67 protein-coding genes (2 of these 67 cut by a window edge) are annotated in these 53305 nt (G+C 71.0%); 61 read left to right on the top strand and 6 right to left on the bottom strand.

Annotated features, from left to right (window positions below):
- From ACIQ8B_RS22315 to truA, 34 genes are all read left to right on the top strand, one after another.
- Nucleotides 1-1605 carry the end of an RHS repeat-associated core domain-containing protein gene (locus tag ACIQ8B_RS22315; RefSeq protein WP_403548982.1) on the top strand. Its footprint begins 2985 nt before the window's first position, so only the last 1605 of its 4590 coding nucleotides appear in the window; its start codon lies off the left edge, out of view; the stop codon is at nucleotides 1603-1605.
- 27 nt (nucleotides 1606-1632) lie between these two features.
- Nucleotides 1633-2064 carry an SMI1/KNR4 family protein gene (locus ACIQ8B_RS22310; RefSeq protein WP_403548980.1) on the top strand — a complete coding sequence of 144 codons (432 nt, stop codon included), beginning with the start codon at nucleotides 1633-1635 and terminating at the stop codon, nucleotides 2062-2064.
- Nucleotides 2065-2111: 47 nt separating this feature from the next.
- Entirely contained in the window at nucleotides 2112-3020 is a 909-nt protein-coding gene (locus ACIQ8B_RS22305; protein WP_403548978.1) for an SUKH-3 domain-containing protein, read from the top strand.
- A gap of 425 nt (nucleotides 3021-3445) precedes the next feature.
- Nucleotides 3446-3754 (top strand): 30S ribosomal protein S10, encoded by a 309-nt coding sequence (gene rpsJ, locus ACIQ8B_RS22300; protein WP_003948644.1) that lies wholly within the window; start codon nucleotides 3446-3448, stop codon nucleotides 3752-3754.
- A gap of 18 nt (nucleotides 3755-3772) precedes the next feature.
- Nucleotides 3773-4417 (top strand): 50S ribosomal protein L3, encoded by a 645-nt coding sequence (gene rplC / locus ACIQ8B_RS22295; RefSeq protein ID WP_019526946.1) that lies wholly within the window; start codon nucleotides 3773-3775, stop codon nucleotides 4415-4417.
- A gap of 8 nt (nucleotides 4418-4425) precedes the next feature.
- Nucleotides 4426-5085, top strand: a complete 660-nt coding sequence (rplD, locus tag ACIQ8B_RS22290) for a 50S ribosomal protein L4 (RefSeq protein ID WP_365417863.1) — start codon at nucleotides 4426-4428, stop codon at nucleotides 5083-5085.
- Entirely contained in the window at nucleotides 5085-5504 is a 420-nt protein-coding gene (rplW, locus tag ACIQ8B_RS22285; protein WP_006130779.1) for a 50S ribosomal protein L23, read from the top strand. The genes rplD and rplW overlap by 1 nt, the downstream gene beginning before the upstream one ends.
- A 50-nt stretch (nucleotides 5505-5554) precedes the next feature.
- Nucleotides 5555-6391, top strand: a complete 837-nt coding sequence (gene rplB, locus ACIQ8B_RS22280) for a 50S ribosomal protein L2 (protein ID WP_142193687.1) — start codon at nucleotides 5555-5557, stop codon at nucleotides 6389-6391.
- Nucleotides 6392-6403: 12 nt separating this feature from the next.
- Nucleotides 6404-6685: a 30S ribosomal protein S19 gene (rpsS, locus tag ACIQ8B_RS22275; protein ID WP_006130777.1), complete on the top strand. Its 282-nt coding sequence runs from the start codon at nucleotides 6404-6406 to the stop codon at nucleotides 6683-6685.
- Nucleotides 6686-6728: 43 nt separating this feature from the next.
- On the top strand, nucleotides 6729-7076 hold the full coding sequence (gene rplV, locus ACIQ8B_RS22270) for a 50S ribosomal protein L22 (protein WP_006130776.1): 348 nt from the start codon (nucleotides 6729-6731) through the stop codon (nucleotides 7074-7076).
- Nucleotides 7076-7903 (top strand): 30S ribosomal protein S3, encoded by an 828-nt coding sequence (gene rpsC / locus ACIQ8B_RS22265; protein ID WP_004927271.1) that lies wholly within the window; start codon nucleotides 7076-7078, stop codon nucleotides 7901-7903. The genes rplV and rpsC overlap by 1 nt, the downstream gene beginning before the upstream one ends.
- 5 nt (nucleotides 7904-7908) lie before the next feature.
- Complete coding sequence (gene rplP, locus ACIQ8B_RS22260) at nucleotides 7909-8328, top strand: 50S ribosomal protein L16 (protein ID WP_004984526.1); 420 nt, start codon at nucleotides 7909-7911, stop codon at nucleotides 8326-8328.
- Entirely contained in the window at nucleotides 8328-8552 is a 225-nt protein-coding gene (rpmC, locus tag ACIQ8B_RS22255) for a 50S ribosomal protein L29 (RefSeq protein ID WP_003974259.1), read from the top strand. The genes rplP and rpmC overlap by 1 nt, the downstream gene beginning before the upstream one ends.
- On the top strand, nucleotides 8549-8836 hold the full coding sequence (gene rpsQ, locus ACIQ8B_RS22250; RefSeq protein ID WP_019526950.1) for a 30S ribosomal protein S17: 288 nt from the start codon (nucleotides 8549-8551) through the stop codon (nucleotides 8834-8836). The genes rpmC and rpsQ overlap by 4 nt, the downstream gene beginning before the upstream one ends.
- Before the next feature lie 95 nt (nucleotides 8837-8931).
- Nucleotides 8932-9300 carry a 50S ribosomal protein L14 gene (gene rplN, locus ACIQ8B_RS22245; RefSeq protein ID WP_003998823.1) on the top strand — a complete coding sequence of 123 codons (369 nt, stop codon included), beginning with the start codon at nucleotides 8932-8934 and terminating at the stop codon, nucleotides 9298-9300.
- 2 nt (nucleotides 9301-9302) lie between these two features.
- Entirely contained in the window at nucleotides 9303-9626 is a 324-nt protein-coding gene (rplX, locus tag ACIQ8B_RS22240) for a 50S ribosomal protein L24 (protein WP_086699955.1), read from the top strand.
- Entirely contained in the window at nucleotides 9626-10183 is a 558-nt protein-coding gene (gene rplE / locus ACIQ8B_RS22235; protein WP_004984522.1) for a 50S ribosomal protein L5, read from the top strand. The genes rplX and rplE overlap by 1 nt, the downstream gene beginning before the upstream one ends.
- A gap of 5 nt (nucleotides 10184-10188) precedes the next feature.
- The gene (locus ACIQ8B_RS22230) at nucleotides 10189-10374 is read left to right on the top strand and encodes a type Z 30S ribosomal protein S14 (protein WP_003948630.1); all 186 of its coding nucleotides are present in this window, start codon (nucleotides 10189-10191) and stop codon (nucleotides 10372-10374) included.
- A 211-nt stretch (nucleotides 10375-10585) separates the two neighbouring features.
- Complete coding sequence (gene rpsH / locus ACIQ8B_RS22225; RefSeq protein WP_014674378.1) at nucleotides 10586-10984, top strand: 30S ribosomal protein S8; 399 nt, start codon at nucleotides 10586-10588, stop codon at nucleotides 10982-10984.
- A gap of 24 nt (nucleotides 10985-11008) precedes the next feature.
- On the top strand, nucleotides 11009-11548 hold the full coding sequence (rplF, locus tag ACIQ8B_RS22220; RefSeq protein WP_106412895.1) for a 50S ribosomal protein L6: 540 nt from the start codon (nucleotides 11009-11011) through the stop codon (nucleotides 11546-11548).
- A gap of 3 nt (nucleotides 11549-11551) precedes the next feature.
- Nucleotides 11552-11935, top strand: coding sequence for a 50S ribosomal protein L18 (gene rplR / locus ACIQ8B_RS22215; RefSeq protein ID WP_106412894.1), 384 nt, complete (start codon nucleotides 11552-11554; stop codon nucleotides 11933-11935).
- Between the two features lie 36 nt (nucleotides 11936-11971).
- Nucleotides 11972-12577 (top strand): 30S ribosomal protein S5, encoded by a 606-nt coding sequence (rpsE, locus tag ACIQ8B_RS22210; RefSeq protein WP_004984517.1) that lies wholly within the window; start codon nucleotides 11972-11974, stop codon nucleotides 12575-12577.
- 2 nt (nucleotides 12578-12579) lie between these two features.
- Entirely contained in the window at nucleotides 12580-12762 is a 183-nt protein-coding gene (gene rpmD, locus ACIQ8B_RS22205) for a 50S ribosomal protein L30 (protein ID WP_004984515.1), read from the top strand.
- Nucleotides 12763-12764: 2 nt separating this feature from the next.
- The gene (rplO, locus tag ACIQ8B_RS22200) at nucleotides 12765-13220 is read left to right on the top strand and encodes a 50S ribosomal protein L15 (RefSeq protein ID WP_006130771.1); all 456 of its coding nucleotides are present in this window, start codon (nucleotides 12765-12767) and stop codon (nucleotides 13218-13220) included.
- 243 nt (nucleotides 13221-13463) lie between these two features.
- Nucleotides 13464-14777 carry a preprotein translocase subunit SecY gene (secY, locus tag ACIQ8B_RS22195; protein WP_106412893.1) on the top strand — a complete coding sequence of 438 codons (1314 nt, stop codon included), beginning with the start codon at nucleotides 13464-13466 and terminating at the stop codon, nucleotides 14775-14777.
- A complete protein-coding gene (locus ACIQ8B_RS22190) occupies nucleotides 14777-15430 on the top strand; it encodes an adenylate kinase (protein WP_403548970.1) in 654 nt (217 codons plus the stop codon). The genes secY and ACIQ8B_RS22190 overlap by 1 nt, the downstream gene beginning before the upstream one ends.
- Before the next feature lie 159 nt (nucleotides 15431-15589).
- Nucleotides 15590-16426: a type I methionyl aminopeptidase gene (gene map / locus ACIQ8B_RS22185; protein ID WP_290010908.1), complete on the top strand. Its 837-nt coding sequence runs from the start codon at nucleotides 15590-15592 to the stop codon at nucleotides 16424-16426.
- 149 nt (nucleotides 16427-16575) lie between these two features.
- Entirely contained in the window at nucleotides 16576-16797 is a 222-nt protein-coding gene (gene infA, locus ACIQ8B_RS22180) for a translation initiation factor IF-1 (protein WP_003948620.1), read from the top strand.
- A 60-nt stretch (nucleotides 16798-16857) separates the two neighbouring features.
- On the top strand, nucleotides 16858-16971 hold the full coding sequence (gene rpmJ, locus ACIQ8B_RS22175) for a 50S ribosomal protein L36 (protein ID WP_003974245.1): 114 nt from the start codon (nucleotides 16858-16860) through the stop codon (nucleotides 16969-16971).
- Between the two features lie 192 nt (nucleotides 16972-17163).
- Nucleotides 17164-17544 (top strand): 30S ribosomal protein S13, encoded by a 381-nt coding sequence (rpsM, locus tag ACIQ8B_RS22170; protein WP_019526959.1) that lies wholly within the window; start codon nucleotides 17164-17166, stop codon nucleotides 17542-17544.
- A gap of 66 nt (nucleotides 17545-17610) precedes the next feature.
- A complete protein-coding gene (rpsK, locus tag ACIQ8B_RS22165; protein WP_003956432.1) occupies nucleotides 17611-18015 on the top strand; it encodes a 30S ribosomal protein S11 in 405 nt (134 codons plus the stop codon).
- Nucleotides 18016-18160: 145 nt separating this feature from the next.
- Entirely contained in the window at nucleotides 18161-19183 is a 1023-nt protein-coding gene (locus tag ACIQ8B_RS22160; protein WP_003966937.1) for a DNA-directed RNA polymerase subunit alpha, read from the top strand.
- A gap of 181 nt (nucleotides 19184-19364) precedes the next feature.
- Nucleotides 19365-19871 carry a 50S ribosomal protein L17 gene (gene rplQ / locus ACIQ8B_RS22155; protein ID WP_106412890.1) on the top strand — a complete coding sequence of 169 codons (507 nt, stop codon included), beginning with the start codon at nucleotides 19365-19367 and terminating at the stop codon, nucleotides 19869-19871.
- 152 nt (nucleotides 19872-20023) lie between these two features.
- Nucleotides 20024-20863, top strand: coding sequence for a tRNA pseudouridine(38-40) synthase TruA (gene truA, locus ACIQ8B_RS22150; protein ID WP_403548966.1), 840 nt, complete (start codon nucleotides 20024-20026; stop codon nucleotides 20861-20863).
- A gap of 19 nt (nucleotides 20864-20882) precedes the next feature.
- Here the strand turns inward: truA and ACIQ8B_RS22145 are convergent, their stop codons facing one another.
- Complete coding sequence (locus tag ACIQ8B_RS22145) at nucleotides 20883-21764, bottom strand: hypothetical protein (RefSeq protein ID WP_403548964.1); 882 nt, start codon at nucleotides 21762-21764, stop codon at nucleotides 20883-20885.
- Nucleotides 21765-21838: 74 nt separating this feature from the next.
- Here ACIQ8B_RS22145 and ACIQ8B_RS22140 point away from each other — a divergent pair, with 74 nt between their 5' ends.
- The 4 genes from ACIQ8B_RS22140 (at nucleotide 21839) to glmM (ending at nucleotide 26020) form a co-directional block, all read left to right on the top strand.
- On the top strand, nucleotides 21839-23044 hold the full coding sequence (locus ACIQ8B_RS22140) for a glycosyltransferase 87 family protein (RefSeq protein WP_403548962.1): 1206 nt from the start codon (nucleotides 21839-21841) through the stop codon (nucleotides 23042-23044).
- Nucleotides 23045-23287: 243 nt separating this feature from the next.
- Nucleotides 23288-23731 (top strand): 50S ribosomal protein L13, encoded by a 444-nt coding sequence (gene rplM / locus ACIQ8B_RS22135; protein WP_106412886.1) that lies wholly within the window; start codon nucleotides 23288-23290, stop codon nucleotides 23729-23731.
- Between the two features lie 42 nt (nucleotides 23732-23773).
- Nucleotides 23774-24286, top strand: a complete 513-nt coding sequence (gene rpsI, locus ACIQ8B_RS22130) for a 30S ribosomal protein S9 (RefSeq protein WP_019526966.1) — start codon at nucleotides 23774-23776, stop codon at nucleotides 24284-24286.
- 375 nt (nucleotides 24287-24661) lie between these two features.
- Nucleotides 24662-26020, top strand: coding sequence for a phosphoglucosamine mutase (gene glmM, locus ACIQ8B_RS22125; RefSeq protein ID WP_403548958.1), 1359 nt, complete (start codon nucleotides 24662-24664; stop codon nucleotides 26018-26020).
- 176 nt (nucleotides 26021-26196) lie between these two features.
- Here glmM and coaA read toward each other — a convergent pair whose 3' ends face one another.
- Nucleotides 26197-27165 (bottom strand): type I pantothenate kinase, encoded by a 969-nt coding sequence (coaA, locus tag ACIQ8B_RS22120; RefSeq protein ID WP_198602490.1) that lies wholly within the window; start codon nucleotides 27163-27165, stop codon nucleotides 26197-26199.
- 172 nt (nucleotides 27166-27337) lie between these two features.
- Here coaA and ACIQ8B_RS22115 point away from each other — a divergent pair, with 172 nt between their 5' ends.
- From ACIQ8B_RS22115 to ACIQ8B_RS22100, 4 genes are all read left to right on the top strand, one after another.
- Complete coding sequence (locus ACIQ8B_RS22115) at nucleotides 27338-28117, top strand: hypothetical protein (protein ID WP_403548956.1); 780 nt, start codon at nucleotides 27338-27340, stop codon at nucleotides 28115-28117.
- 102 nt (nucleotides 28118-28219) lie between these two features.
- Nucleotides 28220-30067 carry a glutamine--fructose-6-phosphate transaminase (isomerizing) gene (gene glmS, locus ACIQ8B_RS22110; RefSeq protein ID WP_403548955.1) on the top strand — a complete coding sequence of 616 codons (1848 nt, stop codon included), beginning with the start codon at nucleotides 28220-28222 and terminating at the stop codon, nucleotides 30065-30067.
- A 34-nt stretch (nucleotides 30068-30101) separates the two neighbouring features.
- The gene (locus ACIQ8B_RS22105; RefSeq protein ID WP_403548953.1) at nucleotides 30102-30473 is read left to right on the top strand and encodes a holo-ACP synthase; all 372 of its coding nucleotides are present in this window, start codon (nucleotides 30102-30104) and stop codon (nucleotides 30471-30473) included.
- A 223-nt stretch (nucleotides 30474-30696) separates the two neighbouring features.
- Nucleotides 30697-31533, top strand: coding sequence for an RNA polymerase sigma factor SigF (locus tag ACIQ8B_RS22100; protein WP_198602489.1), 837 nt, complete (start codon nucleotides 30697-30699; stop codon nucleotides 31531-31533).
- 90 nt (nucleotides 31534-31623) lie between these two features.
- On the opposite strand, the gene ACIQ8B_RS22095 is transcribed toward ACIQ8B_RS22100, so the two are convergent.
- On the bottom strand, nucleotides 31624-32799 hold the full coding sequence (locus ACIQ8B_RS22095; protein ID WP_290010027.1) for a hypothetical protein: 1176 nt from the start codon (nucleotides 32797-32799) through the stop codon (nucleotides 31624-31626).
- A 176-nt stretch (nucleotides 32800-32975) separates the two neighbouring features.
- Between ACIQ8B_RS22095 and ACIQ8B_RS22090 the strand changes: the two genes are divergently transcribed.
- The 5 genes from ACIQ8B_RS22090 to ACIQ8B_RS22070 all read left to right on the top strand — a co-directional run bounded on the left by ACIQ8B_RS22090 (nucleotide 32976) and on the right by ACIQ8B_RS22070 (nucleotide 38202).
- Nucleotides 32976-34466 (top strand): NAD(P)H-hydrate dehydratase, encoded by a 1491-nt coding sequence (locus ACIQ8B_RS22090; RefSeq protein WP_403548951.1) that lies wholly within the window; start codon nucleotides 32976-32978, stop codon nucleotides 34464-34466.
- A gap of 552 nt (nucleotides 34467-35018) precedes the next feature.
- Nucleotides 35019-36197 carry an alanine racemase gene (alr, locus tag ACIQ8B_RS22085; protein WP_290010016.1) on the top strand — a complete coding sequence of 393 codons (1179 nt, stop codon included), beginning with the start codon at nucleotides 35019-35021 and terminating at the stop codon, nucleotides 36195-36197.
- Nucleotides 36198-36234: 37 nt separating this feature from the next.
- Nucleotides 36235-37449: an alpha/beta fold hydrolase gene (locus ACIQ8B_RS22080; protein ID WP_403548949.1), complete on the top strand. Its 1215-nt coding sequence runs from the start codon at nucleotides 36235-36237 to the stop codon at nucleotides 37447-37449.
- The gene (gene tsaE, locus ACIQ8B_RS22075; protein WP_403548947.1) at nucleotides 37418-37921 is read left to right on the top strand and encodes a tRNA (adenosine(37)-N6)-threonylcarbamoyltransferase complex ATPase subunit type 1 TsaE; all 504 of its coding nucleotides are present in this window, start codon (nucleotides 37418-37420) and stop codon (nucleotides 37919-37921) included. Before ACIQ8B_RS22080 ends, tsaE begins: the two co-directional genes overlap by 32 nt.
- A 119-nt stretch (nucleotides 37922-38040) precedes the next feature.
- A complete protein-coding gene (locus ACIQ8B_RS22070) occupies nucleotides 38041-38202 on the top strand; it encodes a hypothetical protein (RefSeq protein ID WP_198602488.1) in 162 nt (53 codons plus the stop codon).
- Between the two features lie 5 nt (nucleotides 38203-38207).
- Here the strand turns inward: ACIQ8B_RS22070 and ACIQ8B_RS22065 are convergent, their stop codons facing one another.
- Entirely contained in the window at nucleotides 38208-38753 is a 546-nt protein-coding gene (locus ACIQ8B_RS22065) for a L,D-transpeptidase (RefSeq protein WP_290010008.1), read from the bottom strand.
- A 128-nt stretch (nucleotides 38754-38881) separates the two neighbouring features.
- Here ACIQ8B_RS22065 and tsaB point away from each other — a divergent pair, with 128 nt between their 5' ends.
- The 8 genes from tsaB to ACIQ8B_RS22025 all read left to right on the top strand — a co-directional run bounded on the left by tsaB (nucleotide 38882) and on the right by ACIQ8B_RS22025 (nucleotide 45613).
- Nucleotides 38882-39535 carry a tRNA (adenosine(37)-N6)-threonylcarbamoyltransferase complex dimerization subunit type 1 TsaB gene (tsaB, locus tag ACIQ8B_RS22060; protein WP_403548944.1) on the top strand — a complete coding sequence of 218 codons (654 nt, stop codon included), beginning with the start codon at nucleotides 38882-38884 and terminating at the stop codon, nucleotides 39533-39535.
- On the top strand, nucleotides 39532-40089 hold the full coding sequence (rimI, locus tag ACIQ8B_RS22055) for a ribosomal protein S18-alanine N-acetyltransferase (protein ID WP_403548942.1): 558 nt from the start codon (nucleotides 39532-39534) through the stop codon (nucleotides 40087-40089). Before tsaB ends, rimI begins: the two co-directional genes overlap by 4 nt.
- Nucleotides 40082-41179: a tRNA (adenosine(37)-N6)-threonylcarbamoyltransferase complex transferase subunit TsaD gene (tsaD, locus tag ACIQ8B_RS22050; RefSeq protein WP_403548940.1), complete on the top strand. Its 1098-nt coding sequence runs from the start codon at nucleotides 40082-40084 to the stop codon at nucleotides 41177-41179. The genes rimI and tsaD overlap by 8 nt, the downstream gene beginning before the upstream one ends.
- On the top strand, nucleotides 41176-41439 hold the full coding sequence (locus ACIQ8B_RS22045) for a hypothetical protein (protein WP_403548938.1): 264 nt from the start codon (nucleotides 41176-41178) through the stop codon (nucleotides 41437-41439). Before tsaD ends, ACIQ8B_RS22045 begins: the two co-directional genes overlap by 4 nt.
- A gap of 138 nt (nucleotides 41440-41577) precedes the next feature.
- Entirely contained in the window at nucleotides 41578-42654 is a 1077-nt protein-coding gene (locus tag ACIQ8B_RS22040) for a LacI family DNA-binding transcriptional regulator (protein ID WP_290009999.1), read from the top strand.
- 52 nt (nucleotides 42655-42706) lie between these two features.
- A complete protein-coding gene (locus ACIQ8B_RS22035) occupies nucleotides 42707-43816 on the top strand; it encodes an LCP family protein (protein ID WP_403548936.1) in 1110 nt (369 codons plus the stop codon).
- A 101-nt stretch (nucleotides 43817-43917) separates the two neighbouring features.
- Complete coding sequence (locus ACIQ8B_RS22030; RefSeq protein WP_403548934.1) at nucleotides 43918-44274, top strand: YciI family protein; 357 nt, start codon at nucleotides 43918-43920, stop codon at nucleotides 44272-44274.
- Between the two features lie 64 nt (nucleotides 44275-44338).
- Nucleotides 44339-45613, top strand: coding sequence for an RNA polymerase sigma factor (locus ACIQ8B_RS22025; RefSeq protein ID WP_403548932.1), 1275 nt, complete (start codon nucleotides 44339-44341; stop codon nucleotides 45611-45613).
- 387 nt (nucleotides 45614-46000) lie between these two features.
- Here the strand turns inward: ACIQ8B_RS22025 and ACIQ8B_RS22020 are convergent, their stop codons facing one another.
- On the bottom strand, nucleotides 46001-47176 hold the full coding sequence (locus tag ACIQ8B_RS22020) for a class I SAM-dependent methyltransferase (protein ID WP_290009993.1): 1176 nt from the start codon (nucleotides 47174-47176) through the stop codon (nucleotides 46001-46003).
- A 123-nt stretch (nucleotides 47177-47299) separates the two neighbouring features.
- Here ACIQ8B_RS22020 and ACIQ8B_RS22015 point away from each other — a divergent pair, with 123 nt between their 5' ends.
- From ACIQ8B_RS22015 to ACIQ8B_RS21990, 6 genes are all read left to right on the top strand, one after another.
- Entirely contained in the window at nucleotides 47300-48187 is an 888-nt protein-coding gene (locus tag ACIQ8B_RS22015; RefSeq protein WP_403548930.1) for a polysaccharide deacetylase family protein, read from the top strand.
- A gap of 2 nt (nucleotides 48188-48189) precedes the next feature.
- Nucleotides 48190-48942 (top strand): polysaccharide deacetylase family protein, encoded by a 753-nt coding sequence (locus ACIQ8B_RS22010; RefSeq protein ID WP_403549027.1) that lies wholly within the window; start codon nucleotides 48190-48192, stop codon nucleotides 48940-48942.
- Nucleotides 48943-49254: 312 nt separating this feature from the next.
- On the top strand, nucleotides 49255-49563 hold the full coding sequence (gene groES / locus ACIQ8B_RS22005) for a co-chaperone GroES (RefSeq protein WP_006130737.1): 309 nt from the start codon (nucleotides 49255-49257) through the stop codon (nucleotides 49561-49563).
- A gap of 150 nt (nucleotides 49564-49713) precedes the next feature.
- Entirely contained in the window at nucleotides 49714-51342 is a 1629-nt protein-coding gene (gene groL, locus ACIQ8B_RS22000; RefSeq protein WP_290009988.1) for a chaperonin GroEL, read from the top strand.
- A gap of 190 nt (nucleotides 51343-51532) precedes the next feature.
- The gene (locus tag ACIQ8B_RS21995) at nucleotides 51533-52588 is read left to right on the top strand and encodes a hypothetical protein (protein ID WP_403548928.1); all 1056 of its coding nucleotides are present in this window, start codon (nucleotides 51533-51535) and stop codon (nucleotides 52586-52588) included.
- An 83-nt stretch (nucleotides 52589-52671) separates the two neighbouring features.
- Nucleotides 52672-52977 (top strand): hypothetical protein, encoded by a 306-nt coding sequence (locus tag ACIQ8B_RS21990; RefSeq protein WP_403548926.1) that lies wholly within the window; start codon nucleotides 52672-52674, stop codon nucleotides 52975-52977.
- Between the two features lie 7 nt (nucleotides 52978-52984).
- On the opposite strand, the gene ACIQ8B_RS21985 is transcribed toward ACIQ8B_RS21990, so the two are convergent.
- On the bottom strand, nucleotides 52985-53305 hold the end of the coding sequence (locus ACIQ8B_RS21985) for a hypothetical protein (RefSeq protein WP_403548924.1). Its footprint extends 447 nt past the window's final position; the window shows 321 of its 768 coding nt (coding positions 448-768); its start codon lies beyond the right edge, outside the window — the gene reads right to left on this strand; the stop codon is at nucleotides 52985-52987.

Below are 53305 nucleotides of genomic sequence, written 5' to 3'. Positions count from 1 at the left end.
CATGCGGGGAACCGCCGTACCCGCACGACTCCGAGCGGCGCGGTGAGCAGTTGGAGCTATGACGCGGCGGGTGGCGCCGTGGAGCTCGTCAGCTCGGGGCAGACGGTCCGCTTCGAGCGGGATCGTGCGGGGCGGGAGACGGTGCGCCACATCGGCGACCACATGACGCTCGCCCATACGTATGACCCGTTGGGCCGCAGGCGCTCCCAGACACTCGCCCACAGCGGACGCACCGTGAATGCGCGGGGGTATCACTATCGTCCTGAGGGGCACCTCGACGCTGTCGAGAGCGCCGGCAACATCGTCAGCCGTTACGAGACAGACGCAACCGGCCATGTCACATCGGTGCACGGACCTCAGGGGACGGAGCGTTACGTCTACGATCCACAGGGCAACCTGACGTACGCTTCCTGGCCGGCCGAGCTTCCCGCTCCCGAAACCGCGGGTGAGCGCCGCTATCACGGTACGCGCCTCGTCCGAGCCGGCCGTGTGCGCTACGAGTACGACGCCCAGGGACGTGTGACCCTTCGACAGAAGACGCGTCTGTCGCGCAAGCCGGACACGTGGCGATACGAGTGGGACGCCGAAGACCGCCTGACGGCCGTCACGACGCCGGACGGAAGCCGCTGGACGTATCTCTACGACCCACTCGGACGTCGTATAGCGAAGCAACGGCATGCGCAGGACGGTGAGTCGGTCGTCGAACGAACCGACTTCGTGTGGGATGGCACCACGCTCTGCGAACAGACGACCTGGCACGCCGGCCGGCCGCAGGCCGTGGTGGTGGTGACCTGGGACCACCAAGGGCGTCAGCCGATCGCCCAGACGGAACGCATCCTCGACGCCGACGCCTCCCAGGAAGAAATCGACCGACGCTTCTTCGGTATCGTCACCGATCTCGTCGGCGCCCCCACGGAGCTCGTAAGCAGCGAGGGTGAGATCGCCTGGCAGGCACGAGCGACGCTCTGGGGCAACACGATGTGGAACCGTTCCGCGAATGCCTACACGCCGCTGCGGTTCCCCGGACAGTACTTCGACCCGGAAACCGGCCTGCATTACAACGTCTTCCGGCACTACGACCCCGAAACGGCCCGCTACGTCAGCGGAGATCCGCTGGGCCTGGCGGCGGGACTCAACCCGTTCGCCTACGTCTCCAATCCGCTGACCTGGTCCGATCCGCTGGGCCTCACGCCTTGCGAGGATGCCGCCAGGCTGGCTGCGGCCAGGAACGAGACGGTACTCGGACCGAACGTACCCACACGGGTCGAAGCCTCGCTCGGGAGTACCACGAGTCACAACTACAAGAAGACGTTCTTCGATGCCCACCCGCACCTCAAGGGCAAGGTCGTCGTGCACCATGCGATCGAGCAGCAGGTGCTCAAGCGGTACCCGGGCCTGTTCTCGGCGGATGAAATGCATTCTTTGGAGAATCTTCGTGGAATACCCAAGGGGGACATCAACAGCAGGATTCACCTGAGTCAGATACGTGTCGAATGGAATAAATTCTATGATGCAAACCCCAATCCGACCAGGCAGCAGGTATTGGACCAGGTGACGAAAGTCGATGATATGCTCGGAAACTGGTTCAGTCCCAGAATTCGGTAGTCGAGTTCGAGAAGATTGGCTTGGAACATGTGGCGTGACGTCATTGGGTCCTTCCCGACGGCCGAGGCCGGCGGCCCCGCCGATCCGGTGCTGCTGGACCGGCTCGAGCGCGCGCTCGGACAGCCGCTTCCGGAGGATCTGCGCTCCTTCCTCATGGAGAGCGACGGGTTGTCCGACGACTACGGCACCGATGTCGTCTGGTCGGCCCAGCGCATCCTGGACGACAATCTCTCCTTCCGTGGGAATGAGCAATTTCGCACCCTTTACATGCCGTTCGACTCGCTGATGTTCTTCGGCGACAACGGCGGGGGCGACCAGTTCGCCTTCGTGCGGGCGCCGAAGAGCGACGAGGTGTTCGTCTGGGACCATGAGACAGACAGTCGGCGTTGCGTTTCACCCAACCTGGAGAGTTATCTGCGCAGTGCGCTGGGGAGCGACGGGGAGGACTGGTACAGGTAGGTCGTGGACGGCGCGACATCGCGTGGCACACGCGGCCGGCGGTGTGAGTGAGTGACAGCCCGGCCCGTGCGTGGTCCCCGCAGACCGACGCCGTACTGCGGCGCGCGGGGTGGAGGCCCGGGCGCTTTGTGCGTACCGGGACGTGGGAGGCCGTGGTGCCGGAGCGTGGGGGCTGCGCCGTTCATGACGCCGCCCGCCGCTTCCTCGCCGAGTTCGGCGGTCTCGTGACCTACGGCTGGCCCGCCGGCCCGGTCACCACCTGGTCCGCCGTACGGTTCGACCCCCTCGTGGCCGCCTGGCACCGCGAGCGCCTGGGCTCGGGCCTGTGCCCCGTGGGCACCGCCGACCAGGGCGCCGGCCTTCTCGGCATCGACGAGGACGGCGTACTCCACCTCGTCCGGGACCGTGTCGAACCGCTCGGTGCGACCCTCGGCCAGGCGCTCGACCGCCTCATCGCGACGCAACGGACACGCGCGCGGCTCTGGAAGTCCCGCGGGCCGGCCGACGCGCACCCCTTCTGGAAGCGGGTCCGCGCCCTGCCCCTGCTGGAGGCCGCCGGCTGGTGTCCGGGGCGCTCGGTCCCGACCGACACGTGGGAGGACGTTCTGCGGACGACCGGCGAGTTCGAACCGCACGACGCCGCCCGCCGCTTCCTCGCCGAGTTCGGCGCCCTGGCCGTGCCCCACCGCGACCCCGCGGATTCGATGCCGTGGGTGGAGTTCTCGCTCGACCCGCTGGCGGCGATGTGGGACGCCGAGATCATCGACGACCTCGCCGAACAGGCGGGCGCCGAGCTGTACCCCATCGGCACGCGGGACCGCGGCAACCAGTACCTCGCCATGGCGGAGGACGGAGCCGTGTACGCGGGGATGGACCACGTCCACCTGCTGGCCTCCACCCCCGACGAAGCCCTGCGCAGGCTCACCGCACGGGTGCGGCCGGAAGCCGCTCCCTGACCGTCCGGGGCCGGGGCGCGCCCCGGATGGTTTGCTCCGGTCACCCCTCGGGGTACTCTCTTCCGCCCGATTGGCCAGCGCGCCGCCCTCTGTGTCAGACTGTCCAAGTTGCTCGGTCGAGTGTTGATGCTGCGCGCCTCCCGCCGGGAGGACCGGAAGCGAGTCCCACAGTACTCGTCGTCCCTGATCAGGGGCGGACGTACGGGAATCTTCCGGGAAGTGTGGTGCGGCGCCGGCCAGGCGCCCGGTGGGCCTTTCGCCCCCGGTCCGCGGTTCTGGTAGGGCCGTGTCAATCCCGCAGGGATGTTCGAACAAGGGACATCTATGTCAGCGGGAGTGCGACACGCCCGACCGCGTGGGTCGGAGGTGGGGGGATGCCGCTCCGGGTTCCAGAGCGTAATGAGAGACAGGACTACGAAGTAGCCATGGCGGGACAGAAGATCCGCATCCGGCTCAAGGCCTACGACCACGAGGTCATCGACTCTTCGGCGAAGAAGATCGTCGAGACGGTGACCCGTACTGGTGCGTCGGTCGCGGGCCCGGTGCCGCTGCCCACTGAGAAGAACGTGTACTGCGTCATCAAGTCGCCGCACAAGTACAAGGACTCGCGCGAGCACTTCGAGATGCGCACGCACAAGCGCCTGATCGACATCCTCGACCCGACCCCCAAGACCGTTGACTCTCTGATGCGACTCGACCTCCCGGCCGGTGTCGACATCGAGATCAAGCTCTGAGGCCGGTGATCTGAAGAGATGGCTAAGCAGATCAAGGGCATCCTGGGCGAGAAGCTCGGCATGACGCAGGTGTGGGACGCGAACAACCGCGTCGTCCCGGTCACCGTCGTCAAGGCCGGCCCCAACGTCGTCACCCAGGTCCGCACGAACGACGTCGACGGCTACGAGTCCGTCCAGATCGCCTTCGGCGAGATCGACCCGCGCAAGGTGAACAAGCCCCTCAAGGGTCACTTCGCCAAGGCCGACGTCACCCCCCGTCGTCACCTCGTCGAGATCCGCACGTCGGACGCCTCCGAGTACACGCTGGGCCAGGAGATCACCGCCGAGGTGTTCGAGGCCGGCGTGAAGGTCGACGTGACCGGCAAGAGCAAGGGCAAGGGCTTCGCCGGTGTCATGAAGCGCCACAACTTCCGTGGCCTCGGCGCCGGGCACGGCACCCAGCGCAAGCACCGCTCGCCCGGTTCCATCGGTGGCTGCGCCACCCCGGGTCGTGTGTTCAAGGGCCTCCGCATGGCGGGTCGCATGGGCAACGAGCGGGTCACCACCCAGAACCTGACCGTCCACGCCGTTGACGCGGAGAAGGGTCTGCTGCTCATCAAGGGCGCGGTTCCCGGTCCGAACGGCGGCCTCGTCCTGGTCCGCACCGCGGCCAAGGGGGCCTGAGGTAACCGATGAGCACTGTTGACATCCTTTCGCCGGCGGGCGACAAGGCCGGTACCGTCGAGCTCCCCGCGGAGATCTTCGACGTCGAGAAGGTCAGCGTTCCGCTGATCCACCAGGTCGTCGTCGCGCAGCTGGCCGCTGCCCGCCAGGGCACGCACAAGACGAAGACCCGTGGCGAGGTCCGTGGTGGCGGCAGGAAGCCGTACCGCCAGAAGGGCACCGGCCGCGCCCGTCAGGGCTCGACCCGCGCGCCGCAGTTCGCCGGTGGTGGCGTCGTGCACGGTCCCGTGCCGCGCGACTACTCGCAGCGCACGCCCAAGAAGATGAAGGCTGCCGCCCTGCGTCACGCCCTCACCGACCGGGCGCGCCACAACCGCATCCACGTCGTCACCGGCGTGGTCGAGGGTGAGACCCCGTCCACCAAGGCCGCCAGGACGCTGTTCGGCAAGATCTCGGAGCGCAAGAACCTGCTCCTGGTCGTCGACCGCGCCGACGAGGCCGCGTGGCTGTCCGCCCGCAACCTGCCCCAGGTCCACATCCTGGAGCCGGGCCAGCTGAACACGTACGACGTTCTCGTCTCGGACGACGTGGTCTTCACCAAGGCCGCTTTCGAGTCCTTCGTCGCCGGCCCGAACAAGGCCAACGACAACGAAGGGAGCGAGGTCTGATGGCTGCCCGTCACCCCTCGATCGCCTCGAAGGCCGCCAAGGCGGCCAAGGCTGCGCGCGTCGCCAAGGCGCGTCGCCACGAGGCCGAAGGCAAGAACACCGTCGTCACCCCGGCGAGCAAGGCGTACACGGACCCCCGTGACGTCCTGCTGAAGCCGGTCGTGTCCGAGAAGAGCTACGCGCTCATCGACGAGAACAAGTACACGTTCCTCGTCGACCCGCGTGCCAACAAGACCCAGATCAAGGAGGCCGTCCAGGCGGTCTTCGAGGTCAAGGTCACCGGGGTCAACACGATCAACCGCGTCGGCAAGCGCAAGCGCACCCGCACCGGTTTCGGCCAGCGTGCCGCCACCAAGCGCGCGATCGTGACCCTCGCCGAGGGCGACCGTATCGACATCTTCGGCGGTCCGACCGCGTAAGCGGGCGGGATCGTCCAGATTTCGGAATAGCTTCCGAGGACTGAGAGACAATGGGTATCCGCAAGTACAAGCCGACGACTCCGGGCCGTCGTGGCTCCAGCGTCGCCGACTTCGTCGAGGTCACGCGGTCCACGCCGGAGAAGTCGCTGGTCCGTCCCCTGCACAGCAAGGGCGGCCGTAACAATTCCGGTCGTGTGACCGTCCGCCACCAGGGCGGTGGCCACAAGCGCGCCTACCGAGTGATCGACTTCCGTCGTCACGACAAGGACGGCGTGCCGGCGAAGGTCGCGCACATCGAGTACGACCCCAACCGCACCGCGCGCATCGCGCTCCTGCACTACGCGGACGGCGAGAAGCGCTACATCCTCGCGCCGCGTGGCCTGAACCAGGGCGACCGCGTCGAGAACGGTCCCGGGGCCGACATCAAGCCGGGCAACAACCTCGCCCTGCGCAACATCCCGGTCGGTACGACGCTGCACGCCATCGAGCTGCGTCCCGGCGGCGGCGCCAAGTTCGCCCGCTCCGCCGGCGCCTCGGTGCAGCTGCTCGCGAAGGAGGGCCAGATGGCCCACCTGCGCATGCCGTCCGGCGAGATCCGCCTGGTCGACGTCCGCTGCCGCGCCACCGTCGGCGAGGTCGGCAACGCCGAGCAGAGCAACATCAACTGGGGCAAGGCCGGCCGTAAGCGGTGGCTGGGCGTCCGCCCGACCGTCCGCGGTGTCGTCATGAACCCGGTCGACCACCCGCACGGTGGTGGTGAGGGCCGCACCTCCGGTGGTCGCCACCCCGTGTCCCCGTGGGGCAAGAAGGAAGGCCGTACTCGTTCGCCCAAGAAGGCGTCGAACAAGTACATCGTCCGCCGCCGCAAGACGAACAAGAAGCGCTAAGGACGGGTTGAGATGCCTCGTAGCTTGAAGAAGGGACCCTTCGTCGACGACCACCTGATGAAGAAGGTGGACGCCCAGAACGAAGCCGGTACCAAGAACGTCATCAAGACCTGGTCCCGCCGCTCCATGATCGTCCCGGCGATGCTCGGCCACACGATCGCGGTGCACAACGGCAAGACCCACATCCCGGTGTTCGTCACCGAGTCGATGGTCGGTCACAAGCTCGGCGAGTTCTCGCCGACGCGGACCTTCCGGGGTCACGTCAAGGAAGACCGGAAGTCGAAGCGCCGCTAGGGCGCGGATCGCAACAGACACGTAAGTAACTGGAAGGACAACCATGGAAGCCAGGGCCCAGGCGCGGTACATCCGCGTCACGCCCATGAAGGCCCGCCGTGTGGTGGACCTCATCCGTGGCATGGACGCCACGGAGGCCCAGGCCGTCCTGCGATTCGCTCCGCAGGCAGCCTCGGTTCCGGTGGGCAAGGTGCTGGACAGCGCCATTGCCAACGCCGCGCACAACTACGACCACACCGACGTCGACAGCCTCTTCATCTCCGAGGCCTACGTCGACGAGGGCCCGACCCTGAAGCGGTTCCGGCCGCGCGCCCAGGGCCGCGCCTACCGGATCCGCAAGCGGACCAGCCACATCACCGTGGTCGTCAGCAGCAAGGAAGGAACCCGGTAATGGGCCAGAAGGTTAACCCGCATGGGTTCCGGCTCGGTGTCACGACCGACTTCAAGTCGCGTTGGTACGCCGACAAGCTGTACAAGGACTACGTCAAGGAAGACGTCGCCATCCGTCGGATGATGACGTCCGGCATGGAGCGCGCCGGCATCTCCAAGGTCGAGATCGAGCGCACCCGTGACCGTGTGCGTGTGGACATCCACACCGCGCGTCCGGGCATCGTGATCGGCCGCCGTGGCGCCGAGGCCGACCGCATCCGCGGCGACCTCGAGAAGCTCACCGGCAAGCAGGTCCAGCTGAACATCCTCGAGGTCAAGAACCCCGAGACGGACGCTCAGCTCGTGGCCCAGGCCGTCGCCGAGCAGCTCTCCTCCCGCGTCTCCTTCCGCCGTGCCATGCGCAAGAGCATGCAGTCGGCCATGAAGGCGGGCGCCAAGGGCATCAAGATCCAGTGCGGCGGCCGCCTCGGCGGCGCCGAGATGTCCCGCTCGGAGTTCTACCGCGAGGGCCGCGTGCCCCTGCACACGCTCCGCGCGAACGTGGACTACGGCTTCTTCGAGGCCAAGACGACCTTCGGCCGCATCGGCGTGAAGGTCTGGATCTACAAGGGCGACGTCAAGAACATCGCCGAGGTCCGCGCCGAGAACGCCGCTGCCCGCGCCGGCAACCGCCCGGCCCGTGGCGGTGCCGACCGCCCGGCCCGTGGTGGCCGCGGTGGCGAGCGTGGCGGTCGCGGTCGCAAGCCGCAGCAGGCTCCCGCTGCCGAGGCCCCCAAGGCCGAGGCTCCGGCGGCCGCTCCGGCTGAGAGCACCGGAACGGAGGCCTGACCACCATGCTGATCCCCCGTAGGGTCAAGCACCGCAAGCAGCACCACCCGAAGCGCAACGGCATGTCGAAGGGTGGCACGCAGGTCGCGTTCGGCGAGTACGGCATCCAGGCGCTCACCCCGGCGTACGTGACGAACCGCCAGATCGAGGCCGCTCGTATCGCCATGACCCGTCACATCAAGCGTGGCGGCAAGGTCTGGATCAACATCTACCCGGACCGCCCCCTCACCAAGAAGCCGGCCGAGACCCGCATGGGTTCCGGTAAGGGCTCCCCGGAGTGGTGGGTGGCCAACGTCAAGCCCGGACGCGTGATGTTCGAGCTGTCGTACCCCAACGAGAAGATCGCGCGCGAGGCCCTGACCCGTGCGGCTCACAAGCTGCCGATGAAGTGCAAGATCGTCAAGCGCGAGGCAGGTGAAGCGTGATGTCGGCCGGTACCAAGGCGTCAGAGCTGCGCGAGCTGGGCAACGAGGAGCTTCTGGCGAAGCTCCGCGAGGCCAAGGAAGAGCTGTTCAACCTCCGCTTCCAGGCGGCCACGGGTCAGCTCGAGAACCACGGTCGGCTCAAGGCCGTCCGCAAGGACATCGCGCGGATCTACACCCTGATGCGTGAGCGCGAGCTGGGCATCGAGACGGTGGAGAGCGCATGAGCGAGAACAACGTGACTGAAGAGACGAAGGCCGCCCGCGGTTTCCGCAAGACCCGTGAGGGTCTGGTCGTCAGCGACAAGATGGACAAGACCGTCGTCGTCGCCGTCGAGGACCGCGTCAAGCACGCGCTGTACGGCAAGGTCATCCGCCGTACCAACAAGCTCAAGGCGCACGACGAGCAGAACGCCGCGGGTGTCGGCGACCGCGTCCTCCTCATGGAGACCCGGCCGCTGTCCGCGACGAAGCGCTGGCGCGTCGTCGAGATCCTCGAGAAGGCCAAGTAATTCCTGCGGGCAAACCCGCAGGACAGTTCCGCCAGGCTCCGGGAGCCGCTCGGTGAGCGGCTCCCGGGGAACCGGCAGACATTCAGGAGATAGACGTGATCCAGCAGGAGTCGCGACTGCGTGTCGCCGACAACACGGGTGCGAAGGAGATCCTCTGCATCCGTGTGCTCGGTGGCTCCGGTCGCCGCTACGCGGGTATCGGTGACGTCATCGTCGCCACCGTCAAGGACGCGATCCCCGGTGGCAACGTGAAGAAGGGTGACGTCGTCAAGGCGGTCATCGTTCGCACCGTCAAGGAGCGCCGCCGTCCGGACGGCTCGTACATCCGCTTCGACGAGAACGCCGCCGTCATTCTGAAGAACGACGGCGACCCTCGTGGCACCCGTATCTTCGGCCCCGTGGGCCGTGAGCTGCGCGAGAAGAAGTTCATGAAGATCATCTCCCTCGCGCCGGAGGTGCTGTGAGCATGAAGATCAAGAAGGGCGACCTGGTCCAGGTCATCACCGGCAAGGACAAGGGCAAGCAGGGCAAGGTCATCGCCGCTTTCCCGCGCGAGCAGCGCGTCCTGGTCGAGGGTGTCAACCGGGTCAAGAAGCACACCAAGGCCGGTCCGACGGCTCGCGGTTCCCAGGCCGGCGGCATCGTCACCACCGAGGCCCCGATCCACGTCTCCAACGTCCAGCTGGTCGTGGAGAAGGACGGCAAGAAGGTCGTGACCCGCGTCGGCTACCGCTTCGACGACGAGGGCAACAAGATCCGCGTTGCCAAGCGGACGGGTGAGGACATCTGATGGCTACCACCACCACTCCGCGTCTCAAGACGAAGTACCGCGAGGAGATCGCGGGCAAGCTGCGTGAGGAGTTCTCGTACGAGAACGTCATGCAGGTTCCCGGCCTCGTGAAGATCGTGGTCAACATGGGTGTGGGCGACGCCGCCCGCGACTCCAAGCTGATCGAGGGCGCCATCCGCGACCTCACCACGATCACCGGTCAGAAGCCGGCCGTCACCAAGGCCCGCAAGTCCATCGCGCAGTTCAAGCTGCGCGAGGGCCAGCCGATCGGTGCCCACGTCACGCTCCGTGGCGACCGCATGTGGGAGTTCCTGGACCGCACCCTGTCGCTCGCGCTGCCGCGCATCCGCGACTTCCGCGGCCTGTCCCCCAAGCAGTTCGACGGCCGTGGCAACTACACCTTCGGTCTCACGGAGCAGGTCATGTTCCACGAGATCGACCAGGACAAGATCGACCGCGTCCGGGGTATGGACATCACCGTGGTGACCACGGCGACCAACGACGAAGAGGGCCGTGCCCTTCTCCGTCACCTCGGCTTCCCGTTCAAGGAGGCGTGAGCGAGATGGCGAAGAAGGCTCTCATCGCGAAGGCTGCTCGCAAGCCCAAGTTCGGTGTGCGTGGCTACACCCGCTGCCAGCGCTGCGGCCGTCCGCACTCCGTGTACCGCAAGTTCGGCCTGTGCCGCGTGTGCCTTCGTGAGATGGCTCACCGTGGCGAGCTGCCGGGCGTGACCAAGAGCTCCTGGTAATCCGGTAGTTCCGGACTCCCAGGGCTCTCGGTAAGCAATGGGAACGGCGGGAGCCCCGCTCCGCATGGCTTAGGCTTGCGGGGTTGGGCACCTGCCGTGCCCGTACGACTTACTACGCCGTAGGTCCACCGCGCCGCACCCGTCCCGTCTCGGATCGGGGAGAGGGATGGCGCACCAGGAAACCCCGGCGAGAGAGGCCGAAGGCCAATTCATGACCATGACTGATCCGATCGCAGACATGCTCACGCGTCTGCGGAACGCGAACTCGGCGTACCACGACTCGGTGTCGATGCCGCACTCCAAGATCAAGTCGCACATCGCGGAGATCCTCCAGCAGGAGGGCTTCATCACGGGCTGGAAGGTCGAGGACGCCGAGGTCGGCAAGAACCTCGTCCTGGAGCTGAAGTTCGGCCCCAACCGTGAGCGCTCCATCGCGGGCATCAAGCGGATCTCCAAGCCCGGTCTCCGGGTGTACGCGAAGTCCACCAACCTGCCGAAGGTGCTGGGCGGCCTCGGCGTGGCGATCATCTCCACGTCGCACGGGCTCCTCACCGACAAGCAGGCCGGCAAGAAGGGCGTGGGTGGGGAAGTCCTCGCCTACGTCTGGTAGCGGAAGGGAACGGAGGAAACAGCTATGTCGCGCATCGGCAAGCTCCCCATCGCGGTTCCCGCCGGCGTGGACGTCACCATCGACGGCCGTACGGTCTCGGTCAAGGGCCCCAAGGGCACGCTGACCCACACCGTCGTGGCGCCGATCGAGATCGCCAAGGGCGAGGACGGCGTGCTGAACGTCACCCGCCCCAACGACGAGCGTCAGAACAAGGCCCTGCACGGCCTGTCCCGCACGCTGGTGGCGAACATGATCACCGGCGTGACCCAGGGTTACGTGAAGAAGCTCGAGATCAGCGGTGTCGGTTACCGCGTTGTCGCCAAGGGTTCGAACCTGGAGTTCTCCCTCGGCTACAGCCACCCGATCACGGTCGAGGCGCCCGAGGGCATCACCTTCAAGGTGGAGACCCCGACCCGGTTCTCGGTCGAGGGCATCGACAAGCAGAAGGTCGGCGAGGTTGCGGCCAACATCCGCAAGCTGCGCAAGCCCGACCCGTACAAGGCCAAGGGCGTCAAGTACGAGGGCGAAGTCATCCGCCGCAAGGTCGGAAAGGCGGGTAAGTAAGCCATGGCATACGGGCAGAAGATCCTCAAGGGCGACGCGTACAAGCGTGCTGCTATCAAGCGTCGTCACATCCGGATCCGCAAGAAGGTCGCCGGCACCGCCGAGCGTCCTCGCCTGGTCGTGACCCGTTCCAACCGCCACATCGTGGCGCAGGTGATCGACGACCTGAAGGGTCACACCCTGGCGTCGGCGTCCACCCTGGACGCGTCGATCCGCGGCGGCGAGGGCGACAAGTCCTCGCAGGCCAAGCAGGTCGGCGCCCTGGTCGCCGAGCGTGCCAAGGCCGCCGGTGTCGAGGCCGTCGTGTTCGACCGTGGTGGCAACCAGTACGCCGGGCGCATCGCCGCCCTGGCGGACGCCGCCCGCGAAGCCGGGCTCAAGTTCTGAGCCGCTTGTAGCTAGCGGAAAGAGAGAGGTAATCCAATGGCTGGACCCCAGCGCCGCGGTGGCGGCGCCGGTGGCGGCGAGCGGCGGGACCGGAAGGGCCGTGACGGCGGCGCTGCTGCCGCCGAGAAGACCGCGTACGTCGAGCGCGTCGTCGCGATCAACCGTGTCGCCAAGGTTGTGAAGGGTGGTCGTCGCTTCAGCTTCACCGCGCTGGTCGTGGTGGGCGACGGTGACGGCACCGTGGGTGTCGGATACGGCAAGGCCAAGGAGGTGCCGGCCGCCATCGCCAAGGGCGTCGAGGAGGCCAAGAAGCACTTCTTCAAGGTCCCCCGCATCCAGGGCACCATCCCGCACCCCATCCAGGGTGAGAAGGCCGCCGGCGTCGTGCTGCTCAAGCCCGCGTCGCCCGGTACCGGTGTGATCGCCGGTGGTCCGGTGCGCGCCGTGCTCGAGTGCGCCGGTATCCACGACGTGCTGTCGAAGTCGCTCGGCTCCGACAACGCCATCAACATCGTGCACGCGACCGTGGAGGCCCTCAAGGGCCTGCAGCGTCCCGAGGAGATCGCGGCCCGCCGCGGTCTGCCGCTCGAGGACGTGGCCCCCGCGGCCCTGCTGCGTGCGCGTGCCGGGGCGGGTGTGTGATCATGGCGCAGCTCAAGATCACGCAGGTCAAGTCCTACATCGGCAGCAAGCAGAACCACCGTGACACCCTGCGTTCGCTTGGCCTGAAGAAGGTCAACGACGTGGTCGTCAAGGAGGACCGTCCCGAGTTCCGCGGCATGGTGCACACCGTCCGCCACCTCGTGACGGTCGAGGAGGTCGACTGATCATGGCGGAGAACAACCCGCTCAAGATCCACAACCTCCGTCCCGCCCCGGGCGCCAAGACCGCCAAGACCCGTGTCGGTCGTGGTGAGGCGTCGAAGGGTAAGACGGCCGGTCGTGGTACCAAGGGCACCAAGGCCCGCTACCAGGTTCCGGAGCGCTTCGAGGGCGGCCAGATGCCGCTGCACATGCGCCTCCCGAAGCTCAAGGGCTTCAAGAACCCGTTCAAGACCGAGTACCAGGTCGTGAACCTGGACAAGCTCGCCTCCCTCTACCCCGAGGGCGGAGAGGTCACGGTCGAGGACCTGGTCGCCAAGGGCGCCGTACGCAAGAACAGCCTCGTCAAGGTCCTGGGCCAGGGCGAGATCTCCGTGGCGCTGCAGGTGACGGTCGACGCCGTCTCCGGCTCCGCCAAGGAGAAGATCACCGCCGCCGGCGGTACCGTCACCGAGCTCGTCTGACCCGTCAGGTGTCTCGATGACGTAGAGCGATCCCGACCGGGGATACCCCACAAATGGGGTATCCCCGGTTGGTCGTTCCTAGGGCGGTGGTGTCGCCGGTAAGGTGGCCTGCGCTGCCCATTGACCTCGGGAGCCCCATGCGGGGCACTCAGGGCGGCAGTTGACCGTTAAGAATTCGTCCTCAGTCGGAATCTCAAGACCATCACCCTTGACGCAGTCGCGCGGGGGGTCGCAGGAGGCACCGTGCTCACCGCGTTCGCCCGGGCGTTCAAGACGCCCGACCTGCGCAAGAAGCTGCTCTTCACGCTCGGCATCATCGTGGTGTACCGCATCGGTACGCACATCCCCATCCCGGGTGTCGACTACCGGAACGTCCAGACCTGTATCGACGCCGCCCAGGCGAACCAGGGCCTGTTCGGTCTGGTGAACATGTTCAGCGGCGGTGCGCTGCTCCAGATCACGGTCTTCGCGCTCGGAATCATGCCGTACATCACGGCGAGCATCATTCTGCAGCTGCTGACCGTGGTGATCCCGCGCCTGGAAGCCCTGAAGAAGGAGGGGCAGGCCGGCACGGCGAAGATCACGCAGTACACCCGTTACCTGACGGTCGCGCTCGCCATCCTCCAGGGCACCGGCCTGGTGGCCACCGCCCGCAGCGGCGCCCTCTTCCAGGGCTGCCCGGTCGCGAGCGAGATCGTCCCGGACCAGTCGATCTTCGTGACCATCACCATGGTCATCACCATGACCGCCGGCACGGCCATGGTCATGTGGCTCGGTGAGCTGGTCACCGACCGCGGCATCGGCAACGGCATGTCGATCCTGATGTTCATCTCGATCGCCGCCACCTTCCCCTCCGCCCTGTGGGCCATCAAGGAGCAGGGCAGCCTGGCGGACGGCTGGATCGAGTTCGGCACCGTCATCGCCGTCGGCCTGGTCATGGTCGGCCTGGTCGTCTTCGTGGAGCAGGCCCAGCGCCGGATCCCCGTCCAGTACGCGAAGCGGATGATCGGCCGCCGCTCCTACGGCGGCACGTCGACCTACATCCCGCTGAAGGTGAACCAGGCCGGCGTGATCCCGGTCATCTTCGCCTCGTCGCTGCTGTACATCCCGGCGCTGATCGCGCAGTTCTCCAGTGGCACCTCGGGCTGGAAGACCTGGATCGAGGCGCACCTCGTCCAGGGCGACCACCCGATCTACGTGACGCTGTACTTCTTGCTCATCGTCTTCTTCGCGTTCTTCTACGTGGCCATCTCGTTCAACCCCGAGGAAGTCGCGGACAACATGAAGAAGTATGGTGGCTTCATCCCGGGCATCCGGGCTGGCCGACCGACCGCTGAGTACCTGAGCTACGTACTCAACCGGATCACCTGGCCGGGTTCGCTGTACTTGGGTCTGATCGCTCTCGTACCGACGATGGCGTTGGTTGGTTTCGGGGCAAACCAGAACTTCCCGTTCGGCGGGACGAGCATCCTGATCATCGTGGGTGTCGGTCTTGAGACGGTGAAGCAGATCGAGAGCCAGCTCCAGCAGCGCAATTACGAAGGGTTCCTCCGCTGATGCGAATCGTCCTCGTCGGGCCGCCGGGTGCTGGGAAGGGCACACAGGCAACCCGCCTTGCCGAGAAACTGCGCATCCCGCACATCTCCACGGGTGACCTGTTCCGCGCCAACATCAGCCGGCAGACCGAGCTCGGGAAGCTCGCCAAGTCCTACATGGACGCCGGTGACCTCGTCCCCGACGAGGTCACCATCGCCATGGCCAAGGACCGCATGGCGCAGCCCGACGCCGAGGGCGGCTTCCTGCTGGACGGCTTCCCGCGCAACGTGTCGCAGGCCGAGGCGCTGGACGAACTGCTCAAGACCGAGGGCATCGAGCTGGACGCGGTGCTCGACCTCGAGGCCCCCGAGGACGAGGTCGTGAAGCGGATCGCCGGGCGGCGCGTCTGCCGCAAGGACTCCGCGCACGTCTTCCACGTGACCTACAGCCCGCCGGAGCGGGACGGCGTCTGCGACCACTGCGGCGGCGAGCTGTACCAGCGCGACGACGACTCCGAGGAGACCGTCCGCACGCGCCTGGAGGTCTACCACACGCAGACCGAGCCGATCATCGGCTACTACCGGGCCCAGGGCCTGGTGGTGACCATCTCCGCGACGGGTCCCGTCGACGAGGTCACCGGCCGGGCGCTGGAGGCGCTGAAGAGCGGCCAGTAGCCCACTCCCTGCCGCTCGCACAGCCGCGGTTCCCCCCGAGGGGCCGCGGCTGTCGCGTGGGCGGGGCCCGTGACGCCGCCCGCGGGGCACCGGGGCGGCCCACGCCCGTATCGTTGGAAGCGTTCCTGTCCTCACTGGTCCAGAAAGGCCGTCGTCCCCATGGTGCAGATCAAGAGCCCTGAGCAGATCGCCAAGATGCGCGAGGCGGGGCTGGTCGTCGCCGCCATCCACGCGGCCACCCGCGAGGCCGCGGTGCCCGGGGCGTCCACCAAGGACCTGGACGAGGTCGCCCGGAAGGTGCTGGCCGAGCACAACGCCAAGTCGAACTTCCTCGGGTACGGCGGCTTCCCCGCCACCATCTGCACCTCGGTGAACGAGGTCGTGGTCCACGGCATCCCGTCCGACGAGGTGATCCTCAAGGACGGGGACATCATCTCCATCGACTGCGGCGCGATCGTCGACGGCTGGCACGGCGACGCCGCCTACACCGCCTTCGTCGGCTCCGGCCACTCCCCGGAGCTGATCGAGCTCTCCCGGGTCACCGAGGAGTCGATGTGGGCCGGCATCGCGGCCATGAAGCAGGGCAACCGGCTGGTCGACGTCTCCCGCGCGATCGAGACCTACATCCGCCGCCAGCCGAAGCCGGGCGGCGGCAAGTACGGGATCATCGAGGACTACGGCGGCCACGGCATCGGCACCGAGATGCACATGGACCCGCACCTGCTGAACTACGTGGACCGCAAGCGCGGCAAGGGGCCGAAGCTGGTTCCCGGCTTCTGCCTGGCGATCGAGCCGATGGTCTCCCTCGGCACCCCGCGCACCGAGGTCCTCTCCGACGACTGGACGGTCATCACGACCGACGGCACCTGGTCCTCCCACTGGGAGCACTCGGTCGCCCTGACCGAACAGGGCCCCCTGGTCCTGACGGCCCCCGACGGCGGCAAGGCGAAGCTCGCGGAACTGGGCGTCACGGCGGCGCCGGACCCGCTCGGTTAAGGATCTCCCCCGGAGGGCAGGATCTCTCGATTCGTTTTTCCGGGTGCGCTGACGTAGACTGACTCGTCGGCTCTTGTGCACCCGCATGTCCGCATGTGGTCACGGTGCACACAGGGGTCGATCAAGGTAGTCGATTCGAAGGGCGAAGCGTGGCCAAGAAGCAAGGTGCCATCGAGATCGAGGGCACTGTCGTCGAGTCTCTTCCGAACGCCATGTTCAAGGTCGAGCTCCAGAACGGCCACCAGGTCCTGGCACACATCAGCGGCAAGATGCGCATGCACTACATCCGCATCCTCCCTGACGACCGGGTCGTGGTGGAGCTGTCTCCGTACGACCTCACGCGTGGCCGGATCGTCTACCGGTACAAGTAGATCTTGCCCGCGCCCCGGTCCGCCGGGGCGGTGGCACTGACCCGGAGAACCTCACATCCCATGAAGGTCAAGCCGAGCGTCAAGAAGATCTGCGACAAGTGCAGGGTGATCCGCCGTCACGGCCGGGTCATGGTCATCTGCGACAACCCGCGCCACAAGCAGCGCCAGGGCTGACCGCAGCACTGATCCACCCTCCGCGCCTCCCGCAGACTTCGCGCGACGCGAGCAACACACGTTCATACGCAGGACCCGAGCCGCACGGCTCGACACCCCCGGCTCGGAGGCCGGGGACCCGGCCCGTACCTGGTACGGCGGGCGGGGAGCCGGTTCTGCGGAAGACCTCCGACAACCAACTGGAGCCATTGAATGGCACGCGTTTCCGGTGTTGACATCCCGCGCGACAAGCGCGTGGAGATCGCCCTCACTTACGTGTTCGGCATCGGCCGGACCCTTTCGCAGCAGACGCTGGCCGCCACCGGCGTCGACCCGAACACCCGCGTCCGCGACCTGACCGAAGAGCAGCTGGTCGCCATCCGCGAGTACGTCGACAACAACATCAAGACCGAGGGTGACCTCCGTCGCGAGATCCAGGCCGACATCCGCCGCAAGGTCGAGATCGGCACCTACCAGGGTCTGCGTCACCGTCGCGGTCTGCCCGTCCGCGGCCAGCGCACCAGCACCAACGCGCGTACCCGCAAGGGCCCGCGTCGCGCCATCGCCGGCAAGAAGAAGCCGGGCAAGAAGTAGTCCTCAGCGGACTTCGCCGTCCAGCGGTCTTCGCTGTAGGACCGACCACCTCCCGTAGGAGTACAGATGCCCCCCAAGGGACGTCAGGGCGCTGCCAAGAAGGTGCGCCGCAAGGAAAAGAAGAACGTCGCTCACGGCCACGCGCACATCAAGAGCACGTTCAACAACACGATCGTCTCGATCACGGACCCGTCCGGCAACGTGATCTCCTGGGCCTCCGCCGGCCACGTCGGCTTCAAGGGCTCCCGGAAGTCCACGCCGTTCGCCGCGCAGATGGCCGCCGAGTCGGCCGCCCGTCGCGCCCAGGAGCACGGCATGCGCAAGGTCGACGTGTTCGTCAAGGGCCCGGGTTCCGGTCGTGAGACCGCCATCCGCTCCCTGCAGGCCACGGGCCTCGAGGTCGGCTCCATCCAGGACGTCACCCCGACCCCCCACAACGGCTGCCGCCCGCCGAAGCGCCGTCGCGTCTGAGGCACCGGCTTCCTGAGGTTCCGGGCGGTACGGCTCGCAAGGGCCGTATCGCCCGTACCCTTGCAGTACCCGCACTTGTCACCGGGTGCGGTTTCCGTCGGACGTCAAATAGCGGGCGTCCACGAGAGAAGGATCTGATCCCCTCATGCTGATCGCTCAGCGCCCCTCGTTGACCGAAGAGGTCGTCGACGAATTCCGCTCCCGGTTCGTGATCGAGCCGCTGGAGCCGGGCTTCGGCTACACCCTCGGCAACTCCCTCCGCCGCACCCTCCTGTCGTCGATCCCCGGTGCCGCTGTCACCAGCATCCGCATCGACGGCGTCCTGCACGAGTTCACCACCGTGCCGGGCGTCAAGGAGGACGTCACCGACCTGATCCTCAACATCAAGCAGCTGGTCGTCTCCTCGGAGCACGACGAGCCGGTCGTGATGTACCTGCGCAAGCAGGGCCCGGGTCTGGTCACCGCCGCCGACATCGCGCCCCCGGCCGGCGTCGAGGTGCACAACCCGGACCTCGTCCTCGCCACGCTCAACGGCAAGGGCAAGCTGGAGATGGAGCTGACCGTCGAGCGCGGCCGCGGCTACGTCTCCGCCGTGCAGAACAAGCAGGTCGGCCAGGAGATCGGCCGCATCCCGGTCGACTCGATCTACTCGCCGGTCCTCAAGGTCACCTACAAGGTCGAGGCGACCCGAGTCGAGCAGCGCACCGACTTCGACAAGCTGATCGTCGATGTCGAGACCAAGCAGGCGATGCGTCCGCGTGACGCCATGGCCTCCGCCGGCAAGACCCTGGTCGAGCTGTTCGGTCTCGCCCGCGAGCTGAACATCGACGCCGAGGGCATCGACATGGGTCCGTCCCCGACGGACGCCGCCCTCGCCGCCGACCTGGCGCTGCCGATCGAGGAGCTGGAGCTCACGGTCCGGTCGTACAACTGCCTCAAGCGTGAGGGCATCCACTCCGTGGGTGAGCTCGTCGCGCGGTCCGAGGCGGACCTGCTCGACATCCGGAACTTCGGTGCGAAGTCCATCGACGAGGTCAAGGCCAAGCTGGCCGGTATGGGCCTCGCGCTCAAGGACTCGCCTCCCGGGTTCGACCCGACCGCCGCCGCGGACGCGTTCGGCGCCGATGACGACGCGGACGCCGGGTTCGTGGAGACCGAGCAGTACTGAGAGCCCGGGCCTTCCGGTCCGTACTCGGGCGCGGGTGCGCTGTGGCGTGTCGCGCAGTTCCCCGCGCCCCTTCCGTGCAGGCCCCTCCGGGGCTCTGCCCGGATCTCCGACAGGCGACCGCCTGCTCGGATACTGACTCCGGTACCTGATACGGCCGGGGCAGACACACAGGAGAGTCATCATGCCGAAGCCCACCAAGGGTGCCCGTATGGGCGGCAGCGCCTCGCACGAGAAGCTCATGCTCGCGAACCTCGCGAAGGCGCTTTTCGAGCACGGCCGCATCACCACCACCGAGGCGAAGGCGCGCAAGCTGCGTCCCTACGCCGAGCGTCTGGTCACCAAGGCGAAGAAGGGCGACCTTCACAACCGCCGTCAGGTGCTCCAGGTGATCACGGACAAGAGCATCGTCCACACGCTCTTCACCGAGATCGGCCCGCGCTACGAGAACCGTCCCGGTGGCTACACCCGCATCACCAAGATCGGTAACCGCCGTGGCGACAACGCGCCCATGGCCGTCATCGAGCTGGTCGAGGCGCTGACGGTGCAGCAGGCCGCGGTCGGCGAGGCCGAGGCCGCGACCAAGCGGTCCGCGAAGGACGCCGAGGCCGCCGAGGCCGCGGAGAACAAGGCCGACCTGTCGAAGGACGAGGCTGCCGAGGCTCCGGCCGAGGAGTCGAAGGACGCGTAAGCGTTCCGGCGGGGCCGTGCGGTCGGCCGGCTGTGGCGCCGTCGTGGCGGAGCCGCACGTCGAGCACAGTCCCGTGCCCCTCGAGGGTGTTGTTGCGGGCCCGCTTCTTTCGAGGAGCGGGCCCGCTTCCTTTGTGGTGATCGGAGATCCGGGTGAGTGGTGTGGTGCGGGTTCGGCTGGATCTTTCCTACGACGGGACCGATTTCTCCGGGTGGGCCAAGCAGGCCGGGGGGCGGCGGACCGTGCAGGGGGAGATCGAGGACGCCCTGCGGACCGTGACGCGGTCCGCGACGACGTTCGAGCTGACCGTGGCGGGACGGACCGACGCGGGCGTGCACGCGCGGGGCCAGGTCGCGCACGTGGACCTGCCGCGCGAGGTGTGGGCGGAGCACCGTCCGAAGCTGCTGAAGCGGCTCGCCGGGCGGTTGCCGAAGGACGTGCGGGTGTGGGCGCTGAGGGAGGCGCCGCAGGGCTTCGACGCCCGTTTCTCGGCGATCTGGCGGCGCTACGCCTACCGCGTCACCGACAACCCCGGCGGTGTCGACCCGCTGCTGCGCACCCACGTGCTGTGGCACGACTGGCCGCTGGACGTGGACGCCATGAACGAGGCCGCCCGCGGGCTGCTGGGCGAGCACGACTTCGCCGCGTACTGCAAGCGGCGCGAGGGCGCGACGACCATCCGGACGCTGCAGGAACTGAGCCTGGCGCGCGGCGATGACGGGATCATCACGGCCACCGTGCGGGCCGACGCCTTCTGCCACAACATGGTGCGCTCACTGATCGGCGCGCTGCTGTTCGTCGGCGACGGACACCGCACGCCGGACTGGCCCGCGAAGGTCCTGGCGGCGGGCGTACGGGACTCGGCGGTGCACGTCGTACGCCCGCACGGCCTGACCCTGGAGGAGGTCGGCTACCCGGCCGACGAACTCCTCGCGGCGCGCAGCGCCGAGGCGCGCAACAAGCGGACGCTGCCGTCGGCCGGCTGCTGCTGACGCGCTCCGGACGGCGGGGTCAGCCGACCGCCGCCGCCGACGCCTGGGCCTCGCCCCTGCGGTGGATCTGACGGTACGTGAACTCCTGGAGGTCGTCGCCGGTCTTGAAGACGGCCTCGTCCTTCTCCGTCACGTCCTCGCCGCTGGTGAAGCCGGCCAGTGTGAAGTAGGCGTAGCGGCCGTAGGCGTTGGTGGTGGAGCGGCAGACCGCGCCGGCGCAGAAGTCCTTCACACCGCCGCCGGCCAGCGACTTGACGATGCTCTTCGCGTCCGCCTGCTGCCTGGCCCTCGTGGCCTGCGCCTCGGTCGCGAAGACGGCCACGCCGACCGTCACCGCCACGCCGTCCCGGCTGTAGGTGACCCGGATCAGCCGGGTGCAGTCGTTGTCGGTGAGGACCTTGGGGAGCGTGGCCTTGGCCGCGGACGCGCAGTCCTTGGTGTCCGCCGTCGGACCCTTCTTGTAGACCGTGTCGCCCATGGTCAGCTGCGTGCCCGGGAAGAGGATGTCGGGGCTCAGCGGAGCCTTGTCCTTCCGGGCGCTGGCGACGAAGTCCTTCGGGTCCAGCGGGGGCGGCGCGCTCGTCGGCGCGAACGACGGGACGGTGCCGGTGGCGCTCGGCAGGTCGGAGACCCCGGGCAGCTGGGACGAGGCGCCCGGGGAGGCCTGGCCGGAGCCGCCCGCCGACACGACGGCGACCGCCACCGCGGTGCCTATCGCGACGGCGGCGAGTGCGCCGCCGCCTATGAACAGCAGGCGGCGCCGCTTGGCGCGGGCCTCGGACGCGTCGGCGAGCGCCGCCCAGTCGGGCGACCCGCCGGCGCTGCCGCTGTTCCACGGCTGCTGGGAATTCGGTTTCCAGGGATCCCACTGCTGCGAGGACCCCCCCTGCCCAAAGCTCATGGGGCGCATCTTAGACGGGGCAAGGGGTGTGCTGGTCCGCCTCAACGGGCCCGCGAAGCCTTAGCGTTGCGCCCATGGTGACGGGCAAAAGCGACATCTCCGGGTGGTTGGTGCGCCCCGCGGGCGCCGGCTGGTGGGCCGGACTCGTGGCGGTCCTGGGCGCGCTGACGACCCATGCGGTGCTGGTGACCTCGGACGGAGGCATGGACAACGGCATCGTCGTGGACGCGGCGCGCACCTGGCTGGACGGCGGGTCGCCGTACGACGACGCGCACTTCCTCTATTTTCCGAGCGCGGTGGTCGCGGCCGCCCCGCAGGCGCTGCTGCCGCGGTCCGTGCTGGACGTTCTGGTGCCGGTGGCGGTCGTCGTCGCGCTCGCGCTGGGCTGGGTGTGCGCGCTGCTGCTGCACCGGGTGCCGCTGCACAGCAGGCTCGCCGTGCTGGGGCTGCTCGGGCTCGCGGCCGGGTTCGCGCCGTTCGCGCAGCTGGTGCGGCTGGGCAACTGGACGGTGACGGCCGCCCTGGCGCTGCCGCTGTGCCTGCTGCTGGCGAACCGCGGCCGGTGGCTCGCGGCGGGCGCGGTGATCGGTGTGGCGGTGGCGCTGAAACCGCTGCTCGCGCCGATGGCGCTGCTGTTCCTCTTCGCACGCCGGTGGGGCGCGCTCGCCCTGGTGGTGCTGGTGCCGGCCGTCGCGTCGGTGGCGGCCGCCTTCTTCCTGCCCGACCCCACCGGCTTCCTCACCCGGACTCTCCCCTTCCTGTTCACCGCGGACGACGCCTTCCTGCGGCTCTACGAGGCGGGCCCGGCGGCCGTGCTGCCCCGGCTCGGCGTGCCGCAGGCACTGGCCACGGCGCTGGCGGTGGCCGCCGCCGCGGTGGGGGTGGGGTGCGCGTACCGGCGGTGGCGCGGGCCGGGTCCCGAGCCGCTGCGCCTCGCGGAGACGTCCGCCGGGCTGATGCTGTCCGCGTTCCTGGTGTCGCGGCCCTCCTACAACCACTACCTGCTCGTCGTGCTGCCGCTGCTGCTCGCCGGCCTGCCGTACGCGGGGTCGGTGACCCGGCGGCCGTGGTTCTGGCTGGCGCTGGTGCCGCAGCTCCCGGGGGTGACCTGGCCCTGGCTGGAGTCGGGGAAGCGGCGGGCGTTCCGGGACGCCGTCACGCTGTGCGCGCTGGCGGGGACGGTGGCGTCCCACGCGGTCAGGGGCGCGCGGGGGACGGAGGACACGGGGCGGGCGCCGGAAGGGGGGCGTGCGGCCGTGCGGGGGGCGGTACGGTCGTAAAATGGTGTGCGCCCACGGGCGGCGGGCTCGTTTTGACCCGTCCGGCCGAGCGCGTATATCCTGCATGTTCGTTGTGTGTAGTGGCTTACTCATTCTCACGTGAGGGGCCCTTACACCGGTCCACCGGGCCGATGACCAGCGACCAGCACGCGGTTTGCGTCACCGCTGTGCGGTCAGGGCTGTCGTGATCGTCTTCGGTGACCTTGTCAGGACCATTCACTGAAGAAGCGAAGGCTACGAACCGTGCGTACGTACAGCCCCAAGCCCGGCGATGTGACGCGTCAGTGGCACGTCATCGACGCTCAGGACGTCGTCCTGGGCCGTCTGGCCTCCACCGCCGCCTCCATCCTGCGTGGCAAGCACAAGCCGATCTACGCGCCCCACGTCGACACCGGTGACTTCGTCATCATCATCAACGCCGACAAGGTGCACCTCTCCGGCAACAAGCGGACCCAGAAGATGGCGTACCGCCACTCGGGCTACCCGGGCGGTCTGCGCTCCGTCCGCTACGACGACCTGCTTGCCAAGAACCCCGAGAAGGCCGTCGAGAAGGCCGTCAAGGGCATGCTCCCCAAGAACACCCTGGGCCGTCAGATGCTCTCGAAGCTGAAGGTCTACTCGGGCGACCAGCACCCGCACGCCGCTCAGCAGCCGGTGCCGTTCGAGATCACCCAGGTCGCGCAGTAAGTCCGGCCACCCCCTAAGACCGAAGAGAATCTGAGGAGAATCGTGGCCGAGACCACTGCCGAGCAGCCGCTCGAAGAGCTTGACATCGACAGCTACACCACCGAGTCCGAGGTGCCCGTCGAGGGCGAGTACACCTCGGAGTCCATGGCCTCCCGCTTCGGCGAGCCCCAGCCGGCCGCCGGCCTGGGCCGCCGCAAGAACGCCATCGCCCGCGTCCGGATCGTCCCGGGCACCGGCAAGTGGAAGATCAACGGTCGCACCCTCGAGGACTACTTCCCGAACAAGGTGCACCAGCAGGAAGTGAACGAGCCCTTCAAGGTGCTCGAGCTCGAGGGCCGCTACGACGTCATCGCCCGCATCGCGGGTGGCGGTGTCTCCGGTCAGGCCGGTGCGCTCCGTCTCGGTGTCGCCCGTGCGCTGAACGAGGCGGACGTCGACAACAACCGCGGTCCGCTGAAGAAGGCCGGCTTCCTGCGCCGCGACGACCGTGCGGTCGAGCGGAAGAAGGCCGGTCTGAAGAAGGCCCGCAAGGCTCCGCAGTACAGCAAGCGCTAATCACAGGGCGCTCGCGCGTACTCCGAACGCCCCGGCGGCACGCCATCGTGCTGCCGGGGCGTTCGTTTATTCACTGTCGTGGGCGTATAACGGCACAAGGCGCTCAAACGCTAATGTGATCGGATGGTCGGGTCGGGTGGTGACGCCCGGGTCGGGCGGTGACACCTGGTGCGTGCCCGGTGAGGTCGTGGTGAGCGTTCCCGTGACGCGGGAACCGCGGCCGTTCCGCGACCGTCGCACGACCGCCGAACACATCAGAAGCTCAGCTTTGTCAGTGGCACAGCCGTCGGCCGTACCGGCCGGTCCCACGCCTCGGCGGGACCTTGGTGGCGGGCCCGGACGGCTGTCGGTACTGACGCATTTTCAGGAGGACAAGTGGGACGACTCTTCGGCACGGACGGCGTGCGCGGTGTCGCCAACGCGGATCTCACGGCGGAGATGGCGCTCGGCCTGTCCGTCGCCGCCGCGCACGTACTGGCCGAGGCGGGCACCTTCGAAGGGCACCGGCCCACCGCCGTGGTCGGGCGTGACCCGCGCGCGTCCGGGGAGTTCCTGGAGGCCGCCGTGGTCGCCGGGCTCGCCAGCGCGGGCGTGGACGTCCTGCGGGTCGGCGTGCTGCCGACGCCGGCCGTCGCCCACCTCACCGGCGCGCTCAGGGCCGACCTGGGCGTGATGCTCTCCGCCAGCCACAACGCCATGCCCGACAACGGCATCAAGTTCTTCGCCCGCGGGGGGCACAAGCTCGCGGACGAGCTGGAGGACCGGATCGAGGCGGTCTACGAGGAGCACCGGACCGGCGCTCCGTGGGACCGGCCCACCGGGGCCGGGGTCGGACGGGTGCGGGACTACGGGGAAGGGCTCGACACGTATGTCGCCCACCTCGTGGGCGTGCTGCCGAACCGGCTCGACGGACTGAAGATCGTGCTCGACGAGGCGCACGGTGCGGCGTCGCAGGTGTCGCCCGAGGCGTTCCGGCGGGCCGGGGCCGAGGTCGTGACGATCGGGGCCGAGCCGGACGGGCTGAACATCAACGACGGGTGCGGATCCACCCATCTCGCGCAGCTGAAAGCCGCGGTGGTCGAGCACGGGGCCGCGCTGGGGATCGCGCACGACGGGGACGCGGACCGGTGTCTGGCCGTGGACCACACCGGGGAGGAGGTCGACGGGGACCAGATCCTCGCCGTGCTGGCATTGGCGATGCGGGAGCGGAACGCGTTGCGGTCCGACACCGTGGTCGCGACGGTGATGTCCAACCTCGGGTTCAAGCTCGCCATGGAGCGGGAGGGGATCCGGCTCGTCCAGACGGCGGTGGGGGACCGGTACGTCCTGGAGGAGATGAAGGAGAACGGCTTCGCCCTGGGCGGGGAGCAGTCCGGGCACGTCATCGTCCTCGACCACGCGACGACCGGGGACGGGACGCTGACGGGGCTGCTGCTGGCGGCGCGGGTCGCGCAGAGCGGGCGGACGCTGCGGGAGCTGGCCTCGGTGATGGAGAGGCTGCCGCAGGTGCTGATCAATGTGCCTGATGTGGACAGGTCCCGGGTGAAGACGTCGGCGGAGCTGGCGACGGCGGTCGACGAGGCCGAGCGCGCGCTGGGCGAGACCGGGCGGGTGCTGCTGCGTCCCTCGGGCACGGAACCGCTGGTGCGGGTGATGGTCGAAGCGGCTGACATCGAGCAGGCCCGGTCGGTGGCGGGACGGCTCGCGGACGCGGTGAAGTCCGCACTGGGCTGAGGTGTGACGCCTGGGGGGGGCGGTCCGGTGGGCGCGCTGGGGACGCCCCCTCCGGGGAGGCACCCCGTGAGCGCCGGGCTGCGCAGGCTCCCCCCGGCCCGCACCCGCGCCGGGTGGCTTTCCGCGCGGGGGAGTGCGGCACCCTCTTGCCGGTGCCTCCCAGGGGTGACCGCGTCTCAGAGTTTGCGGAGGCTCAGGCGCTGGACCGTGTGGTCGGGGCCCTTGCGGAGGACCAGGGTGGCCCGGCCCCGGGTGGGGGCGATGTTCTCGACGAGGTTCGGCTTGTTGATGGTCCGCCACATCGTGCGGGCGTAGTCCAGCGCCTCCTCCTCCGACACCTGCGTGTACCTCCGGAAGTAGGAGGACGGGTCCTGGAACGCGGTGTCCCGCAGCTTGCGGAAGCGGTTCAGGTACCAGCGCTCGATGTCCTCGGTGCGGGCGTCGACGTACACGCTGAAGTCGAAGTAGTCGGCGAGGCCCACCCGGGTGCGCCCGTCCTTGCCGGGGAGGGCGGGCTGCAGGACGTTGAGGCCCTCGACGATCAGGATGTCCGGCCGCCGCACGGTGAGCTTCTCGCCGGGGACGATGTCGTAGATGAGGTGGGAGTAGACGGGTGCGGTGACCTCCGACTTGCCCGCCTTGATGTCGGCGACGAACCGCGTCAGCGCGCGCCGGTCGTAGGACTCGGGGAAACCTTTCCGCGACATCAGGCCGCGCGCCTGGAGCTCCTTGGTGGGGAGCAGGAAGCCGTCCGTGGTGACCAGCTCCACGCGCGGATGCTCCGGCCACCGGGACAGCAGCGCGCGCAGCAGCCGCGCCACCGTGGACTTGCCGACGGCGACGGAACCGGCGACCCCTATGACGAAGGGCGTGCCCGACTGGGAGCCCTTCTCGCCGAGGAAGGTGTTGAGCGCGCCGCGCAGGCCGTCGGTGGCGCGGACGTAGAGGTTGAGCAGCCTGGACAGCGGCAGGTAGATGTCCCGCACCTCGTCGAGGTCGATGACGTCGCCGAGACCGCGCAGCCGCTCCACCTCCTCCGCGGTCAGCGGCAGCGGCGTCTTGTCGCGCAGCGCGCTCCACTCGGCACGGGTGAGGTCGACGTAGGGAGTCGCCTCCGGCCGCTGCCGGTGGGCGCTCCGGGGCATCGAGGAGACCGGAGAGATCACAGTCCATTGTTAACGGAGTTCGAACACGGCGACAGGTGGGCTGTGTCACGTCGGCGTCCCGTGGGGGATCCGATGATCATCTGTGAGGCGGCCGGGTACAGTGCGCGCACATGATGCGGATGCCTCCGCGCCTTCGAGAAAGAGTTCCTCCGTGAGAACCAGTTCCGTCCGTCGTACCGCGCTCGCCGCCTCCGTCGCCGCGCTGGCCCTGCTCGTCACCGCCTGCGGCGGCTCCGGCGACGACCAGGACAAGGCCGACGAGGGCAAGGGCGCGTCCGCCGCCTCCGGCGCCCCGGCGGAGGCGCTCACCGCCGCCGAGCTGGAGAAGGCCGCCCTCGCGCAGTCGGACGTCAAGAGCGGCAAGGTCGCCACCAAGCTCCCGGCGACGGACGACATCGCCGCCGGCAAGGTGAAGACGGAGGACGCCGCCTGCCTGCCGCTGGCCCGTGCCCAGGCCGCCGTGGCGCAGGGCGAGCCGGCCGCGGCCGTGAAGCGGTCCTGGACGGGCGACCCGGTGAAGCCGTCCGCGGACACCAAGCCCGAGGACGCCCTGATGGCCGCGCTCGACGTGGACAAGGCGCTGATCAACCTCGCCTCCTACGACGGCGACGGCGCCGAGCAGGCGATGAAGGGCCTGGCCGCGGCGGCCGAGAAGTGCGTGGGCGGCTACAAGGCCACCGTCGTCGGCGAGCCGATGGACGTCGTCAAGGTCGCCGCCACCGCGGCCCCCGAGGGCGGCGACGAGGGCGCCGCCGTCACGCTGACCGTGGCCGCCGACGAGGGCGTCGAGGCGCCCAACAAGATCGTCGTGGTGCGCAAGGGCGCCACCGTGGTCACCTTCAGCGCCGTGAACCTCGCGGCCATGGCCACCGGCGAGGACTTCGAGGTCCCGGCCGACGTCGTCGCCGCGCAGGTCGGCAAGCTCGGCTGACGCGGAACCTTTCCCACCGGTGCCTCGCGCACCGGTGGGAATTTCCGATTCCGGGCACGCGGAGGCCGTTTCCGGCGGCTGACGGACCGTAGGCTGCCGAGCATGTGCGGAATCGTGGGTTATGTGGGGCCGCAGTCGGCGCTTGACGTCGTGACGGCCGGACTGAAGCGACTCGAATACCGGGGCTACGACTCGGCGGGCGTCGCCGTGCAGGCCGACGGCGGACTGGCCACGGCGAAGAGGGCCGGGAAGCTGGTCAACCTGGAGAAGGAACTGGCCGACCGGCCGCTGCCGACCGGGACGACCGGCATCGGCCACACCCGGTGGGCCACGCACGGCGGCCCCACCGACGCCAACGCCCACCCGCACATCGACGACGCGGGCCGGGTCGCCGTCGTCCACAACGGCATCATCGAGAACTTCGCTGCCCTGCGCGAGGAGCTGACCGGGCGCGGGCACGAGCTGCGCTCCGAGACCGACACCGAGGTCGTCGCCCATCTGCTCGCCGAGGAGTACTCCGCCTGCGCCGACCTCGCCGAGGCGATGCGGCTGGTGTGCCGGCGGCTGGAGGGCGCCTTCACCCTGGTCGCCGTGCACGCCGACGAGCCGGACGTGGTGGTCGGCGCGCGCCGCAACTCGCCGCTGGTGGTGGGTGTCGGGGAGGGGGAGTCGTTCCTCGCCTCCGACGTCGCCGCGTTCATCGCCCACACCCGCGACGCGATCGAACTGGGGCAGGACCAGGTCGTCGAACTGCGCCGCGACGCGGTGACCGTGACGGACTTCCAGGGGGCTCCGGCCGACGTCCGCGCGTACCACGTCGACTGGGACGCCTCGGCCGCCGAGAAGGGCGGCTACGCCTCTTTCATGCTCAAGGAGATCGCCGAGCAGCCGAAGGCGGTCGCCGACACCCTGCTGGGCCGCATCGACGGCTCCGGCTCGCTGACCCTGGACGAGGTGCGCATCCCGGCGGGCGTGCTGCGCGAGGTCGACAAGGTCGTCATCGTCGCCTGCGGCACCGCCTTCCACGCGGGCCTCATCGCCAAGTACGCCATCGAGCACTGGACGCGCGTGCCGTGCGAGGTGGAGCTGGCGAGCGAGTTCCGCTACCGGGACCCGATCCTCGACCAGCAGACCCTCGTCATCGCCATCTCCCAGTCCGGCGAGACCATGGACACCCTGATGGCGCTGCGGCACGCCCGTGAGCAGGGCGCCAAGGTGCTGGCCATCTGCAACACCAACGGATCGACGATCCCGCGGGAGTCGGACGCGGTGCTGTACACGCACGCCGGTCCGGAGGTCGCCGTCGCGTCGACGAAGGCGTTCCTGACGCAGCTGGTCGCCTGTTATCTGGTCGCGCTGTACCTGGGGCAGGTGCGCGGCACCCAGTACGCCGACGAGATCCGCGCCGTGGTGCGGGACCTCGCGTCGATCCCCGGCGCGGTCGAGCGGGTCCTTCGGACCATGGAGCCGGTACGGCGGCTCGCCCGCTCCCTGGCCGAGAAGAACACGGTGCTGTTCCTGGGCCGGCACGTGGGCCACCCGGTCGCGCTGGAGGGTGCGCTGAAGCTGAAGGAGCTCGCCTACATGCACGCCGAGGGGTTCGCGGCCGGCGAGCTGAAGCACGGGCCGATCGCGCTCGTCGAGGACGGCCTGCCGGTCGTCGTGGTCGTGCCGTCGCCGCGCGGACGGTCCGTGCTGCACGACAAGATCGTCTCCAACATCCAGGAGATCCGCGCGCGCGGCGCCCGCACCATCGTGGTCGCGGAAGAGGGGGACGAGACGGTCGTCCCGTACGCCGACCATCTGATCCGCGTCCCCGTCACGCCGACGCTGCTCCAGCCGCTGGTGGCGACCGTGCCGTTGCAGGTGTTCGCCTGCGAGCTGGCGACCGCCCGCGGCAACGAGGTCGACCAGCCGCGGAACCTCGCCAAGTCGGTGACCGTGGAGTAGGGGGCCGGAGGGCCCGTCGCTTTAGGGTGCCCGCATGAGCATCATCGGAGTCGGGATCGACGTCGCCGAGATCGAGCGGTTCGCCGCGTCGCTGGAACGCACGCCCGGGCTGGCCGAGCGGCTCTTCGTGGAGAGCGAGCTGCTGCTGCCCAGCGGGGAACGGCGCGGCATCGCCTCCCTGGCGGCGCGGTTCGCCGCCAAGGAGGCACTGGCCAAGGCGCTCGGGGCGCCCGCGGGGCTCTACTGGACCGACGCGGAGGTGTGGTGCGAGGACAGCGGGCGGCCGCGGCTGCGGGTCAAGGGGACCGTCGCCGCCCGCGCGGAGGAGCTGGGGGTGCGCTCCTGGCACGTCTCGCTGAGCCACGACGCCGGGGTGGCCTCGGCCGTCGTGGTCGCGGAGGGGTGAGGGACCGTGGAATCCGCGTGGCCCGGGGTGGCCGTCGACCTTCCCGCCTGGGGTGATGCGCTCCTGGTGGTCGCCGCTGTCCTCACCGTCGTTCTCGCCCTCGTACGCCTCCTGCGAAAAAATCGTCGATGAAGGTGCGTGCTTCGCAGAAGTGGGGGTACATGCGGGGAGCCGGATCGGAGCGGGGGCACGTATGAGGGAGGGCTTTACTGTGACGTCGACAATGGCACGGACGGACCAGGCGCAGAGCGTGACCGAGCTGCCGGAGGTCGCGGATCCCGGCCAGGTGGCGCCGCAGGACGCGCGTGAACTGTCCCGGCAGTTCTTCCGGCGGCTGACGGAGCTGGAGGAAGGTACCCACGAGTACCAGTACGCGCGCAACACGCTGATCGAGATGAACATGTCCCTGGTCCGCTACGCGGCCGGCCGGTTCCGCAGCCGCGGCCCGGAGGAGATGGAGGACATCGTCCAGGTCGGCATGATCGGTCTGATCAAGGCCATCGACCGGTTCGAGCTCTCCCGCGAGGTCGAGTTCACGTCCTTCGCGATCCCCTACATCGTCGGCGAGATCAAGCGCTTCTTCCGCGACACCTCGTGGTCCGTGCACGTGCCGCGCCGGCTCCAGGAGGCCCGGGTGCAGCTCGCCCGCGCCACCGAGGAACTGCGCAGCCGCCTGGGCCGTACGCCCACCACCGCCGAGCTGGCGCAGCTGATGAGCCTCACCGAGGCCGAGGTCAACGAGGCCCGGCTGGCCGCCAACGGCTACAACTCCGCGTCGCTGGACGCCGCCATCGGCAGCGAGCCGGACGGCGAGAGCGTGCTCGCGGACTTCATCGGCGCCGAGGACGCGGCGCTGGGGCTGGTCGAGGACTTCCACGCCCTCGCCCCGATGATCGCCGAGCTGGACGAGCGTGAGCGGAAGATCGTCCACTGGAGGTTCGTGGAGGAGCTGACGCAGGCGGAGATCGGTGAGCGGCTGGGCTGCTCGCAGATGCACGTGTCGCGACTGCTGTCGCGGACCCTGAAGCGGCTGCGGGCGGGGATGCTCTGCACCAACTGACGGGCTGAGCGCGAGCTTCGGGAGCGGGGTGCGGCGCCCAAGGCGTCGCACCCCGCTGTGTCGTGCGGCCCGCCCGGCGGATCGGCCTGCCTAGCAGATCGACTGCGCGCTGTTCACCAGGCGGTTGTTGCGGAAGGTGATGTTCTCGCCGCAAGGGCTCTCGCGGATCGAGGAGTTCGTCACCGTGAGGTTCTGGACGGTGATGTCCCTGTTGTTCGGGAACTCCGAGCGGGCCGCCAGACGGATCTCGCCGCCGCCTGTGACCGTGCCGCTCTGGGCCGCGAGGGTCACGTTGTAGCAGTTCTCGATCAGGATCGCGTTGTTGCCGGTGTTCGAGAGCGTGATCCTGTCGATCGTCGCGCCGCCGCTCTCCGAGACGCAGAACACGCCGCGTCCGCCGCCGCGGGCGATCACCTCGCCGACGCGGATGTTCGTCGCGTAGCTGCTGCCGATCCGGCCGTTGCGGTTGGCCATGCGGAAGGCCGCGTAGCCGGTGCCGGTGCCGGCGTTCTCCGCGTCCACCTTCGTGACCGTGGCGTTGACGGTCTGGTTGAGGAGGAGGCCGGACTCGCCCACGTTGCGGGCGGTCACCGTGCCGACGGTCAGGCCGTCGACGCCGTACGTCTCCACGGCGTGACTGGACGCGCCGGACACGTACACGGTGTCGATACGGACGTTGCGCGTCCACCGGCTGGTGTCGCCGCGGTTGTCGATGCGGACGCCGAGGCCGCGGGACAGACGCATGTCGATCTGGCCCAGGACCACGTTCTCCACGTTGCGCAGGAAGATGCCGTAGAGCGGGGCACCGGTGACGTTGAGGTGCTGCACCTCGATGTCGCGGGTGCCGCGTGAGTAGACCGGCGCCTGGTCGCCGGAGCCGGTGCCGGTGACGTCGATCGTGCCGCAGACGTCGAGGACCGTGTAGCTGGGGAGCGAGATGCGGGAGCCCGCGGAGAGGGAGCCGGAGCCGCGGACCACGACGCGTTCCTTGCTGGTGCGGTTCGCGGTGAGCGCGCCGATCGCCGCCTGGACGGCGGCGCGCATGTCGGTCCCCGTGTAGACCGTGCTGCTGCCTCGGCGGGCGGTCCAGGTGGAGCCGTTCTTGACGGCTTCGGCGTGGTACGTGCCGTCGCCGCAGGCTGCTGCGCGGGCGGGGGCCGGGGCGGGGGCCGGCGGCTGTGCGGCCGCGGCGGGCGGGGTGAGGGTGGTTGTCGCCGTGAGGAGGGCCGTGGCGGCTGCTGCGAGTAACGCGGCTCGGCATCGCATGCGTCGCATGGGGTTCTTGTCCTTGTCGTCATGTCGTCGAACCGGTTCGAGTGAATCGATTCATCCGGTGGGGGCCGGGAGTGTGGCAAGGGCGCCGGGCGGAGTCAAGAGGTCCTGGGGACAGGAGAGCAGGGGAAGGGAGGGCAGGGGGCGGGGCTTCGGGGAAACTCGGAGGCATGCGGACTGCTTACAGCGTGGAGACGGTCAGGGCGGCGGAACGGGAACTGATGGCGCGGCTGCCGGAGGGGGCGCTGATGCAGCGCGCTGCCGCCGGGCTCGCCGCGGCGTGCGCGGATGTGCTGGGGCGGGTGTACGGCAGCCGGGTGGTCCTGCTGGTCGGCAGTGGGGACAACGGGGGCGACGCCCTGTACGCCGGCGCGCGGCTGGCTCGGCGGGGGGCCGGGGTGCGGGCGGTGCTGCTGGCGCCGGGGCGGGCACATGCGGGTGGGCTGGCCGCCCTGCGGCGGGCGGGGGGTTCCGTGGTGGCGGACGCCGGGAGCGCGGTGGGGCTCGTCGAGCGGGCCGATCTCGTCGTGGACGGGATCGTGGGGATCGGGGGGAAGGGCGGGCTGCGGGAGGAAGCGGTTCCGTTGGCCGAGGCCGCTCGGCGGGGACGGGACCGGGGACGGGGGGTCGTGGTCGCGGTCGACCTGCCGAGCGGGGTCGACGCGGACACGGGGGAGGTGCGCGGGGCCGCCGTCCGGGCGGATGTCACGGTCACCTTCGGTGCGTACAAGCCGGGGTTGTTGATCGATCCGGCTCGGGAGTACGCGGGGGTCGTGCGGTTCGTCGACATCGGACTGGAGCTGGAGCTGGAGCCGGACGGGGCGGGGGCGAGGGCCGCTGCGGCTCGGGCGGAGGCGCTGCAGCACGGGGAGGTGGCGCGGTTGTTGCCGGTGCCGGCTGCGGAGAGTGACAAGTACCGGCGGGGGGTCGTGGGGATCGCGGCCGGGTCCGCGCGGTATCCGGGGGCGGCCGTGCTGGCGGTGGCCGGCGCCCTGCGGGGTGGCGCCGGGGCCGTGCGGTACGTGGGACCGGCGGGGAGCGCGGTGCTGGCTCGGCATCCCGAGACGCTGGTGTCGGAGCGGGGGCCTGCGCGTGCGGGGCGGGTGCAGGCGTGGGTCGTCGGACCGGGGGCCGGGGACGACGCGGCGACGGTGGGGGAGGTGCTGGCGGCGGACGTGCCGGTGCTGATCGACGCGGACGGGTTGCGGCTGGCGGAGGCCGGGGCGGTGCGGGGGAGGGGCGAGCGGGGGGTGCCTACGCTGATGACTCCCCATGCGGGGGAGGCGGCCGCGTTGCTGGGGGTCGAGCGGGAGGAAGTGGAGGCGGGGCGGCTGGCGGCCGTGCGGGAGCTGGCGGCGCGGTACGGGGCGGCTGTGCTGCTGAAGGGGTCCACGACGCTGGTCGCGGAGGCGGGGGGCGGGGGTGCGGTGCGGGTGAACCCGACGGGGACGCCGTGGCTGGCCACGGCGGGGAGCGGGGACGTGCTGTCGGGGCTCGGGGGGTCGCTGCTGGCGGCGGGGTTGTCGGCGGTGGACGCGGGGAGCGTGGCGGCGTACGTGCACGGGTTGGCGGGGCGGTTCGCGGCGGAGGGGGCGCCGGTGAGTGCGGAGGATGTCGCGCGGCGGATTCCGGAGGCCTGGCGGAGCGTGGCGCGGGGCTGAGGCTGCATGCCTGCGGTGTGGGCTTCTGCCTGGTCAGGGTGAGGTCCGATGCCTGCGGTGCGGGTCTCTGCGGCTGAGGTCCGACGCCTGCGGCGCAGGGGTCTGTCCGGTGGGGGCCGGTGCAGCGCCCACGGGGGGTGGGTGGTGCGGGGCCGCGGTGGGGGCGGTCGTCCTCGGTCCGGCGCGAGAGTGCGTGCTGAGAGGTGCGGGGCGCGGACGCGCCGGCCGCTGCGGGCGCCCACCCCCGCCCCGTCCCCTCCCCGCCGTACGCGGCCACGCCCCCGTAATCCGCGGGCGTTCGTGCCGCCTCGGGTGGGCGCGGCGGCGCCCCGTAAGCGCCGGGTTGCGCGAACATCCCCCGGCCCGCGCCCGCACCGGGTGGTGCGAGACCCCGGTGTGTGCAGCACACGTTCGTTGGCGGGCACCCACGCCGGGTGCTTCCGCACAGACGTCCCCTGGACGGCACCCCACCCGAACGGCGGGACGGTCGCGCGGAGCGCGAAGGCGCCGCTCCTCCCGTGGGGGTGTGGGGGCTCTGAGAGACTGTCGGGGATGAAAGAGACAGGTGACCTGCACGGCGCGGAACTCCGAGCCCGTGCTGTGATCGATCTGGCCGCCGTGCGGGCCAACGTGCGCACCCTCCGTGAGCGCGCCCCCGGTGCCGCCCTGATGGCCGTCGTCAAGGCCGACGGGTACGGGCACGGCGCCGCTCCCTGCGCCCGTGCGGCCGTCGCCGCCGGTGCGACCTGGCTGGGCACCGCCACGCCCCAGGAGGCGCTCGCCTTGCGCGCGCCCGGCGCCGGTGTGCCGGACGACGTCCGGATCATGTGCTGGCTGTGGACGCCCGGCGGGCCCTGGCGCGAGGCGATCGAGGCCGACGTCGACGTCTCGGTGAGCGGGCTGTGGGCGCTGGACGAGGTCACCGCCGCCGCCCGTCTCGCCGGCCGCGCCGCGCGGGTCCAGCTCAAGGCGGACACCGGGCTCGGGCGCGGTGGCTGCCAGCCCGGTGACTGGGCCGAGCTGGTCGCGGGCGCGCTGCGTGCCGAGGCCGAGGGGCTGCTGCGGGTGACCGGGCTGTGGTCGCACTTCGCGTGTGCCGACGAGCCGGGGCATCCGTCGATCGCCGCCCAGTTGTCGACGTTCCGGGAGATGGTGGCGTACGCGGAGGCGCGGGGTGTGGAGCCCGAGGTGCGGCACATCGCCAACTCGCCCGCGACCCTGACGCTGACCGAGAGCCATTTCGACCTGGTGCGGCCCGGCATCGCGGTGTACGGCGTCTCGCCCAGCCCCGGGATCGGTACGCCGATGGAGCTGGGGCTGCGGCCGGCGATGACCCTGACGGCGTCGCTGGCGCTGGTGAAGAACGTGCCGGGCGGGCACGGGGTCGGTTACGGGCACCACTATGTGACTCCGGGGGCCACCACTCTCGGTCTGGTGCCGCTCGGGTACGCCGACGGCATTCCGCGGCATGCCTCGTCCGCCGGACCCGTGCTGGTCGAGGGGAAGTGGCGGACCGTCGCCGGGCGGGTCGCGATGGATCAGTTCGTCGTCGACCTGGGCGGCGACGAGCCGGGGCCGGGGGCCGAGGCGGTCCTGTTCGGTCCCGGTGACCGCGGTGAGCCCACCGCGGAGGACTGGGCGCAGGCGTGCGGGACCATCGCGTACGAGATCGTCACCCGGATCGGCAGCCGTGTCCCGCGTGTTCACGTGAACGGGGAAGAGAGCGGGTAAGGGCCCTTGCGTGGGGTCCGGGGAAGGGGAGCGGTACGTGAGCGAGAGCAGTGCGCAGGCCGTGACGGCCGCGTCCGCCGGGGGATGGCGCCGGGCGACCGGTGTCGCGGGCCTCGCGATAGGCGTGCTGGCCACCGGGGCCGCCGCCGGTGTCGCCGTCGAGCGGATGACGGTCGGCCGGGGCCTACGCCGCAAGGCCCGGCTGGTCCTGGACTCGGCGGGGCCGTACGGCTCCCTGCGCGGCATGCCCGGCAAGGCGTACGCCGACGACGGCACCGAGCTGTACTACGAGGTCGACGAGGTCGAGCCCGAGGCGCAGGAAGGGCGGCGGCGGCGGTTGTTCGGGCGGCGGGCGCCCGCGCCGGTGACCGTGGTGTTCAGTCACGGGTACTGCCTCAGCCAGGATTCCTGGCACTTCCAGCGGGCCGCGCTGCGCGGTGTGGTGCGGACCGTGCACTGGGACCAGCGCAGTCACGGGCGTTCGGCGCGGGGCGCCGCGCAGGTGGAGCGCGGGGAGCCGGTCACCATCGAGCAACTCGGGCGTGATCTGAAGGCCGTGATCGACGCGGCCGCTCCTGAGGGGCCGCTGGTGCTGGTCGGGCACTCCATGGGCGGGATGACCGTGATGGCGCTCGCCGAGCAGTTCCCGGAGCTGGTTCGGGAGCGGTGCGCGGGGGTCGTCTTGGTGGGGACGTCGTCGGGGCGGCTGGGGGAGGTCAACTTCGGGCTGCCGGTGGCCGGGGTCAACGCGGTGCGGCGGGTGCTGCCCGGGGTGCTGAAGGCGCTGGGGCAGCGGGCCGAGCTGGTGGAGAAGGGGCGGCGGGCGACGGCCGATCTGTTCGCCGGGGTCGTGAAGCGGTACTCGTTCGCGTCGCGGGACGTGGATCCCGCCGTCGCCCGGTTCGCCGAGCGGATGATCGAGTCGACGCCGATCGACGTGGTGGCCGAGTACTATCCGGCCTTCGGTGATCACGACAAGGCGGAGGCGCTGGCGCACTTCACGGAGCTGCCCGTGCTGGTGCTCGCCGGGGTGGGGGATCTCGTGACCCCGAGCGAGCACAGCGAGGCCATCGCCGATCTGCTGCCCGGGGCCGAGCTGGTGCTCGTGCCGGACGCCGGGCACCTGGTGATGCTGGAGCACCCCGAACAGGTGACCGACCGTCTCGCCGACCTGCTCGTCCGCGCGGGCGCCGTGCCCGCAGGAGCTACCGTGGGTGGCTATGGAAGCAGCAGCACCGCACACCCCGGCTGAACTGACCGTCACCTCCCCCGAGCAGATGCGCGACCTCGGGCGGCGGCTCGCCAAGCTGCTGCGCGCGGGCGACCTCGTGCTGCTCTCCGGCGAGCTGGGGGCCGGCAAGACGACCCTGACGCGCGGGCTGGGCGAAGGGCTCGGGGTGCGGGGCGCGGTGACCTCGCCGACGTTCGTCATCGCCCGGGTGCACCCCCCGCTGGGGGACGGTCCGCCGCTGGTGCACGTCGACGCCTACCGGCTGTCCGGCGGGCTCGACGAGATGGAGGACCTCGACCTCGACGTCTCGCTGCCCGAGTCGGTGGTCGTCGTGGAGTGGGGCGAGGGCAAGGTCGAGGAGCTGACCGAGGACCGGCTGCACGTCGTCATCCACCGTGCGGTCGGTGACACCACGGACGAGTTCCGGCACGTGACCGTGCGGGGGCTCGGCGCGCGCTGGGCGGGGGCGGAGCTGGGTTCGCTGTCCGCCTGAGCGTTCCGACACGGTGTCGGCATGGTGTTGCGTCCGCGGTGTCCGGCGTGGTCACATGGTATCCAGCTCGCGGTTAGGTATGCCTAACCGCGTCCGCCCCCGACGTCCAGGAGGCGTCCATGCCGGCCATCCAGAGCAGGCGTGAGCCCACGCCGCGACCGGTGCCCATGCGTGACCTGCTCGCCGCCTGCGCGGCGGCCGCCGCCGTCTCCACACCGCCGCCCGCCCCCGAGCCGCGGCGGGAGGAGAAGGCGGCGCGCGGCCGTCGCGAGGCCGCGTAGCGGACCTACGGCACCACGACGACCGTTCGCCCGATCGTCGCGAACGTCCACATCACCGCGGCGTCCTCCCGCGTCTCGCGGATCCCGCCCGTGCGTTCCCGCGGGTCGAGGACGGGCGCCGAGCCGTCGACCGCCGCGCTGAACCCGATCGCCGTGCCGTCGACGCTGGCGAACCGCACGACGTGCTCCACCGGCACGCCGTCCGACCCCGTCACGGAGCCGGACCGGGAGGTGACCCGGTAGGTGCCCGGCGCCGGGTCGACCGTGCTGGGGCTGACGCCGAAGGTGCGGCGCACCGTGCCGCCCTCGTCCACCAGCCACACCCGGTCGCGGCCCAGCGAGTAGACGACGCGCTGCCCCTGCCCCGAGCGCGGGGGCAGCGCGGCCGGGTGGCCGCTGCGGGGCCCCTTCGGCGCGGGCGCCGGAGAGCCGGACGCCCGCTGGCGCAGGTCGGGCGGGACCGTCTCCGCCGCCCGGTGGCCGAGGTGGCCGACCGTCGCGAGGGCCGCCGCGGTCAGCCCCGCCACGATCATCGAGCTGGTCCCCGCCATCGACGTCACCCCTGTCCTGCTCTGTCCTGCTCCGCCCTGTCCTGTGCGGACGTGACGCGACCGTAGCAGTCCGTGACCGTCCGGCCCGTGCGGCCGTGGCCGGGGCGCGGGAGCCGTAGGCTGTTTGCGTGCTCTTGCTCGCTCTGGATACCGCCACCCCCGCCGTCACCGTCGCGCTGCACGACGGCGACGACGTCATCGCCTCGTCGAGCCAGGTGGACGCCCGCCGCCACGGTGAACTGCTGCTCCCGGCCGTCGACCGGGTGCTCGCCGAGGCCGGTCTGCGGCTCGACGCCGTCACCGGGATCGTGGCCGGCACCGGCCCCGGCCCCTACACCGGCCTGCGGGTCGGCCTGATGACCGCCGACGCCTTCGGGCTCGCCCTCGGCGTGCCCGTGCACGGTGTGTGCACGCTGGACGGCCTGGCCTACGCGGCCGACCTGGAGGGCCCCTTCGTCGTGGCGACCGACGCCCGCCGCAAGGAGGTCTACTGGGCGCGGTACGCCGACTCGCGCACCCGCCTCACCGGCCCGGCCGTGGACCGCCCCGCGGACATCGCCGGCCAGGTCGCCGGCCTGCCCGCGGTCGGCGCGGGCGCGCTGCTGTACCCGGACACCTTCCCCCGGGCGCACGAGCCGGAGCACGTGAGCGCCGCCGCCCTCGCCCGGCTGGCCGCGGAGAAGCTGGCGGCGGGCGAGGAACTGCCCGCGCCCCGGCCGCTGTACCTGCGGCGGCCCGATGCCCAGGTCCCCAAGAACTACAAGGTGGTCACCCCCAAGTGACGGGAACCGAGACGGTCGTCCTGCGCGAGATGCGCTGGTGGGACATCGACCCCGTGCTGGAGCTGGAGCGCGACCTCTTCCCCGAGGACGCGTGGTCGCGCGGCATGTTCTGGTCCGAGCTGGCCCACTCCCGCGGGCCCGGCGCGACCCGGTGCTACGTCGTCGCCGAAGAAGGCGACCGGATCGTCGGCTACGCCGGCCTCACCACCTCCGGCGCGGAGGGCGACGACGGCGGCGCCCCGGCCGCCGACATCCAGACCATCGCGGTCACCCGCGACCACTGGGGCACCGGACTGGGCTCGCGGCTGCTGACCGAACTGCTGCGCGCGGCCACGGCGTTCGAGTGCGCCGAGGTGATGCTGGAGTGCCGCGTCGACAACGTCCGCGCCCAGAAGCTCTACGAGCGCTTCGGCTTCGAGGTCATCGGAGTCAGGCGCGGCTACTACCAGCCGGGCAACGTGGACGCGCTGGTCATGCGCTTGACCGGCCCGTCCGCCTCCGTGACCCCGGGCCACCCCGTCAACGGCGTACAAGGAACCGAGACCCATGGCTGACGAACCCCTGGTACTGGGGATCGAGACCTCCTGCGACGAGACCGGCGTCGGCATCGTCCGCGGCACCACCCTGCTCGCGGACGCCGTCGCCTCCAGCGTCGACGAACACGCACGCTTCGGCGGCGTCGTCCCCGAGGTGGCGAGCCGCGCCCACCTCGAGGCGATGGTCCCCACCATCGAGCGGGCGCTGAAGGAGGCGGGGGTCGGCGCCCGCGACCTCGACGGCATCGCCGTCACGGCGGGACCCGGGCTGGCCGGCGCGCTGCTGGTCGGCGTCTCCGCCGCCAAGGCGTACGCCTACGCCCTCGGCAAGCCGCTCTACGGGGTCAACCACCTCGCCTCCCACATCTGCGTCGACCAGCTGGAGCACGGGCCGCTGCCCGAGCCGACGATGGCGCTGCTGGTCTCCGGCGGCCACTCCTCGCTGCTGCTGTCCGCCGACATCACCTCCGACGTGCGTCCCCTCGGCGCGACCATCGACGACGCGGCGGGCGAGGCATTCGACAAGATCGCCCGGGTGCTGGACCTCGGCTTCCCCGGCGGCCCCGTCATCGACCGGTACGCCCGCGAGGGCGACCCGGACGCGATCGCGTTCCCGCGCGGCCTGACCGGCCCCCGCGACCCGGCGTACGACTTCTCCTTCTCCGGTCTGAAGACGGCCGTGGCCCGCTGGATCGAGGCCAGGCGGGCGGCGGGCGAGGAGGTGCCGGTGCGGGACGTGTCGGCGTCCTTCCAGGAGGCCGTCGTGGACGTGCTCACCCGCAAGGCCGTGCGGGCCTGCAAGGACGAGGGCGTCGACCACCTGATGATCGGCGGCGGCGTGGCCGCCAACTCCCGGCTGCGCGCGCTGGCCGAGGAGCGCTGCGAGGCGGCCGGCATCCGGCTGCGGGTGCCGCGCCCCAAGCTGTGCACGGACAACGGCGCGATGGTGGCCGCCCTCGGCGCGGAGATGGTCGCCCGCAACCGCGCGGCCTCCGACTGGGACCTCTCGGCGGACTCCTCCCTCCCGGTCACCGACCCGCACGTGCCGGGCGCCGCCCACTCCCACGACCACGTCCACGAGACCGCCCGGGAGAACCTCTATCCATGACCGTCGCGCTGATGTGGGAGGCCCGCGCGGTCCCCGGCCGCGGCCCGGACCTGCTGGCCTGGGCCGAGGAACGGGCCCGCGAACTCCCCCGCCGCCCGGCCCGCCGCGAGGTCTTCCGCGCCCCCCAGGACCGCGTCCTCGTCATCACCTGGTGGAACGCCCCCCTCGACGCGGACCTCCCCGAACTCCCGGAACCGGAGGGCACGCTGGTCACGCGGGCGGTGCACCGGTGGCGGTTCGAGTCGCTGGGGAGTGTGTGATCCCGGGGCGGCCGGCTCCCGTCGCGTCCGGGCCGGCGCGGCTTCGGCCGGATGAGAGAAACTTTCGGAAGATCGGCCGAATGTTCCGGCCCGTCGAAGGGGTTCGTCCTCGACGCTCGCGGAGATACGATCGCCGCCATGACTTCCCCGCAGCCCGCTGAGACCCGGACCCATGGGCGCAGCACGCAGACCGCGACGCTCGCCGAGATCGCCCGCGAGGCGGGTGTCTCCGCGCCGACTGTTTCGAAGGTGCTCAACGGCCGCGCCGACGTCGCCCCCGGCACCCGTTCCCGGGTCGAGGAACTGCTGCGCACCCACGGGTACCGGCGCCGCCGAGCGGAGGCCAGCCGCTCGCCCCTCATCGACCTGGTCTTCCACGAGCTGGAGAGCGCCTGGGCCATGGAGGTCATCCGGGGCGTGGAGAACGTCGCCCGGGACGCGGGGCTGAGCGTGGTGCTGTCCGAGAGCGCGGGACGGCTCACGCCCGGCCGTACCTGGGCCGACCAGGTCGCCGCCCGCCGCCCGCACGGCGTGATCCTCGTGCTGTCCGGCCTCGACGAGTCCGGGCGCGCGCTGCTGACCAGCCGCTCCATCCCCTTCGTGGTGATGGACCCGGCCGGTGACCCCGGCACCGACGTGCCGTCCATCGGCGCGACCAACTGGCAGGGCGGGCTCGCCGCCACCCGGCATCTGATCGAGCTGGGCCACACCCGGATCGGCGCGATCAGCGGGCCCTCGCGGATGATGTGCAGCCGGGCCCGCGTCGACGGGTACCGGGCCGCCCTGGAGACCGCCGGGCTGCCGGTCGACCCGGAGCTGATCGTCACCGGCGACTTCCACCACGACGCCGGCTACCGGCAGGGGCTCGCCCTGCTGCGCCGCGAGGACCGGCCCACCGCCGTGTTCGCGGGCAACGACCTCCAGGCGCTCGGGCTGTACGAGGCCGCGCGCGAGCTGGGGCTGCGGATCCCGGAGGACCTGAGCGTGGTCGGGTTCGACGACCTGCCGGTGGCCCGCTGGGTGGGCCCGCCGCTGACGACCGTGCGGCAGCCGCTGACGGAGATGGCGGAGGCGGCGGCCAAGCTGGTGCTCGACCTGGGCAAGGGCGAGGACGCCCCCGCGGCGACCCGCGTGGAGCTGGCGACCAGCCTGGTGGTGCGGAGCAGCACGGCCGCGCCGGCGGGCCGGCGGGAGCCGGGTCGGTTTCACGTCTGAGAATTTCCCAAGAAAAACGTCCGGGGAGCGCCGGACGTCATAATTCGGACGTATGTTCCTGATGGTGACGGCACATCAGGGGACAAGCGGGGACAGCGCCGGAGGGGACGCCGGGGGCGCGGACATACGCGCGGCCGCACGGCCCGGCCGGCGGAGGAGACGGGCGCTCAAGGCCGCCGGGGGCGTACTGGCCGGGCTGCTGCTGCTCGGCGCGGGCACGGCGGTCTGGGCGTATCTGCGGCTGGACGGGAACATCCGCGGGGTCGACATCGACCAGGCGCTGGGCGACGACCGTCCCGCCAGGGGTGAGATCACCCCGGAGCCGTCGCCGTACGGGGACCCCTCGCCGCTGCCGACCGGGTCGCTGAACCTGCTGGTGCTCGGCTCCGACTCGCGCGGCGGCGCGGAGAACCGGAAGCTGGGCGGCGGGGAGGGCGGCAGCGCGCGGTCCGACACCGCGATGGTCGTGCACCTCGACGCCGGGCGGACCGCCGCGACGGTGGTCAGCGTCCCCCGCGACACCCTCGTCGACCGGCCCTCCTGCCCGCTGGGGGACGGGGGGTCGACACGGCCGGCGTCCGGGGTCATGTTCAACACCGCGTACGAGGTGGGCGGGCCGGTGTGCGCGGTGAAGACCGTCGAGACCCTCACCGGTGTCCGCATGGACCACTACGTCGAGATCGACTTCGCCGGGTTCGCCCGCCTGGTCGACGCGCTCGGCGGGGTCACCGTCACCACCCGCCAGGACATCGACGACGACCGCAGCCGCCTCACCCTGGAGGCCGGCACCCACCACCTCGACGGCACCCGGGCGCTCGCGCTCGCCCGCACCCGGTACGACGTCGGCGACGGCAGCGACCTGGGCCGCATCACGCTCCAGCAGGACCTGGTGAAGGCGCTGGTCGGGCAGATCACCGAGCTGGACCTGCTGACCAGCCCCACCGTGCTGTACGAGGTCGCCGACGCCGTCACCGGGGGCCTCACCACCGACACCGGTCTGGACTCGCTCGGCGAACTGGTCACGTTCGCCCGCAGCCTGGAAGGGCTGACCGCCGACCGCGTCACCACCGTGACCATGCCGGTGCTGCCCGCACCCTCCGACCCCGGCCGGGTGGTGCCGGACGAGCCCGAGGCGGGACGGCTGTGGGCCTCGCTGCGGTGAGCGAAAGATCTTTCCGGGCGGGTGTCGATTTCCGTCCGTCCCGTTCGACGCGGGGGTGAGAGGCCGGGAAGGACCGGCCCCGCACACCACGAGGAGGCGTCATGCCCCGCTATCTCTCCCTCATCCGGATCGACGAGAACGACTCCCCCGAGGGCGGCCCCAGCCCCGAGCTGATGCGGCGCATGGGCGAGCTGATCGAGGAGATGACCAAGAACGGCGTCCTGCTGGACACCGCAGGGCTGACCCCGACCGCCCAGGGCTCCCGGGTCCACTACGAGGGCGGCCGGCTGTCCGTGACGGACGGACCGTTCACCGAGACCAGGGAGGTCGTCGGCGGATACGCCCTCCTCCAGGCCAAGGACAAGGCCGAGGCGATCGAGTGGACGAAGCGGTTCCTGAAGGTGCACGAGCCGCACTGGACGGTGACCTGCGAGGTCCGGGAGATCGAGGAGGGCTGACCGGCCCCGCCCGCCCGCGGAACCTGCTTGGCCTCACCGCCGTACGGGTGTCTGATGGTGGGCTGTGACACCACAGCCCACCGCCGGACCGGACGCCACGGCCGGGACCGTCGAGACCGTGTTCCGGATGGAGTTCCCGCGGGTGGTCGCCGCGGTGGCCCGGATCGTCCGGGACGTCGGCATCGCCGAGGAACTCGCGCAGGACGCCCTGGTCGCGGCCCTGGAGCAGTGGCCGCGGGACGGGGTGCCCGGCAACCCGGGCGCCTGGCTCATGACCACCGCCCGCCGGCGCGCCGTCGACCTGGTCCGCCGCCGGGAGACCTACGCCCGCAAGCTCGCCGAGATCGGGCGGGACGCCGACCTGGTGACGGCCCCTCCGGAGCCGCCCGCCGGCCCGGACGACATCGACGACGACCTGCTGCGGCTCGTCTTCACCGCCTGCCACCCCGCCCTCTCCGCCGAGGCCCGCGCCGCCCTCACCCTGCGGCTGCTCGGCGGCCTCACCACGGCCGAGATCGCCCGCGCCTTCCTGGTGCCGGAGGCGACGGCGGCGCAGCGGATCGTGCGCGCCAAACGCACCCTGGCCAGGCAGAACGTCGCCTTTGAGGTGCCGTACGGGCCCGACCGCGAGGCCCGGCTCGCATCGGTCCTCGACGTCATCTATCTGATCTTCAACGAGGGGTACGCGGCCACGGCCGGCGACGACTGGCTGCGCCCCGCGCTGTGCGAGGACGCGCTGCGGCTGGCCCGCGTGCTGTCCGGGCTGATGCCGAAGGAGCCCGAGGTGCACGGGCTGACCGCGCTGCTGGAGTTCCAGGCGTCCCGCACCGCCGCCCGCACCGGTCCCGACGGCGAGCCGGTGCTGCTGAAGGACCAGAACCGCGCCCGCTGGAACCGCATGCTCATCGCCCGCGGTGTCACCGCCCTCGCCCGCGCCGACGCGGCCGCCTCCGGCCCCCCGGGCCCGTACGCCCTCCAGGCGGCCATCGCCGCCTGCCACGCGCACGCCTACCGCTACGAGGAGACGGACTGGCCGCGCATCGCCGCCCTCTACGGCCTGCTCGCCGCCCGCACGCCGTCCCCGGTGGTCGAACTCAACCGCGCGGTCGCCGTCTCCATGGCGGAGGGACCGGAGGCGGCGCTGCCGCTCGTGGACGCCCTGACGACGGAGCCGGTGCTGCGCGACTACCACCTGCTGCCGGCCGTCCGCGGCGACCTCCTGGCCCGCCTCGGCCGGACGGAGGAGGCACGGGAGGAGTTCGCACGGGCGGCGGAGCTGGCGGGCAACGCGCGGGAGCGGGAGATGCTGCGGGGGCGGGCCGCGGAGCCGGGCGGCTGAGCGGGGCGCCGTCGCGCACCGCCTGACCCCCGTCGCCCAGCTGTCGAGCGCCCCACGCGGCCATGCGGGCCCCGCCCGGTGCTCAGGCGCGGAGCCCGCCGCCCGAAGACCGGGCACCCGCACGTGGACCGGTTCGCCGCCCGCCACCTGCCGGGCGGCGGCCGCACCCCCGTGCGGGGGCGGCCGTGTCCGCGCGTGGCGCGCTCGACGGCTGGTCGGTGGGCCGGGCTGCCGGGCGGCGCGAACCCCGCGCGCGGCGGCTTCCGGCGAGTACGCGGGGCGCCCGCGTGTCACCCGGCGCCGCCTGGCCGGAACGGCGCCGTGTGCCGCCGGACGGCGGAGGTCCGCGGCCCGTCGGGGCGCCGTGACCCGGCGGGACGGCGCCGGTCAGCGCACCGGGTGGCCCAGGAGCATCGTCGGTGCGCCGGCGACCCGGGTCAGGAAGACCGTGACCGCCGCGGTGCCGTGCGGCTTCGGGAGGGCCTTGCGGCGCAGCTCCTCCGGTTCGACGGCCGAGCCGCGCTTCTTGACCGTCAGGGTGCCGACCTGCCGCTCCCGGAGCAGCGCCTTCAGTTTTTTGACGTTGAAGGGGAGCCGGTCGGTGATCTCGTAGGCCGTGGCGTACGGGGTGGGGCTCAGGGTGTCCGTGGTGATGTAGGCGATGGTCGGGTCGATCAGGCCGCCGTCGAGGGTTTCCGCGACCTCGGCCACCAGGTGGGAGCGGATGACGGCGCCGTCGGGTTCGTACACGTAGCGGCCGACCGGGCGGACCTCGGGGTCGGGGAGGCCCCGGGAGACCAGGGTGTGCGGGCCCGGGAGCAGGGTCGCGCGGATCGTGCCCGGGGCGGTGCCGAACCACAGGACCGCCTCCTTCACGTCCCCGCCGTCGGAGATCCACTCCGCCTCGGCCCCGGCCGGAACCGCCTCGTGCGGGATGCCGGGGGCGATCTTCAGGGCGGCGGCCCGGGGGGCCCTCAGTGCCGCCTGCACGGCCCAGGACAGGGGAGGCGAGTACGCCTCCGGGTCGAAGATCCGGCCGCGTTTCGACGAGCGCCGGGCCGGGTCCACGAACACCGCGTCGTACCCGGCGGTGTCCACCTCCGTCACATCCGCCTCGCGCACCTCGATGAGGCCGGCGAGTCCCAGCGCGTCGGCGTTGGCACGGGCGGCCGCGGCCGTCTGCGGGTCCCGGTCGACGGCCAGGACGCGGATACCGGCGCGGGCCAGGGCGATCGCGTCCCCGCCGATCCCGCAGCACAGGTCGGCGACCGACCGCACCCCCGCCGCCCGCAGCCGCTCGGCACGGTACGCGGCGACACCGCGCCGGGTCGACTGCTCCACCCCGTTCGGCGTGAAGAACATCCGCCCCGCGTCCTCCGCCCCGAACTTCGCCACCGCCCGCTGCCGCAGCCGGGCCTGGCCGAGCGCCGCCGACACCAGCTCGGCGGGGTGTTCGCGGCGCAGCCGGGTCGCGACGGCGAGTTCGCGGGCCGGGTCGGTGTCGCGCACCTCGTCGAGGAGGGCGCGGCCTTCGGGGGTGAGGAGCGGGGCGAGGTCGTTCACCGGGTCATTGTGGGCCAGTCGGTGGACCGTGCGCCTCCGGCCGCGGTGTCGGGGCGGACGCGGGCCGGGCGGCTGCGAGGATCCGGCCCCATGCGAGTAGTAGGACAAAACGATAAAAAGCGGATGCGGCGGGCGGGGGCGCGGACCGGTCTCGCCGCCCTCGCGCTCGCGGCCCTCGCCTCGGGATGCGGCCAGGGCGGCGACACGGTCGAACCGGCCGGCGGCCGGCCCCTCCAGGCGCCCCCGGCCCGCGCCCTCGACTCCTACGCCACCAAGCTGCGCGCCGCGCAGGCCGCACGGGCCGCCGCGGCGAAGCGCTGGGGGCTGAAGAAGGTCCCGCTGGCCGCGCCGCCGCCCCCGGCGAAGAAGCCGCGCATCACCACCCGGGACGGCTTCGAGGTCGACGGGCACGAACGGCTCGGCCTCCCGCCGGTCTTCACCACCGTCCCGGTCGAGGAGAAGGTCGTCTTCCTCACCATCGACGACGGCGCCGAGAAGGACCCCGAGTTCCTGCGGATGATGACCGACCTGCGGGTGCCGTACAGCGCCTTCCTCAGCGACTACCTGGTCAAGGAGGACTACGGCTACTTCAAGGACATGCAGGAGCGGGGCGTGGCCCTGCACAACCACACCCTCCGCCACCCGTACCTGCCGGCCCTCTCCCACGCCGAGCAGAAGCGCGAGATCTGCGGCATGCAGGACGTCGTCGAGAAGCGCTACGGCACCCGCCCGGTCCTCTTCCGCCCGCCCTACGGCAACTACGACAAGGCCACCCTGCGCGCGGCCAAGAGCTGCGGCATCACCCACGTCCCGCTGTGGAACGAGGAGGTCTTCGCCGACCGCTGGGAGTACCGCGAGTGGGACCGGAAGATCCGCCCCGGCGACATCGTGCTGTCCCACTTCCGGGGCCGCGGCGACTGGAAGGGCACCATGCCGGACATGGTCCGCCGCTTCCTCGACAAGGTCACGGCCGAGGGGTACGCCGTGGGCAGGCTGGAGGACTACCTGTGACTGTGAGGCGGCGCGGGACCCCGCGGGCTCTCCCGGCGGTCCTCGCCCTGCTCGCCGCGACCGCCGGATGCGCGGCCCCGCCCGGCGCGGGACACGTGGCCTCCCGCGCCGGCGCGACGGCGAGCGCCTCCGCCCGGGCGCCGCTCCCGCCCGTCGTCGACCACGTCGCCACCGGCGACCCGGTCGTCTTCCTCACCTACGACGACGGCGCCGAACGCGACCCCCGCTTCATCGACCTGGTACGCGCACGCAGACTGCCGGTCAGCATGTTCCTCACCGACAGCGTGATGGGCCCCGGCTACGGCCACTTCGCCCGCCTGCGCGCGGTCGGCGCGAACCTCCAGAACCACACCCTCGACCACCCGGCCCTGCCCGGCCTGCCCCTCGCCGCGCAGCGCGCCCAGATCTGCGGCCAGCAGCGCAAGCTCGCCGCCCGGTTCGGCGTCCGCCCCCGCCTCTTCCGCCCTCCCTACGGCCGCCACGACGCCACCACCCTGCGCGCCGCCGCCGAGTGCGGCATCGCCGCGGTGGTCCTGTGGCGCGTGACCCTCGAACCCGACGGCCACCTCACCTACAGCCACGGCCCGCACCGCCTGCGCCCCGGCGACATCGTCTCCGTGCCGTCGGGCGAGGCCCCGCCCCTGACCCTGGCGGAACGCACCGCACGGCTGCTCGGGGAGCTGGAGGAGCGGGGCCTGAAGGTGGGCAGGCTGGAGGACCACGTAGGTGTGATGTCCAGCCCGTCCGGCGCCTGAGGACGAGGCCCGCGGGGCCGGAGGGGGGCCGGGGGCGCGGCCCTCGGCGGACGGCCACCTCACCGCCCTCACCTCACCGCCCCCACCGCACGGCTCCGTGCCGGAAACCGCCCCCGCCCCCCGACGCGCCGCACGGCAATTGGCACTCCGCTTGACCGAGTGCTAATCGCGGTCATAGTCTCAGGTCTGGCACTCCCCCCTGGAGAGTGCCAACAACGCGACGGGCAGGTCCGGCACCCGCGACGACGGATCGACCTGGTCGCCACCTCAGACAGTTAACCCCGTGAGATCTCCGAAGGGGGAGGTCGGATCGTGACGACCGCCAGCTCCAAGGTTGCCATCAAGCCGCTCGAGGACCGCATCGTGGTCCAGCCGCTCGACGCCGAGCAGACCACGGCTTCGGGCCTGGTCATTCCGGACACCGCGAAGGAGAAGCCCCAGGAGGGCGTCGTCCTGGCCATCGGTCCGGGCCGCTTCGAGGACGGCAAGCGCGTCGAGCTCGACGTGAAGGTCGGCGACGTCGTTCTGTACAGCAAGTACGGCGGCACCGAGGTCAAGTACAACGGCGAGGAGTACCTCGTCCTCTCGGCTCGCGACGTCCTCGCGATCGTCGAGAAGTAAGGGGACCCCGGGGCCTGCCCCGGACGACTCGACCTCGTAGCAAGTACTTCTGCTCGAACACTGCGCCCCTGGCCCCAGCATCCGACAAGGAGCCGGGTGGCCCAGGGGCGCAGTGATTTCACCTAGATTTCCGAGAGGGCTCCCGCTGCCATGGCGAAGATCCTGAAGTTCGACGAGGACGCCCGTCGCGCCCTCGAGCGCGGCGTCAACAAGCTTGCCGACACGGTCAAGGTGACGATCGGCCCCAAGGGCCGCAACGTCGTCATCGACAAGAAGTTCGGCGCCCCCACCATCACCAACGACGGTGTCACGATCGCCCGCGAGGTGGAGATCGAGGACCCGTACGAGAACCTCGGCGCGCAGCTCGTGAAGGAGGTGGCGACCAAGACCAACGACATCGCGGGTGACGGCACCACCACCGCCACCGTGCTGGCCCAGGCCCTGGTCCGCGAGGGCCTGAAGAACGTCGCCGCCGGCGCCTCCCCGGCCGCCCTGAAGAAGGGCATCGACGCCGCCGTCGCCGCGGTCTCCGAGGACCTGCTCGCCTCGGCCCGCCCGATCGACGAGAAGGCCGACATCGCCGCCGTCGCCGCGCTGTCCGCCCAGGACCAGCAGGTCGGCGAGCTCATCGCCGAGGCGATGGACAAGGTCGGCAAGGACGGCGTCATCACCGTCGAGGAGTCCAACACCTTCGGCCTGGAGCTGGACTTCACCGAGGGCATGGCCTTCGACAAGGGCTACCTGTCGCCGTACTTCGTGACGGACCAGGAGCGCATGGAGGCCGTCCTCGACGACCCGCAGATCCTGATCACCCAGGGCAAGATCTCCGCCATCGCGGACCTGCTGCCGCTGCTGGAGAAGGTCATCCAGGCCAACGCCTCCAAGCCGCTGCTGATCATCGCGGAGGACGTCGAGGGCGAGGCCCTGTCCACCCTGGTCGTCAACAAGATCCGCGGCACCTTCAACGCCGTCGCCGTCAAGGCGCCCGGCTTCGGCGACCGCCGCAAGGCGATGCTCCAGGACATGGCGGTCCTCACCGGCGCCACGGTCGTCTCCGAGGAGGTCGGCCTCAAGCTCGACCAGGTCGGCCTGGACGTGCTCGGCTCCGCCCGCCGCGTCACCGTCACCAAGGACGACACCACGATCGTCGACGGCGCCGGCAAGAAGGAGGACGTGGAGGCCCGCGTCGGCCAGATCAAGGCCGAGATCGAGACCACGGACTCCGACTGGGACCGCGAGAAGCTCCAGGAGCGCCTCGCGAAGCTGGCCGGCGGCGTGTGCGTGATCAAGGTCGGCGCCGCCACCGAGGTGGAGCTGAAGGAGAAGAAGCACCGTCTGGAGGACGCCATCTCCGCGACCCGCGCCGCGGTCGAGGAGGGCATCGTCTCCGGTGGTGGCTCCGCGCTGGTCCACGCCGTCAAGGTCCTCGAGAACAACCTCGACAAGACCGGCGACGAGGCCACCGGTGTCTCCGTGGTCCGCAAGGCCGCCGTCGAGCCGCTGCGCTGGATCGCCGAGAACGCCGGCCTCGAGGGCTACGTCATCGTCTCCAAGGTCGCCGAGCTGGAGAAGGGCAGCGGTTACAACGCCGCCACCGGCGAGTACGGCGACCTGGTCAAGGCCGGCGTCATCGACCCGGTCAAGGTGACCCGCTCCGCCCTGGAGAACGCCGCCTCCATCGCCTCCCTCCTGCTCACGACCGAGACCCTGGTCGTCGAGAAGAAGGAAGAGGAAGAGCCGGCCGCCGCCGGTGGCCACGGCCACGGCCACGCCCACTGACGACCCGAGTCGCCAGAACCCGAGCTGAGGCCCGGCGCCCCGTCCGCACGGACGGCGGTTGCCGGGCCTCCGCCGTACCCCGCCGCGGTACCCCTGCGCCGTCCCCTGTCCCGCCCCGCCCGATCATGGAACCGCACCACGCCCGACCGGAGTCTGAGCACACGGCGGCCGAAACGAGAGGGGGACGGCGATGGACCAGGTGCGGTACGGGGAACGCTCCCGCAACCCGCTCGCGCGCACCGTGCGGCTCACCGAGCACGCGCTGTGCCGCGGCGGCCGGACGACCCCGCTGGAGGAACTGAACCTCGCCGCCATGGCCGAAGCGTTTCTGCGGGGCGCCTGGCTGGGCGGCGGAGGCGCGGAACGTCCCCTGCAGGCACTCCCTGAGGGCGCCGGCCTGGTCCCCGTCACCCGGGCGACCGGCACCTGCGTACCCCTGAGGGTGCGTCAGGCGGCGGCCTTCGCCCGCGCGCTCGGCGAACTCGCGGTGCGCCGCTGCGGCGGCCCCGGGCAGGTCGCCGCCCTCGCCGCACGGGCGCGGCAGGAGGGCGTACCGCTGTGGATCGCCCGCCGCTACGCGCACGGCCCCGCCGGTCCGATCGCGGTGGCCGTGGACCGCCGCCAGGTCCGCGTCGACGTCTGGGGCCCGTACGCCCCCGCCGTCCGCCTGCGCGCGCCGTACGGCTTTCGGGGCAGCAGCACCTCCGACACGGACACCGGGCTGGTCCTGACCGTGGGGGACGCCGTCGCCCGGCTCGTGCTGCGCAAGAAGTTCCGGAAGTCCAGAAGCGCGGTGGAGATCCGGCTGCCCGACCGGCAGTGGACCCTGCGCCGGGGGGACGCGGCGAGCTCCTGGCTGCTGCGGGGTGAGACACCGGTCGCCCTGCTGACCCGGCCGCCCCGCGGGACGGCCCCCGCCCCCGGCGCCCTGCTGCTGCCGCTGGCCGACGTCCGCCACGAGAGCCCCGACCCGCTGGACGCCGTGATGGCCCACGCGGTCGCGGTGTCCTTCGGCCTCGGCGACGCGACGGGCCTGGCCCGCTTCCGCTCCGCCGACCCGCGCCGCGACACCGGCGACGACGGCTGGGACTTTCCCTGGTTCAGCAACCTCGGCCGCGGCCGCGACGACAACGAACCCGGCGGCGGCGACGGCTGGGGCAGCGACGGCGGGGACGCGGGGGACGGAGGCGGCGGAAGCGGCGACGGGGGAGGGGGCGACGGGGGCGGCGGAGGCGGGGGTGAATAGGCTCCCGAATCCGAGTCCGGGGTCCACTCCGGTCGGCTGGGGCATCATGTCCGGACCGGCGGTCGAGGAGAGGAGGGCGAAAGGTGTCGTTCCTGAAGTTCGCCAGCGACGAGGTCCTGGAGATGGCCGACACGCTGGAGACCAGCGGCGGCCAGATGAAGTCAGCGTCCAAGGAGCTCAAGCACGCCGACGCCCGGCAGATCGGTCACAGCGGCATGGAGTCGGCCTGCGACGACTTCGCCGACTCCTGGAACTACGGTTTCGGGGAGCTGGCGAAGCTGACCAAGGGCGTGTCGAAGTTCGCGCGGAAGGCGTCCGACGAGTTCACCGGGCTCGACCGGAAGCTGGCGGAGGAACTGCGCAAGAAGCGCGCCGAGGGAAAGCAGTAGCCGCGCGTCACTCGAAGTCCGGGCCCTCCCGAGCCGGCGCGTCGAAGGTGAAGGTGCGCCCGATCTGCGCCAGCCGCGCGCCGTAGGAGTCGAGCAGGAACACCGACGGCGTGGAGATCGTCACGTACACGCAGTAGTCGCGCGGGGCGGGGACGACCAGTTGCAGCGTCGCCATGGGCAGCCGCGGGCGTACGGTCTCCCCGGGGGCGAGGTCGGCGGCGATGTCGCCGAGGCCGGACTCGGCGACCAGGCGGGCCGGCAGGGTGACCATCCGCAGGGACGTCGACATCACCGCCGGGCCGCACGGCAGCTTGGCCGCGAGCACCAT

This window comes from Streptomyces sp. NPDC096105 (assembly GCF_044763335.1).
In the GTDB taxonomy this organism is placed as follows: domain Bacteria; phylum Actinomycetota; class Actinomycetes; order Streptomycetales; family Streptomycetaceae; genus Streptomyces.
The sequence above is the reverse complement of the archived record's forward strand: the minus strand, read 5'-3'. Positions and strand labels throughout refer to the sequence as shown.

Bases quoted from the DNA above. Each gene is read 5' to 3' on its own strand.
- ACIQ8B_RS22045 (WP_403548938.1), top strand. From the start codon at position 41,176: ATGACCGTCGCGCTGATGTGGGAGGCCCGCGCGGTCCCCGGCCGCGGC.
- ACIQ8B_RS22105 (WP_403548953.1), top strand. From the start codon at position 30,102: ATGAGCATCATCGGAGTCGGGATCGACGTCGCCGAGATCGAGCGGTTC.
- tsaE (WP_403548947.1), top strand. From the start codon at position 37,418: ATGGAAGCAGCAGCACCGCACACCCCGGCTGAACTGACCGTCACCTCC.
- rplP (WP_004984526.1), top strand. From the start codon at position 7,909: ATGCTGATCCCCCGTAGGGTCAAGCACCGCAAGCAGCACCACCCGAAG.
- ACIQ8B_RS22015 (WP_403548930.1), top strand. From the start codon at position 47,300: ATGCGGCGGGCGGGGGCGCGGACCGGTCTCGCCGCCCTCGCGCTCGCG.
- rplF (WP_106412895.1), top strand. From the start codon at position 11,009: ATGTCGCGCATCGGCAAGCTCCCCATCGCGGTTCCCGCCGGCGTGGAC.
- rplX (WP_086699955.1), top strand. From the start codon at position 9,303: ATGAAGATCAAGAAGGGCGACCTGGTCCAGGTCATCACCGGCAAGGAC.
- rpsJ (WP_003948644.1), top strand. From the start codon at position 3,446: ATGGCGGGACAGAAGATCCGCATCCGGCTCAAGGCCTACGACCACGAG.
- ACIQ8B_RS22065 (WP_290010008.1), bottom strand. From the start codon at position 38,753: ATGGCGGGGACCAGCTCGATGATCGTGGCGGGGCTGACCGCGGCGGCC.
- glmS (WP_403548955.1), top strand. From the start codon at position 28,220: ATGTGCGGAATCGTGGGTTATGTGGGGCCGCAGTCGGCGCTTGACGTC.
- rpsH (WP_014674378.1), top strand. From the start codon at position 10,586: ATGACCATGACTGATCCGATCGCAGACATGCTCACGCGTCTGCGGAAC.
- rpmD (WP_004984515.1), top strand. From the start codon at position 12,580: ATGGCGCAGCTCAAGATCACGCAGGTCAAGTCCTACATCGGCAGCAAG.
- rplD (WP_365417863.1), top strand. From the start codon at position 4,426: ATGAGCACTGTTGACATCCTTTCGCCGGCGGGCGACAAGGCCGGTACC.
- ACIQ8B_RS21995 (WP_403548928.1), top strand. From the start codon at position 51,533: ATGGACCAGGTGCGGTACGGGGAACGCTCCCGCAACCCGCTCGCGCGC.
- tsaD (WP_403548940.1), top strand. From the start codon at position 40,082: ATGGCTGACGAACCCCTGGTACTGGGGATCGAGACCTCCTGCGACGAG.
- rplB (WP_142193687.1), top strand. From the start codon at position 5,555: ATGGGTATCCGCAAGTACAAGCCGACGACTCCGGGCCGTCGTGGCTCC.
- ACIQ8B_RS22100 (WP_198602489.1), top strand. From the start codon at position 30,697: ATGGCACGGACGGACCAGGCGCAGAGCGTGACCGAGCTGCCGGAGGTC.
- groL (WP_290009988.1), top strand. From the start codon at position 49,714: ATGGCGAAGATCCTGAAGTTCGACGAGGACGCCCGTCGCGCCCTCGAG.
- rpsK (WP_003956432.1), top strand. From the start codon at position 17,611: ATGCCCCCCAAGGGACGTCAGGGCGCTGCCAAGAAGGTGCGCCGCAAG.
- ACIQ8B_RS22090 (WP_403548951.1), top strand. From the start codon at position 32,976: ATGCGGACTGCTTACAGCGTGGAGACGGTCAGGGCGGCGGAACGGGAA.
- rplW (WP_006130779.1), top strand. From the start codon at position 5,085: ATGGCTGCCCGTCACCCCTCGATCGCCTCGAAGGCCGCCAAGGCGGCC.
- ACIQ8B_RS22070 (WP_198602488.1), top strand. From the start codon at position 38,041: ATGCCGGCCATCCAGAGCAGGCGTGAGCCCACGCCGCGACCGGTGCCC.
- map (WP_290010908.1), top strand. From the start codon at position 15,590: ATGGTGCAGATCAAGAGCCCTGAGCAGATCGCCAAGATGCGCGAGGCG.
- ACIQ8B_RS22035 (WP_403548936.1), top strand. From the start codon at position 42,707: ATGTTCCTGATGGTGACGGCACATCAGGGGACAAGCGGGGACAGCGCC.
- ACIQ8B_RS22095 (WP_290010027.1), bottom strand. From the start codon at position 32,799: ATGCGATGCCGAGCCGCGTTACTCGCAGCAGCCGCCACGGCCCTCCTC.
- alr (WP_290010016.1), top strand. From the start codon at position 35,019: ATGAAAGAGACAGGTGACCTGCACGGCGCGGAACTCCGAGCCCGTGCT.
- coaA (WP_198602490.1), bottom strand. From the start codon at position 27,165: ATGCCCCGGAGCGCCCACCGGCAGCGGCCGGAGGCGACTCCCTACGTC.
- ACIQ8B_RS22230 (WP_003948630.1), top strand. From the start codon at position 10,189: ATGGCGAAGAAGGCTCTCATCGCGAAGGCTGCTCGCAAGCCCAAGTTC.
- rplE (WP_004984522.1), top strand. From the start codon at position 9,626: ATGGCTACCACCACCACTCCGCGTCTCAAGACGAAGTACCGCGAGGAG.
- ACIQ8B_RS22140 (WP_403548962.1), top strand. From the start codon at position 21,839: ATGGTGACGGGCAAAAGCGACATCTCCGGGTGGTTGGTGCGCCCCGCG.
- ACIQ8B_RS22030 (WP_403548934.1), top strand. From the start codon at position 43,918: ATGCCCCGCTATCTCTCCCTCATCCGGATCGACGAGAACGACTCCCCC.
- rpsE (WP_004984517.1), top strand. From the start codon at position 11,972: ATGGCTGGACCCCAGCGCCGCGGTGGCGGCGCCGGTGGCGGCGAGCGG.
- ACIQ8B_RS22160 (WP_003966937.1), top strand. From the start codon at position 18,161: ATGCTGATCGCTCAGCGCCCCTCGTTGACCGAAGAGGTCGTCGACGAA.
- rpmC (WP_003974259.1), top strand. From the start codon at position 8,328: ATGTCGGCCGGTACCAAGGCGTCAGAGCTGCGCGAGCTGGGCAACGAG.
- rplR (WP_106412894.1), top strand. From the start codon at position 11,552: ATGGCATACGGGCAGAAGATCCTCAAGGGCGACGCGTACAAGCGTGCT.
- rplC (WP_019526946.1), top strand. From the start codon at position 3,773: ATGGCTAAGCAGATCAAGGGCATCCTGGGCGAGAAGCTCGGCATGACG.
- ACIQ8B_RS22145 (WP_403548964.1), bottom strand. From the start codon at position 21,764: ATGAGCTTTGGGCAGGGGGGGTCCTCGCAGCAGTGGGATCCCTGGAAA.
- rpsC (WP_004927271.1), top strand. From the start codon at position 7,076: ATGGGCCAGAAGGTTAACCCGCATGGGTTCCGGCTCGGTGTCACGACC.
- rplQ (WP_106412890.1), top strand. From the start codon at position 19,365: ATGCCGAAGCCCACCAAGGGTGCCCGTATGGGCGGCAGCGCCTCGCAC.
- rpsS (WP_006130777.1), top strand. From the start codon at position 6,404: ATGCCTCGTAGCTTGAAGAAGGGACCCTTCGTCGACGACCACCTGATG.
- ACIQ8B_RS22040 (WP_290009999.1), top strand. From the start codon at position 41,578: ATGACTTCCCCGCAGCCCGCTGAGACCCGGACCCATGGGCGCAGCACG.
- ACIQ8B_RS22310 (WP_403548980.1), top strand. From the start codon at position 1,633: ATGTGGCGTGACGTCATTGGGTCCTTCCCGACGGCCGAGGCCGGCGGC.
- rplV (WP_006130776.1), top strand. From the start codon at position 6,729: ATGGAAGCCAGGGCCCAGGCGCGGTACATCCGCGTCACGCCCATGAAG.
- rpmJ (WP_003974245.1), top strand. From the start codon at position 16,858: ATGAAGGTCAAGCCGAGCGTCAAGAAGATCTGCGACAAGTGCAGGGTG.
- rpsQ (WP_019526950.1), top strand. From the start codon at position 8,549: ATGAGCGAGAACAACGTGACTGAAGAGACGAAGGCCGCCCGCGGTTTC.
- rpsM (WP_019526959.1), top strand. From the start codon at position 17,164: ATGGCACGCGTTTCCGGTGTTGACATCCCGCGCGACAAGCGCGTGGAG.
- ACIQ8B_RS22190 (WP_403548970.1), top strand. From the start codon at position 14,777: ATGCGAATCGTCCTCGTCGGGCCGCCGGGTGCTGGGAAGGGCACACAG.
- rplO (WP_006130771.1), top strand. From the start codon at position 12,765: ATGGCGGAGAACAACCCGCTCAAGATCCACAACCTCCGTCCCGCCCCG.